The sequence below is a fragment of the Vibrio sp. 2033 genome, from assembly GCF_033339735.1.
Genome location: NZ_JAWOVC010000014.1, coordinates 57,672 through 114,515, shown reverse-complemented (window position 1 = coordinate 114,515; position 56,844 = coordinate 57,672). Strand labels below are relative to the sequence as shown.

Below are 56,844 nucleotides of genomic sequence, written 5' to 3'. Positions count from 1 at the left end.
TGTTGAAGCAGGGATATAAGCGGTATTTTGATATTGTTCGAAGCTGTTCATTTCACTGCTCAATGCGAGTAGCTTGGTTAAAGATATTAAATAGCGGAAACGCGCCGCTGAACGTTGTGTTTCTATACTCGCGACATAAAGTTGTGCATCCACAACATCCAGAGAAGACGACAGACCCTGAGTAAATGCTTTTTCACGCAAGCGCAGGTTTTCGTTAGCGAGTTCAATGCTAGATGCGAGCCCTTGTACTTCATCAATGGCTTGCTGAGCCTCCAAGTATGTCTTTTGGACTAACAGCGATAAGTCTTGTTTGGCTTGGGACTTTAATGAGTCGACCTGCGAGACGACGCTTTGAGCGGCTTTGACTTTTTCGCTTCGCCCTGATGATTCAATCAGTGGAATGCTGACACCAACACCAACTAACCAGTCAGGCTTCATTTGGCTTGCGAGAGAATCGTCTTCATACAAGCTGTAGTCGCCGTAAAGATAAACTTCAGGGTAGTATTTCCCTTTTTCTGCTTTGATTAAGCTAGAGGCTTGTTTGTGTTTAGCGCTCAGAAGTTCTAACCCCGGATAGGTAAGCAACGTTTGATCGACAAAAGCGCTAAGAGGGGGAAGACTGTCGTTGATAAACAAAGATTCAGCGGGCTCTACGGCGTCATCTTGTGCGAGTAATTTACCTAATGCAGCCTGAGCGATACTCAAATCGCTGGCAGCTTTACGTGTTTCTACGGATGCTTTATCTAAAGAAGCCTCGGCTTGCAGGCGCTCAACGTGCGCGATTTGTCCTTGCTCTTCAAGCTTAATGGCAAAATCTCGATGCTTTTTTAGCCCAGCTTCAACCGCTTGCCGCGTTGCGAGTACTTCCTTTGCCAGTACGACAGAAAAGTAGTACTTCGATAAATCTTCAAAACGCGCTTGTTGTTCCATTAAAAGCTGACTTTTCGCCTCATCCGTTTTGCCTTCTGCTGCTGATTGAGCCGCAGAAATTCTACCACCAGTAAAAATTGGCCAAATGGCACGAATAGACGAAGAGAAAATATCGCGCTCGGTTATGGTCGAAGTGGTATTAGCTAAGGCACCAAAAATAGGCTGAAAAGCAGGAGGTACGTTAATGTGTGCTCCTGTGCTGTCTAGAATCTGTTTTCCCGAAAGCGTGATATCGGTATCTAAACGCGTGTAATTCGCGCCAATGGTAACTTGAGGTAAGTTGAGATTGCTGGTGGCACTCTCTTGGTATTGGTAGTTCTCGACGTTTGAGCGTTGAGCTTTAAGAGAATAGTTGTTTTCTAGCAATAGCTGCCATGCGGTATCAAAAGTGATCGGTGCCGCATGACAGGCAAGGGAAATCGAGCTGCTAAGTAAGCCCAGTATCCAAAACTTTCCTGTTTTTTTCATAATGGCTGCTTTGTCGTAGAGTATTAGCTCTAATATAAAGGATTCGTAACTGCGTGTTAAGTAGGAGGGAAAATTGGGCAGTAGTATGCGCCCAGTCATATTTGTGCTGGGCGCGGGAGATGTTACAAATTTATTTCGTATATGGACAGTGAAACTCCGCTCTCCACTCGAGCTGACGAGAACCTCGCATCGTATTCAATAGATCTTTTCCACTCATTTGAGGGAACGATAACAGGACTTTGAGATCAGAAGTACCGCCTCCGTTTTTTTCATAAGCCCTGACGTGTGTAAATGTTGAATACATATTCTCTGACAGCATCGCCTTATTCAGGCATATTCCAAAGGTATCGCGTTCCATGTTTGGTGTTCCTTCTAACTATAAATGCACCTCTGTTTATAGTTTTCCAGTTTTCAGATGGTGTCTAAGTGTTTGTCATATAGTCAGTATTTGTGTTTTGTTTTATTTTTGTCCAAACCACTGACATCAATGTTGAGCTTTTAATAGACTTCCAGCTTCACTGCTTTCAAACCGAAACTCTCATTGGTTTCGTTGATTAAAAATTATACGTTGTAAAGTCTAAAAACGCCTCAAAAACCGCTAAAATCGATGTGATCGCGATCATGATTTTAAGGGCAATTTATGTATGGAATTGAGTATCAGAGAGGAATGCTAAATTTGGTGAATGGTTGTAATTTTATGTTTCAGCTCGTCGATTAATTAACCGTAAACTCTGCGGTTTGTTTGCCTTCCTCACAGATTTATCACCGCGACAACGTCATGCTGTTAACTGAGTGTTAACGTTACGCTCAAGAGTGAATCACAAGGATGTATCAATGAGTTGGAAAACCATCAGCTTTCGTAAGCGGATGCTCATTATCATGACGCTATCGGGGTTGATAGAGCTGTTATTGCTTGTCGCCGCGGGGTTCACTTATCTCAAAATCAATCAAGAGCAAGAAATGGGAGAAAAAGCACTGGGTGTTGCCCGTTTTTTAGCGAACTCAGCGGTTGTTCGTGAAATGATCGAAACCCAAAACCCCCAGCCATACCAACTTCGCTTTAGAGAATTAACCGAAGCCATAGGTGCTGCTTTCATCGTTATTGGCGACCATAAGGGAGTACGCTTAATCCACCCTGTTGATGAGCGGTTGGGCAAGCCAATGAGAGGTGGCGACAATCGTCGAGCGCTAGAACGGGGATTGTCTTATGTTTCGACGGCACAGGGCTCGTTAGGTTATTCAGTTCGTGGTAAAGCTGCGATTTTTGACGAGCAAGGGAACATCATTGGTGTGGTTTCGGTTGGCTATTTGCTCGACCGACTGCAAGACCGCATCGAACCATTTTTGGCCTTTTTGATTTTAATGGTCATCGTAGTTGTCGTCGCTAATGCCATTGTATCCAATTATGCGTCGAGAAAGTTTCAGCGCGCCATTTTAGGCTTTGAGCCTGAAGAGATAGGGCGGTTGTACGGCGAATTAGAAGTGACGATGAGCACCATCAAAGAGGGCGTGTTAAGCATTGATGCCCAAGGGATACTTCGCTCGATAAATCGTAGTGCCTGCCAGATTCTCGGTATTGATAGAGAATCAGCGCTCAATAAACCTTTGACTGACACGCTGCGTGATAGCGATCTATATACAGTGTTAGAAAGCGGGCAGGAAGATCATGATATTGAAATATTCCTTAATCATAAGCGCCTGATTGCAAATCGCTCTCCAATTTATGTTGATGGAAAAATCGTGGGGGCGGTATCGAGTTTCCGTTTAAGGGATGAAATCAATGATCTAACCGAGCAGCTATCACAAACCAAGGAGTATGCAGATTTGTTACGTTCGCAGACCCATGAGCATCGCAATAAGCTCAACACCATTAGTGGGCTCGTACAAATGGGTGAACTTGATGCGGTGCAAAAGTTAATTGGACAAGAAACCGCACACTATCAGGCAATGATTGAGTTTTTAAGAGATACCGTTAAAGACCCGCTAATTGCAGGTATGTTGCTTGGAAAAACTGAACGTGCTCGCGAGTTAGGCTTACAACTGGTGGTTGAGGAAGGCAGTCGTCTGGAGCCCCTGCCTGAGTGGCTAAATTCGGAAGACCTAGTCACAATTTTGGGTAATTTGATTGATAACGCTTTCGATGCCACGTTAACTTCAATTCGCGATGAATCAAATGTTGCGTCAGAACGCAGAAACATTGATGTGTCCGTTAGCGATTACGGAAATGAAGTGATACTTGAGGTGATAGATCATGGCTGTGGCCTCCCAAAAACAATGGATCCACAAACATTATTTACAAAAGGCGTTTCGACGAAATCTCGTCAAAATCGAGGTGTTGGGTTACACCTTGTCAATCAGCTTGCTACTCGATATCACGGCCATGTTGAGATGATACCCAATACAAATTATGGGACAAGAATAACGGTGTACTTACCCAAGGAAGAACAATTATGAGTATGGCGACTCGCGTAATGATCATTGAAGATGATCTGGCTATTGCTGAGCTGCACCACAAATACTTAAGCCAACTGACAGGTTTGGAAGTGGTTGGAATTGCGACCACGAGAATGGAAGCAGAAATGCAACTCGACATTCTTAAGCCAGATTTACTATTGATGGATGTCTATCTTCCCGATGGCACAGGGCTTGAGATACTAAATACACTGCGTGCAAGTAACCAAACGTGTGATGTCATTTTGATTACAGCCGCAAGGGATGTCGATACATTACAACAGGCGATGAGGGGTGGCGTTGTCGATTACCTGTTAAAACCAGTGATGTTTCCACGCTTAGATGCCGCACTGAAAAAGTATGTGTCCCAACGCCAACAACTAGACATCGTAGAGAGTTTGGATCAGAACCTCGTTGATAAAATGCTGCAGTCTCACGCCAATCAAGACAACTTGCCGAACCGATTACCAAAAGGGATTGATGGTGTAACCCTAGACAAGATCAGGGAGTTGTTCCCAAATGGCAGTGCGCTGACCGCTGATGAGGCAGGCGAAAAGATCGGCGCGAGCCGAACAACGGCGAGGCGCTATTTGGAGTATCTTATCAGCACTGGTGAACTAGAGGCTGATTTAAACTATGGCTCTGTTGGTAGGCCAGAAAGGTGCTATAAAAAAGTGACACGGTAGCGTTTATATTGATGCTCTATGCAAAATAAAAAGCGATGGCTTATTGTAGAAACCATCGCTTTACAAATTACTGCTGTTCCGCTCTAAGAGGTTAGAAGTTGTATTCTAACTTCGCTTCGATAGAGCGCTCAGCGCCAAACCAACAGTTATTTTTGTCGTAACAAGAATAGTATTCTTTATCGAATAGATTGCTTGCAGAAAGCGTGACGCTAGCCCCTTTCATTGATTCAGATACCGTTGAGAAATCGTAACTTGCTGCCAAATCAAACAAGGTGTAGTCCGGTACTTTTTGACTATTCTGTGCATCAATTTGTGCTTCTCCGACATAGCGAACGCCAGCACTGGTACGAAGGCCTGAAAGATTTCCTTCAAAGAAGTAATTTGCCCATAGAGAGGCCGTTTGCTCAGGTACCCAAACCGGCGTTTTACCTTCTTGGTTGTAATAACTGTCCTCGGTAATCTCCATATCGGTATATGTATAGCCTAGAGTGAAATCAGCTTGTGCTGTGGCTTGCCATTTCGCCTCAAGTTCAATACCTTGTGATACCACTTCGCCCGCTTGATAGTTCGGTGCATATGGATTATTCGGATCGGTCAAGATCGCGTTTTTCTTCGTAATATGGAAGAGTGCTAAGTTACCTGAGATATCACCAGATAATGGGGCGTATTTAAAGCCTAACTCCCATTGATGACCGGTTGATGGCTCAAATGCTTTACCAGAAGAGTCGGCACCCGCAATTGGCTCAAAACTTTCCGAGTAAGTAAGATATGGCGAGAGACCAAAGTCTAGCTCATACAAACCACCGACTCGGAAAGATACGTTGGTATCGTCTAACTCTTCCTTGCTGTTGGATACTGCTCCTAGATAATCGCTAACGGCGTCTGTATTTGAATCGTATTTATCCCAACGAAGACCTGCAATCATTACAAGTTGGTCGTAACGAACTTGATCTTGGAAATAAACGCCAATCTGCTTCGTTTTGATATCTAAGTTTTGTTTGTATTGGAAATTCAGTGCATTACGATCAATGCTGTTGTGGTCAGGATTAAAAATGTCCTGAGTTAGCGAATACCCAAGCGTGTCTTTGTATTTTACATCTGAATCTAGATACTGATAATCAAGCCCGAACAATAAGTTATGTTCAAAATTTCCTGTTTTAACGTAGCCCGATAGTTGGTTGTCAATCACAAAGGATTTGGACTTTTCATCGGTTAAATAGGCATTTCGACCAACGGTACGGTTATCCGCTTCAAGTGCACCGTTATATGTGTTTTCCTGATAGGCATCGGCGGTCATGTAGCGGGCATTCTGTAGAAATTGCCAATTGTTGTTAAAGTCGTGTTGGACTTTGTAACCCATCATCAGAACTTCGCGTTCGTAAGTGTTCCAGTCCTCATCCCCCAAATAAGTGCTTGGTGACATCGAGCCAAGTGGGTTTTTAATCACTGAGCCAGACGCAGGCACAGTCGTGTAGATACCTGCTGATGGATCATTTTGATAGTAAACATTCACGTTCACTAATGTGCTTTCTGTCGCTTGCCAATTGAAAGATGGGGCGAGTACATAACGTTCGTCTTCAGACGTATCGGCTTGACCATCTCGCTGTTTAGCTAGGCCTACAATACGGTAATCCACATTAGAATCACCAATTTGTCCTGTGGTGTCGAACGTCAGTTCTTTTAGGTTGTTAGTCCCAGTACTAATCGAGACAGAGTGTGAGGGTGTTGACTGAGGCGCCTTGGCGATAATGTTGACCATACCTCCTGGTGGAATATTGCCGTAAAGAACAGACGTTGGCCCTTTAAAAACCTCGATTTGCTCAAGAGCAACGGAATCGACCTGCGGTTGAAGGTTCCAACCGTTGTACAGCAAAGGAAGACCATCATAAAAGTTGGTGTAGTTAATAAAACCACGAATATTGAATAGGTCAAGTCGGGAAACGGCACCGCCACGCAATTCTGTATTTACGCCAGGCGCGTAACGCAATGCTTCGCTCACCGAGTTTACGCCGCGCAGGTCCATGTCATCTTTAGTGATTACCGTGATCGCTTGCGGTGTTTCCTCCGGTTCTAAAACGGTTTTAGTTGCGGTGTTTCGGTATGTTTCTCCTAGCACCGTAATCGTTTCGTGTTGGGATACGCTCTCAGTCGCATTGGCGTGGCCAGTGAGCAATGCGGATACGACGATAGCAACCGCTGAACGATGAAATCGAATCGGACTTTCCATATTTATAAATTCCACTACTTTTTCTATTTATTGATAATGATTGTTATTTGTATTCTATATTCGAAGAAATAGGAAAAGTTAACAATTTGGTGCAAAACACTAATCTTTGGAAATTATTTTTCTGTTCTTAGGTTTTAAAGATAGCGCGTCGCTTGGCTCGACAGGAATCCAATACTGCATTTGTGCTTGTTCGCTATCAACATCATAACCTTCTGGATAAAGCTCTAACTCATAACCATCGATAGCATGATAATTAGAGTAGGGTAGCCAATGTAAAATAAACCATTCCAGCGTTGAGGCGAGCTCTGATGCTTTGCCTATGTGTGTAATGACGGCGTAGGTTTGCTCAGGAACAGCCAAGAGGTCTAACCCCGAGTTGGAAGAGTTCGTTGATCTTGGTGCGTTTGCTGTTGGACCACACTCATAACCTGCCCAATACTCAAGTTGTTGGTTGTTTGAATACGCTTGCGTCACATCAATCACGCCAAAGTAAGTACTTTCCGAATTATTAAGGTTTTCAGATGAATAAAGACGTGACCAAAGTGACGGTACTTTGGATTGGAAATCGGGCGTAGCGGAAAACAATCCGTGAATAGGTTCATGATAACCAGCAAGTTCAAAAGCCGGTTTTGTTTCTATTCGAACTTCAATAAAGCGCTGATGTTTTTTCTCTTCCTCTGGTGTCTTACGCAGCGTTAAAGGTTGTCTCAACCCGGAGAGTTGTTGCGTTTTGCGATATTCGCGTGGGCTTTTTGAAAACATATTCCTGAACGCTCGGCTAAATGCGTGTTCAGATGTAAATCCCATTTCTATCGCTATATCTAACGAGCGGTCAGAAGTATGGACTAAGCGCTCAGCCGCAAGGCTAAGTTTAAGCTCTCTGATATAGTGAGCGACGGATACGCCAGTGTGTTGTTGAAATACGCGTTGCAGTTGCCAGCGAGACCAACAACTTGCTTTCGATATTTCATCTACGCTCAGAGTGCTGTCTAAGTTGGTGTGAATGTAGTCAAGCACCGATTGTATTCGGTTTATGGGATGTGGGTTAATGGCGCTTGATTTCATGGCGTTCTACTTTCACATTAATAGTGATTTCATTATCTTTAATTGAGTATCATTATCAATAGCATGATGAAATAAAAAGTAAGTAACACAGATCACGATAAAACTGTAATGGATTGCAAGGATGAGTAATTATTGCCCACATTAGAGTTTTTGCTTAAATTTTGGAGCGTTCAGATGAAACTTTTTTTATCAATAAAATACAATCGCTTATGACGTTTTGTGCAACTTATTTAAACGTTTGCACTGGCAAGTGTTGATGTAAATCAAATAGTCGTAGACAATATTGCCCCGTGTCGGACTCTCCTCCAGCGAGTACAGTGTGTACTTTTGAGACATAAGTGACTTAAATGACCTCAATACGTCGTGTTTCCAAGAATCGGAAATGCAACTTCTTGAGGTTCTTTGGGCCCATAGACTTTACCTATCAACGTAATAGGTAAGACCAATTTTCTATTTTGAGGTGCCATTGATAGGGTTGGCTCATTCTCTAGCCGTATCCGGGCACACAATAAGTACCTCGTTTTTAAGGGAAAGATGATGGTAATACCAGAAAACAGCAGCATCGTTATTTTTGGTGCTTCAGGTGACCTTACGTACCGTAAGCTCATTCCTGCTTTATACCACCTCTACGCGAACAAGCAGCTTCCAGAGAATTTTGCCATTCTGGGTGTAAGTCGCACTGAATACAGTGATGAGTCTTACCGCGCGAAGCTGAAAAAATCGCTTCAGGAAATGGAAAAGACTGAGCCAGAAACGCTTGATGCATTTATTAACCATCTGCACTACCAAGCAATTAATACTTCTGACACACAAGATTACGGTAAGCTATCTTCTCGCTTAGACCAACTTGCGGACGAATATCAATTCGAGCAACGCAATACGCTTTTTTACTTAGCAACCCCACCAAGTTTATACAGTGTGATCCCTGCAAGTCTTGCAGCACATGGTCTTAACAGTGAAGAGGATGGCTGGAAACGCCTGATCATTGAGAAACCATTCGGCTATGATCTTGAATCGGCGCGTATTCTGGACAAAGAAATTCACGAGCACTTCCAAGAGCATCAAATCTACCGAATTGACCATTACTTAGGTAAAGAAACGGTACAAAACCTACTTGTGCTTCGTTTCTCTAATGCGATGTTTGAGCCGCTTTGGAACCGTAACTTCATTGATTACGTTGAAATCACAGGCGCAGAATTCCTTGGCGTAGAGGAGCGTGGTGGTTACTACGACAACTCTGGCGCTGTGCGCGACATGTTCCAAAACCACTTGCTACAAGTATTAGCAATGGTAGGTATGGAACCACCAGCGCAAATCAATGCAGACTCGATGCGTGATGAAGTGGTAAAAGTGCTTCAATGCTTAAAGCCATTAGACGAAAACGCTCTGCGCAATGACCTAGTATTAGGTCAATACACGGCGTCTGAAGTTCGTGGGCAAAGCCTACGCGGCTACCGTGAAGAGCCGGGAGTTGCAGACGATTCTCGTACAGAGACTTACATCGGTTTGAAAGCGTACATCAACAACTGGCGTTGGAATGGCGTGCCATTTTACGTGCGTACTGGTAAGCGTCTTCCAACACGCGTTACTGAGGTGGTTATCCACTTTAAACAAACACCGCATCCTGTGTTTGGTCAAAACGCACCAGAAAACAAGCTGATCATTCGTATTCAACCAGACGAAGGCATTCAAATGAGCTTTGGCTTGAAAGAGCCAGGCGCAGGCTTTGAAGCGAAGGAAGTGAAAATGAACTTCCATTACGCTGACCTGCAAGAAACGCAAATGCTAACGGCATACGAGCGCCTTCTACTTGATGCTTTGAATGGTGATGCTACGCTATTTGCACGTAGTGATGCGGTGGAAGCGTGTTGGCAATACGTACAGCCAATCTTAGATTTTAAGCAAGATCCACAATCCCTCTTCGGGTACGCATGCGGCACTTGGGGACCTAAAGAGTCAGATGACTTGTTACAGCGTGATGGTCGCGCTTGGCGTTTCCCATGTAAAAACTTAACAGATACGGATTACTGTGAACTATGATCAACCATAAGATCTACCAAACAGCAGAACAGGTAGTTGAAAGCCTAGCTAACGATATGAAAGCGTTTAGCGAAATGGGCAGACCTGTTCACATCTCTCTTTCTGGCGGCAGCACTCCTAAAATGCTGTTTAAACTACTGGCTTCAGAGGCTTACGCAACCTCCATTCAATGGGAAAACCTCCACTTTTGGTGGGGTGACGAACGTTGTGTTGCCCCTGACGATGCAGAAAGCAACTACGGTGAAGCGAACACGTTGTTGTTTAGCCAAGTAAATATTCCTGCGGAAAACATTCACCGCATCCGTGGCGAAGATGAGCCTAAAGCAGAAGCAGAGCGCTTTGCAAAAGAGATGGCAAAGGTGATCCCGAGTGAAAACGGCACACCTGTGTTTGACTGGATCTTATTAGGCGTTGGTGCAGATGGTCATACAGCTTCTCTGTTCCCTGGCCAAACGAATTATGATGATGCGAACCTATCTCTTGTGGCGTCGCATCCTGAATCGGGCCAACTTCGTGTGTCGAAAACCGCACGCGTATTAGAAGCAGCGAAACGCATTAGTTACTTAGTGCTTGGTGCAGGAAAAGCGGACATTGTTGAAGAAATTAACAGTTCACCAGCACACGCACTGCCATACCCAGCGGCTAAGATTCAAGCGAAATCGGGCCTAACGGAATGGTATTTAGATTTAGACGCGGCAGCAAAAATTGCTTAAGACGCTGCTCGTCGATGAAATAAAATTGGAGAGAAACAATGAAAGGTGATATCGGTGTAATTGGCCTAGCAGTAATGGGTCAAAACCTTATCCTAAACATGAACGATCACGGCTTTAAAGTGGTTGCTCACAACCGTACTGCTGCTAAAGTAGACGAGTTCCTGGAAGGTCCAGCAAAAGGCACGAACATCATCGGTGCATACTCTCTAGAAGAACTAGTAGAGAAGCTAGAAACGCCGCGTAAAGTAATGTTGATGGTTCGCGCTGGTGACGTTGTAGACAAGTTCATCGAAGCGCTAGTACCTCTGCTAGACAAAGGCGACATCATTATTGACGGTGGTAACACTAACTACCCAGATACAAACCGTCGTGTTGCTGCACTACGTGAAAAAGGTATCCACTTCATCGGTACTGGTGTATCTGGTGGTGAAGAAGGTGCGCGCTTCGGTCCATCTATCATGCCTGGCGGTGCTGCTGAAGCATGGGAAGCGGTTAAGCCTATCTTCCAAGGTATCGCTGCGAAAACTGACGCTGGTGAGCCATGTTGTGACTGGGTTGGTAACGACGGTGCTGGTCACTTCGTTAAGATGGTACACAACGGTATCGAATACGGTGACATGCAGCTTATCACAGAAGCTTACCAGTTCATGAAAGACGGTCTTGGTATGTCTGCAGACGAGATGCAAGCAGTATTCGCTGATTGGAACAAGACTGAGCTAGACAGCTACCTTGTTGAAATCACGGCTGACATTCTTGGCTACAAAGATGAAGACGGTGAGCCTCTCGTTGAAAAGATCCTAGACACAGCAGGCCAAAAAGGTACTGGTAAATGGACTGGTATCAACGCACTAGACCTAGGTATTCCACTAACACTTATCTCTGAGTCTGTATTCTCTCGTTGTCTATCTGCACTGAAAGACCAACGTGTTGAAGCTGAATCTCTATTCGGTAAGACAATCACTCCTGTTGAAGGCGACAAGCAAGAGTGGGTTGATGCACTACGTCAAGCGCTACTAGCTTCTAAGATCATCTCTTACGCTCAAGGCTTCATGCTAATGCGCGAAGCATCGAACGAGAACGGTTGGGACCTAAACTACGGTAACGTAGCCCTAATGTGGCGTGGTGGTTGTATCATCCGCTCTGCGTTCCTAGGCAACATCCGTGATGCGTACGAAGCGAACCCAGACATCGCATTCCTAGGTTCTGATGAGTACTTCAAAAACATCCTACAAGGCAGCCTAGCAGCATGGCGTAAAGTAGCAGCGAAATCTCTAGAATCTGGTATCCCAATGCCATGTACGATTTCTGCGCTATCTTTCCTAGACGGTTACACAACAGCTCGTCTACCAGCGAACCTGCTTCAAGCTCAACGTGACTACTTCGGTGCTCACACTTATGAGCGTATTGACCGTCCACGTGGTGAATTCTTCCACACTAACTGGACTGGTACAGGCGGCGACACAGCGTCTACAACTTACGACGTTTAATCCGCGGTCAGTAAGCTGATCAAAGCAAAAGGGTGCCCAAGTGGCATCCTTTTTTGTGTCTGTAAGATATTGGTAGATTTAAAAGTTACATTAAACGTTGATTCGTCACGCACTTCTCAGAAATGGGAGAGCATGCATTTGCTAGCAGTTTAATATTTTTCTTCGAAGAGTGAAGCTAAGCCGCTCTCTGCCGTCTCCTCAACTATAAGGTAATAGAAATGACACAACAGAAGCATCCATTTCACACAGCTTTCGTGTTGCTTATGTTCATATTACTGATTACTTACTCTATCTATCGCCTTTATCATCATTTCGTTTTCGAATCTCTACCGCTTCAGCTCAGTAGTGGTTTTCAAGTGCTCTACATTGATGCGTCATATGTTTTAAGTATCGCAAGCTTACTCTTATGCCCTACATTATTGGTCTATATTTTATTTGATCGAATGACTCAGTTAGTCAAAGTGCCGATTAAAGTGATAACTATAACAATTGTCTTGTCCCTTATCGTTGCTATTCCAGGTCAAATTTTTGAATTTGGGCGATTGAAATATATTGCAGAAAGTAATGGTTACTCAGCGTGTCCACCTTTCACAATTGCATCAAGCGGAGTGTTTGTAGAAGCTATGGTAAAAGAAGAAAAATACTGTATAGAACCAGAAATTAATCGTATTGGTATGTATGGTTATTTTCACGAACTCGAACGGGTTGATAACTATATCAAGTCACACGGAAATGACATCCAATAGAAAAGAGCGCCTAGGCGCTCTTTTCAGTGGTCGTTTTCTTGTTTTGATAAAACCTGTCTTTTAGGTAGAGAATTGCACTGACCACAAGAGCCACTAAAGAAACAGTAAATAGGGCGTACATGCTGAGAATCCATGCGAATGTGGCCGTCAAGAATGCAATGAAGGAAAACATCCTGCTGAAAGACATCACATGGCCAAGTTTGTTACTTTTCATAAACGCCTCCCGAAGCTAAGTGGGAATAGACAATTGTGGTCATATGCCACACTTTTAATTGTCTGCTCTTTTGGGGCGTTTCACACAAAAAAGTGGCTAAAGATTTCTCAAAAAAGGTGAAATATTGAACTGGTAGACAAATCGTTAAACTGAGTTGCATAGATATGACTTCGGTTGTCTATCACTTCAAAGTTTTTAACTACGCAGATTAAGGGCATGTAGCGTTATTATTATCGTATTCGAACTCTACGATACACAATTGCAAGTGAACCTACACTCGTAAGCTCATCCCTGTCGTCAGTTACAGTAAAAGCTTTTTTCTCTTTTTAACAATACCTTAGTAATTACGGGCAACTAAATCCGTTTTTCGATCGAAACTCAGATTGCACAAAAGGTGAAAAAGAGTGCTAGGTAAGCCTTTAAACTACGCCTATAATTATCGCCCACATGGAGGATGTTTATTATATGAACATCCTTTATTTTTTGAAACTAGCAACAAGGATCCAGTAAAACATGTTTTTCTGGTTTTGTTTACGTCGACCAAGAAGGTAATTAACACAGCAAATTGAGGTTCTAAGATGACTCTTAACAAGTACTTTGTTTTCATTCCAGCAGAATTGGAACAGGAAATGCACAAGGACAATCAAGTGATCTCTGAGAAGGAAACTCAACGTCAGGCATTAGTAAAACAGGCGCAACAACAAGGCGGCCTGTAAGCTAGGTTTCAAAGAGAAAGAGCACCGCAACGGTGCTCTTTTTGTATCTGAGGTCGTAGAATTAACTTAATATGCCAAGGCTTTTCAACTTTCTGTAAATGGTATTTCGGCTCACACCAAGCATACGAGACGTTTTGCTAATGTTCCCCTGATTGGCTTGATATGTTTTGAGCAACTTATCTTCGACGGCTGCACGCAGTTCTGAAGTTGGTTCAGCGGATGCTGCCCCTTCTTGAGCTTGGCTGAGTTTCTTACTTAGGTGGGCTGGGACGTGTGTGAGTTCCAATATTTCTTCACCTTGCGCCATTAAGGCGGATACTTTGATTAAACTATCGAGTTCACGCAAATTTCCTGGCCATGAGTAAGACAGCATCAGAGAAAGTAGGTGAGGGCAAAGCTGTTGTTCAGATTCGGCGTGACGCCGATGAATGTTCTCAATCAGTTGTCGTTTATCTTCACGCTCCTCAAAGCGAGGTAGCTCAATGATCAAGCCATTAAGGCGATAATACAAATCTTGGCGGAACAATCCTTCGCTGACCAAATGTTCCAGATCTTTATGCGTGGCTGCAATGATTTGCGTATCGACTTGAATGCTTTGGTTGGAACCCACGGGAAGCACGGTTTTATCTTGCAATACATGGAGCAATCGGCTTTGAGCTTCCAAGGGTAAATCCGCGATTTCATCTAGAAACAAAATCCCTTTGTGTGCTTGGCGAATTTTTCCCTGATAGCCTTTGCTGTTTGCGCCAGTAAAGGCACCGGCTACGTAGCCAAATAATTCAGATTCAACCAGATCTTTTGGTAGCGCTCCGCAGTTGACGGAAACTAACGGTCCCGTTTTTCTCTGGCTGTTTTTATGGAGTGCTTTTACAAACTCGTTTTTGCCAACACCAGTCTCTCCGAGAATCAACAAACTGATGTCTTTATCGATGACGCGATTAGCTTGCTGCCAACAGTGCTCAACAGCGGAGTCGCCATAATGAAGATCATTGGACGCCGCTACAGCACGAGACTTGACCTTGCTATCTTTATCGGTAAGCGGTTTTGTTTTGAAAACGAAAGGGTGCTCATTTCCCCGAGTGGATAGAATGTCGTCTAAGGATTGCCCAATGATACTTTTTTGCGCAAAAAGTTGAGAGGCTACTTGATTGTGAGCCAAAACTTGTCCGTCTTCATTTGCAATGATAATTCCTTGCCAACCACTATTCAGTAAACCTTTTTCGCACGCTAAATCCACACGAATATGCCCTTGTGGAATCAAGTTAAGTAGTTGATTCTCCACTTGCTGGACCATGTTTTGTACTAGTACTTGCGTTGAGAAGTCATGTCTCTTTTGCTCGCTCGTAATATCTAATACGCCAATGAGGTTACCAAGATGATCGAAAATAGGATTAGCCGAACAGCTAATAAAACGATGGTGTTGGATAAAGTGCTGATCACCAATAACAGAAACGGGCTTTGCTTCAACCAAGGCTGTACCAATCGCGTTGGTGCCTTTGACCTTTTCTTGCCAGCATGCACCAGAGCTTAGCGAGATTTCCGTTAACTTTTCACGAAATCTAGGCTGTCCCCAACTGCCGATGATGACACCATCTGAATCCGTCAAAATTAAGCGACTGTCGCTATGAGCAAATAGCTGATTAAACAAAGGGAGCGCAAATTGAGTGACTGCCTCTAGCAAAAAATTGAGTTGGTGACGCCTATCTTGGAGCGTCGCTGGCGTTACTCGAATATCTTCAGGGCGTCGACGCTGTTTTAAACCCGCTTGTTCACTTCTGACCCATGAAGTTGAAAGCCAATTGTTATCGCTAATATGTTGAAGTTCCATGACTGTACCATTTTGTCACAGTGAGGGTGTGCCATTTTGGAACACTTGAACATTGGTGTTCACACCATACATCCGCTCAAACATCGCTCACTTGGTTTGTTATCGCTTGGTAATCATAGTTTTACATTTAATTAACAACAAGTATGGCGTAGTTGGCGTGTGACTTGCGTAATGCTCTTTGTGAACAGTGCGATACGACACTGCAATAACACATTGAACGAGAAACAAAAGGAAGAGTTATGATCTATGCACAGCCAGGTAGTGAAAATGCCATTGTTAACTTTAAATCGCATTACGATAACTTTATCGGTGGGGAATGGGTAAAACCAACGGGTGGTGAGTACTTTGACAATATCTCACCAATCAACGGACAAGCGTATTGTAAAGTTGCTCGCTCTGGCGAGGAAGATATTAATTTAGCACTGGATGCCGCGCACAACATCAGAGCAAAATGGGCCAAAACCAGCGTGACAGAACGTTCGAACATCTTGCTGAAAATTGCTGACCGTATTGAGCAGCATCTAGAAGAGCTTGCTGTTGCAGAAACTTGGGAAAACGGCAAACCAGTTCGCGAAACCTTGGCGGCAGATTTACCTTTAGTAGTGGATCACTTCCGTTACTTCGCTGGCTGTATTCGCGCACAAGAAGGCAGTGCGGCAGAACTGGATGAGCACACCGCAAGCTACCACTTCCCAGAACCGATTGGTGTGGTTGGTCAAATTATTCCGTGGAACTTCCCAATGTTGATGGCGGCTTGGAAACTAGCACCGGCACTAGCGGCGGGTTGCTGTGTGGTATTGAAGCCAGCAGAGCAAACCCCAACATCCATTCTGGTTCTGATGGAAAAAATCGGTGACCTTCTTCCTCCTGGTGTCATCAACGTTGTAAACGGATATGGTTCTGAAGCGGGTCAAGCATTAGCAACCAGCAACCGCATTGCGAAACTCGCGTTTACCGGGTCTACGCAAGTTGGCAACCACATTCTGAAATGTGCAGCAGACAACTTGATCCCATCGACAGTTGAGTTAGGTGGTAAATCTCCAAACATCTACTTCTCAGATATCTTCGATTACGAAGATGAGTATCTTGATAAGTGTATCGAAGGTACGTTACTTGGTTTCTTCAACCAAGGTGAAGTTTGTACTTGTCCATCTCGCGTACTGGTTCATGAAGCGATTTATGACAAGTTTGTAGAGAAACTGACGGAACGTGCACAGCTGATTAAACAAGGTAATCCGCTCGATACCGATACTCAAGTTGGTGCTCAGGCTTCTCAAGAACAGTTTGATAAGATTTTAAGTTACCTGGAAATCGGCCGTGAAGAAGGCGCAAAAGTGGTCTTTGGTGGTGGAGTGTCAGAACAGCCAGAGTCTATCAACCAGGGGTACTACATTCAGCCAACCATGTTGGAAGGCCACAACAAGATGCGAATCTTCCAAGAAGAAATCTTTGGCCCAGTGATCGCTATCACCAAATTCAAAGATGAGGCTGAAGCGTTGGAAATCGCAAACGACACTGAATATGGCTTAGGCGCAGGTGTTTGGACACGTGATGCGAACGTTGCATATCGTATGGGCCGTAATATTGAAGCTGGCCGGATCTGGATTAACTGTTACCACGCTTACCCTGCACACGCAGCGTTCGGTGGTTACAAAAAATCGGGTATCGGGCGCGAAACGCACAAGATGATGCTGGATCACTACCAGAACACGAAGAACTTGCTGATTAGCTACAGCATCGACCCGTTAGGCTTCTTCTAGTGAAACTAAGTAATTAATAAAGAAAAAGCAGTATGAATCAAAACCCCGAATCTTCGGGGTTTTTTATTAGCGTGAGCTTGTCGGCTGAAGGTTAACTTAGATGTTTAACCTGCTTATATTGTGATATCAGGAACGTTGAATTATCGCCACTTTTCGTTCCATAAGCTTTTCTACGGCGGCGTTTTGCTTGTCAATGTTGAGTTGCGGATCAAAGTCCAAAACGCGATTGCAAGATTCGAGACTGGCAAATTGATTTAAACATTCACCAAGCTCTCTTTTAGAGCTTGTTCGCATCAGACTGCTTTCTGATGAGGAGAGTAGGGTGACTTTACGGCCATGAAACGTTCCTTGCGGCACTGCATCACTTTGCTGCGCTTGTTGAACGTCATGAACCGATGAATTGGTGTATGTGGATTGGATGTCATTGGACATAAAGACACCTAAACTCTCAAGTCTAAAGTTTGTGGCATCGGTGGTGCCTCATCAATAGTTACATGAGAAGACAATAACGCTTCCCACGACTCGCTGTGCGTCAGCAATTCTGCTAAAGCTGTTTCAAAATATTCGTAATCCAGTCGCCTAATGTTAATGAGTCGGTTTAAACATAGGACGTGTCGGTGGTTATCTAAACTAAAAAATAACTGGTGCTCAGGCCAGTGATAATTAAAGGCCAAAAAAGAACGATAAAGATCGGAATTTACAATTTGAAGGCCAACAATCTCAGCTTCGAGCTGCAGAGTTGTCGATTCAGGATGAAAGATGATATGCACCCTTAGATTATCATCAAAGGCTAAGCTTACTTCATTTTCCGTTAGATGCAGTGCAGGCAAGCCTATTTGATGAGCAAACTTTAGCAAAATCTCATCGATAGTTTGGCGTGCTGACATAGGAATAGTCCCTTTTGAAATTTTATCAAGGAAAATATTAGATGTATCTCTTCATGTTTATCAATATTAGTCGGTTGTTATTATATTTTGGCTTTTAAATGTGTTGAGAGAAATAGAAAGGCAAAAGTAAATGTGTTCAGATGCATATCTCAATGGCAATGAGATATATGAATATCATTTTTCTCTAATAAACTTCAATTAAGGAAGGAATGAAAGTGAGCAGAAACTGCTTTTGAAATTACAGTCCATGTTAACTACGTGTTGTTGAAAAATGCGATTTATTGTCCGCTTGTAGTATAAATATAAGTTGATCTTTTATATTTTTACATAAAGAATTGTGTGAATTTCAAATGAGCTAGATTATATAAAATAAGTTTATGGGGTCATAATGAACAATTCTATATGGGCTGGTTTTATTGGGTTATTCATACTGAGTGGGTGCAGTCAGACTGTGTCCGTTAATGGGGTGGATGGCTTTGATACACAGAGTCAGGCATCAGTCTATGGTTGGGTTTCTGTCGACGGCTACTTTCCACCTTCGATTACTTCTCTTGAAGTGGAAATATGTAAAATTATTGATAATCAATGTTTTAAATCGGCATCTCAGAGCTACCAAGGCGTTCAGTTGCCTGTGCAGTATTCGTTTTTAATTGCACCAATTCAAGCTGGTGAAGGAAAAATGAAGATTATTGGAAAGCTTTATTCAAACGGTGAGCTCGTTGCGGAAAAAGAAAAGAACTATTTATTTTTAGAGGGAAATAAACAAGAAAACTTGATTCTTGTTCCAAAAATAAACAGATAAAATTTTAAGTACTACATTTTTATTAGAATTTTCTAATTTATAAAAATAAAGACTATATCTTTCCTTTTGTGAAAGATTTGTTGTCTTTTATAAACATTAATTACATGACTTTGAAGTCATCGGGTCAGTTGTTTTTTAGACTCATACTTGTTGCAAAAACAGTATTTTTTATGATTATATCTCGCTCCTTGAACACGTTGGCTTGGCGTTTTAGGCTATAAAACATACATTTTTATGATTTTGGAAATTTAATTTTGTTCTCGAAACGATGCCGAAATCTATTTAATTGTATTCTAATGTATAACAAAACAACCAAACTTAAATAACGAAATGATATTTAAGTTTTGGCTAATGATAAACGCTATCTGATAAAAATAATAAAGACGGACAGCAGAAATTTACTAAGTCAAACTTTTACCTTTAGGTAAAGGTAATGCTTGGGTTATTCGCTAATTATTCGGGGGGTATGGTAAGTGATAGAACTTCTATGCTCTTTTCTTTGCTTCTTTAATTCATACAGCAGTACTTAGAAATAACAACAATCAAAGTAGTGCTTTGAAAGTTTCTCAACATTTGCACTGAGAAACTCAAAATAATGAAGGGTAGAAAATGGATGTGTCAGGCCAACTAAACTCAGAAAGGGTCGACTCGAGTTCACGAAAAATTCGTAGTTTTTCCTGCTATGAAAAATCTGACGAAGTATTTCACTCAGACCAGTCTCACATTGTTGTCGTTCACAATGGTCAGCTTCGAGTTCAAACAGGTGATTGCACAATCGATGTTGCTGCAGAAAATGGGGTATTTCTATCCCAAGGAGATTACTTGTTAGAGTACTCTCCGCTAGATGGGGCATACAAAGCGTCGATTATTGCCTACGACAATGAACTCGTTAGTCAGTTGCTGCAAAAACACAGTGATCTCTTGATGATGCTGCCTAAGGTAGACAAAGTTTGTTCTGGTTTGTTTACTTTTGGTTTGAACATACTCGTTGAACAAGTGCTTTCCAGCATGCAGACGCTTGAGCAACAAGCGTACCCTGATGCCATTATGTGCCTAAAATACGAAGAACTACTCATTCTCTTGCTACACAGCAAAGGAGGAGAATCACTGTATGCGTTGCTGTCACAACAAACAAACCGTACGTCGGAACGGTTACGTCGATTTATGGAACAGCATTACTTAAAAGAATGGAAGTTGACAGACTACGCGCAGGAGTTTGGTGCCAGCTTAACCACTTTTAAAGAGCTTTTTAATGAGCACTATGGCATTTCTCCAAGAGCTTGGATCAGTGAGCGTCGACTACTGCATGCTCATAAACTGCTGTTGACGAGCAAGATGAGCATTGTAGATGTGGCGATGGAGGCAGGGTTTTCCAGCCAGTCTTACTTTACGCAGAGTTACCGTCGTCGTTTTGGAACGACCCCAAGCCGCGTACGTTCGGGAGACGATCAAGTGGCTATCGCGAAATGAAATGACTTGGGACTAAAATTTTCTGACTAATTTTGAAAGTCACTCACCAGTGTAAATTCTATTATGTATCGTGTAACAACGAACGATTAAAAATTATTACATCTCTTTCTTTCTGGATTGTTCGAAAGGGGTGCGGAGACGAACATAAATGAAAAAGCAGCATTGGCGACGCCGTTCGCTTTTTCCAGACAGCATAGTGACACAGCGGAAAGTGACTGTTTTACAAAGAGGAGCTCGTTATGAAAGCGCCTCGAAACCTACGCAGGATCTCAATGTTGTGCACGTCAATCACCGACAATTGTTGAGTGAAGGCGTCATAAATTATGAGCAGTTATCTTTACTTCAACGCTTGTTGGATAGAAATGTCGTCGATAGCCTGTGCGCTAGCCAGTTAGTAAAAACGTATCAAAAACTTGGTGCTTCGATAGACCGGTTTGCCATGCGTTTATTTTTGGAAATTGGATCGCAGCTCAGTGATAGCAGCACAATCACAACGTTCGAACAAAGGCTGGACTACATCAACTCTCGTCTGGGCTTTCGCTTTAATTTGGCTGTCCCAAAAACGTTGATGCTTTGTTTCCATTTATCACTCAACGAGTGGATTAACCGACAAGTCGATCAAAGTGCTCTTCATGCTTCGATTAAAGTTGAACAACTTATCAATCAACTCGATATTCAGAAGGAATATTGGTCGAAGCTATCAGGGGAAGACACCAGTGCCGTCTTTGTTCAACAGCAACTCGATCTCATTAAGAGCCAGCAGCATCAACTTAAAAAGCAACTTGGGACGTTAAGCGAACAACAGTTGCAAGTGATTGAATGTCATCGTTCGTTAATTGAGAAGTGGCAACCGTCTTTAGACGAGCTGAAAGGGTTCGCGGAGTACACCTCTACAACCGAACAATTTATTTCTGAGTGGAAAAATTGGTGTTCGGAAGTGCGACTTGAGGCCCCCGAGCTGAACGAAGTTTGGGATGCATGCGATGTGGTTTACAACGACCAAAATGCGGTTGCGAAAGTATGGCAATGGTTCAAGAACATGCAAACTGTTGGTGATATCGATCACTACTATTTTGATACTCAAAGTGGTCAGTGCGGCCAGGCTTGCAATCACCTCAGCCAGATCTAAATAGGGCGTTAAATGTTAGATAAGATGATGAAATCTTTAGCGGAAGCGCTAAAGGTAGGGGATTTTATTGCCTCAGAAAATGGTTCTTACAACATCGAGGTTGACCAGTTATCACTGACCATCAAGCAACATGCGTCATGGATTTTATGGGAAGCGACGTTACCCTTCCAGTTTAAAGAGCATCTAGATTATCAACAAGAACAAGCGTTACAACGTTGCATGCAGCTCTCATTAAAAACCATTCGTGAGGATGGCGGCGTACTGACAACCAATGATGATCAGCAATTGATTTTGCAAAGTAAAGTACGGGTTGAGGACTGTTCGGTGGAACGGTTCTCTGCTTTGCTTTCTAAGCACGTCAATCTCTGTGAGCGTTACATTGCATTATTGGAACAAGAACGTGTGAACCACACAATCAACCATACAGTGTGGTTACCATGATGCTAAAAATCTTTCCCAACATTAGACGTGCTGCAACAAAGGCATTGTTATGCGCAGTGAGTGTTGTTCCTTTGGGATATGCGCAAGCAACAGACTTACACTGGCCCGAACAACCGTTCCGCTACTATGCAGATAACGACTCATTAAAAGAGTTGTTGAATAACTTCGGTGCAAATTATCGTGTCTCGGTTTCTGTTAGTGACAAAGTCAACGATCGAGTGAATGGGCGTTTTACCCCTGAAGATCCGGCGGAATTCCTCGATTACTTATCGCAAGTGTACAACTTGATGTGGTATTTCGATGGTGCCGTCTTACATGTCTATAAGGCGACAGAAACTCGCTCACGTTTACTTCAATTGGAATTACTTACGGCTAGAGAGCTACGCAGTACGTTAATTTCCACCGGCGTTTGGGATTCTCGTTATGGTTGGAGAGCGGCTGAGAGCAAAGGGTTAGTCTATCTTGCGGGTCCTCCACGTTATGTCGACTTAGTGGTACAAACGGCGGAGGCATTGGAAACGCGCTTGCTGCAGAAATCGAATTCAACCGACGAATTATTCGTTGAGATAATTCCTTTGAAGTACGCTTCTGCAACGGATAGAGAAATTGCATATCGAGATCAGACAATTACGGTCCCTGGCATCGCATCGGTGTTAAAACGGGTCGTGTCTGGTGTTCAAACTCAAGTGACGAGTGCGTCTAGCAAAGAAGTTACCAGTTCAGATAAGCCTGTAAAAAGTAATAAAACCGCCTCAGTTCATGGTGGCGCAACAGTTGAAGCAGAGCCGGGCCTTAATGCGATTATCGTTCGTGATACTCAAGCACGATTACCGCTCTATCGTAAACTGGTCGCGCAATTAGACCAGCCGCAATCAAGAATTGAAGTCGCGCTATCGATTGTCGATATCAGTGCCAACGATTTAAGTCAGTTAGGCGTGGATTGGCGAGCGGGAGTGTCTGTCGGAAACAACCGCATTGTCGATATCAAAACAACAGGTGATGTGAATTCGGGGGATGTGACGCTCGGCAGTGGACAGAACTTTAAGTCCTTGCTTGATTCAACCAACCTAAATTACTTGCTGGCTCAAATTCGTTTATTGGAATCCAAAGGCAGTGCTCAAGTGGTTTCAAGACCAACATTGTTAACTCAGGAAAATGTCGAAGCGGTACTGAACAACAGCAGCACGTTTTACGTCAAGCTGGTTGGTAAAGAAACCGCAGCGCTGGAAGAGGTCACGTATGGCACGTTACTGAGAATTGTCCCACGTATCGTTGGTGATAGATTTGCTGCACGACCTGAAATTAACCTGAGCCTTCATCTCGAAGACGGTGCAAAGATCGCTGATGGTGGCGTCGATGATCTTCCTTCCGTTCGTAAAACTGAAATCAGCACCTTAGCGACGGTTAAACAAGGGCAAAGCTTACTTATCGGTGGTGTGTACCGAGATGAAGTGAGCCATCAGTTACGTAAAGTGCCATTGCTAGGAGACATCCCATATTTAGGCGCGCTGTTTAGAAGTAATACCAATACTAAGCGCCGCACAGTACGAATGTTTATTTTAGAACCTCGAATTGTTGTGGATGGTATTGGCGATAGTGTGTTGATTGGCAACGAATATGACTTGCGACCAAGTATCGGCAAGCTTAACAACATCTCCAACAATAGCGTTGAATTTAAATCGGTAGTGGAAGTATATAGCTGCACATCGAGGGTTCAAGCCGAGCGCTATCAACAAGACTTATTGTCACAGCAAAAGTCGTCTCAATTAACGCAGTGCCAATTACCAACAGGGCAAAAGGGTTGGCGGGTGAAAGTATTGGAATGTGATGACTCACAAAGTGAGTGTGTGCGCCCTTCAGAGGAGTCTTAACCGCGATGCAGCAATGGAAAATTCGTATTTTATCAGGCGTGCATACCGGAGTAGAAGTCACCTTACCTGAAGGTGCTCTCGTGCTTGGCAGTGACGACTTTATTGCTGATCTTGTACTGTCTGATGCTGGGGTCGAAGCGAACCATTTCACCCTCGTTTGCCAGCAAGACTCGGTCATTTTACGAGGCTGCGAAGAGGCAAATATTAACAGTGAAGACATCGCTGTTGCAGGTGATGGTATCGAGTTGTCACGCCATGCTGTTGTCTCGGTCGGCGTTGTGAAGTTCGCTCTGGGATACGCGGAAGATGCGTTAATTGTGAGTAACGTCAGCGACGAATCTAGCCAACAGAATACACCTGTGGTTGCTGTGCAACGCTCTAGCTGGAAAAAAACAACGCTCATCGCTTTGCTTTGTAGTTTTGTCCCGAGTGTCATTTTTGCCGGTATGTGGTACAGGCAAGCTAACGGAAACAACAATGAAATTGTTACAGAAGCAGAACCCATTGTTTTGGTACGTAACATCTTAGGCGAGCTCAAACTTAGCGACGTTCGCGTGGAATGGAATGCCGCCGCACGCCAAGCAGTCCTAGAGGGTTATGTTGAAGACCGAACACAGAAACTCGATCTGCTTGGTCGAATTGATGTCTTGGGCATCAATTACAAAAGTGACTTAAGAACGATGGAAGAAATCCGTCGCGGGGTTCGATTTATTTTGCGCAACCTCGGCTATCACCAAGTGAAAGTCGAAAATGGCGATGAGACCGGCACACTGCTGCTGACGGGCTATATCGATGATGCAAGCCGCTGGAACCAAGTTGAACAAATCTTGGAGCGAGACGTGCCTGGTCTTGTTGCGTGGAAGGTTGAACTGCAGCGAGCGGGTGCCTACATGGATACGCTAAAAGCGTTATTAACGGATGCGGAGCTACTGAAAAAAGTCCAGTTGGTCACCAGCGGTGATCGCATCGAAGTTCGTGGTGAGCTTGATGATATCGAAACGACTCGATTTTACGGTGTGACCCGAGACTTCCGGGAACAATATGGTGAGAAACCGTACTTAGTTTTGAAATCCATACCTAAGGTGAGTAAAGGCACCAACATCGATTTCCCGTTTCGTAGCGTTAACTTTGGCCAGGTTCCATATGTGATTCTGACCGATAATGTTCGCTATATGGTCGGTGCAAGAACGCCTCAGGGCTACCGAATATCCAGTGTTACACCTGCTGGTATTGAGTTGGTTAAAGGCGGGCGGGTGATAACAATAGAACTCGGATATGAAGGCGAGACGAACAATGACAAATCTTGAACAAATTTTAAATAACGACACAAACGGTGCGGAAGTGCACAAGATTAAGAGCAAGCTCTTAGAAGCACAAGCGGTGGTGAAACGTCAGTTGGATTTAGGGTGCTCACCACAGCAGTACCAATTGCTACTCAAACAGTATGAAGCTTACACAGCCGCCCATGCGGTCGTTGAATCATACGAAGCTAACTAAAAAATACGAGGAAGTCTTATGTCATTTTACGATGCTAGTAACAGTGTAAACCTTGATGATGTTAAAGCTAAGTTAGAACAACAAGCGAAAGATGCCAACACAGAAGTGACGGCAGCCATCAAGAACCTAGAAACCAATGCCGATGATCCATCAAAGCTTGCCGAGCTTCAGCACGCGATCAACAAATGGTCTGTTGTTTACAATATCAATGCGACCACGACTCGTGCGATTAAAGATGTGATGCAGTCGATTCTCCAGAAGGTGTAAAGCATGGAACGAGAAACGCGCCAACTGCTGGCTGAAATCGCGCTGATGGCAACAGGTATGCATCGTCATCAAGAAGCCAACACGATTGCAGATGGCCTTGAAGCAAGCTCAGGTTCTGAAGAGACCGTTGCGATGATTCGTGCAATGAGCCTCATGAATAAAGGCTTGTATGAAGAGGCTCATCAATTACTCGAACCACTTTGTAACGCCTATCCAGATCTGATCAGCTTAGCGGCTCTTGCTTCTGCCAAAGCCGGTTTACTGAGCAAAGCGGAAAACTGGGTAGAACTTGCGTCACAAGGAAGCGAAGAAAGCCAAGCATTTGCTGCGAGCTTTTCTCAGGAGATTAGGAATCTTGGATGATCATTGATTCGAGTAACCTAGGTCTTCAACACCGATCTTTGCGCCAGTCGGAGTCGCGCCATTATGAGCGGAGCGATGAAGACAAGATGAAAGCACTCATGGAGCGAAGTGACAAGCAAGAGCAAGTTTCACATGTTTCTCCAAAAGAGACGCTAGAGAAAACAGAAGCCAAACTGGCGGAGATTAAAGCGTGGTACGAATCATTAAAAGACGCAGAGGTTGTCAGTAAACAAAGTGTCTTATCATCGTTAAATGAAGCGTTCTCCGACCCTCAAGTTAAACGAGAGGCAATGTGGTACGCCTTTCATGAGGCGAAGAGTGCAAAAGGCAACGAGCAGCCACAATCTGATTTGTTAAAGGTGTTGAAGCAGGAATTACTAGGGAATTTTTCGGGACAGCTTATTGCCGAACCACCTGCTGATAAAACAGCACTAAAAGCAATGCTAGCGCAGCATTTTCCACTGGGTGCCCAGAAAGAACAAGCCTTATGGCATTGCTGGGCAGAGTTGAAGTCGTTACCTGATATGGCATCAACACTGGACATGGTTCGTGATGAACTTAGCTTCATGATCCAAAAAAATGCGATGGTGAAAAACATCATGACTCACAGTCACAAGTTAGATTTATCTTAGGAGTACATATGATAAACACGCAGTACACCGAGGTGATGCAAACCAACATTGATAAGTTACAGGATGCGCAAGTCGAAGACGGTTTAAGCGAACGTTTTGAGCAAGCCATGTCGGTTCCCGAGGCAAGTAATGGCCTGGAGGGAGGTTTGCTAGAAAACATCAGCGAGTTGAAAAACACTATCGATAACGCGAAAAGTAACCTGCAAGACAACATGAAGATGGTGGGTGATGATCCGGCGCAATTACTGCAAATGCAGTGGGCGCTGACACGCATTACTTTTCAAGAAGAGCTGATCGCGAAAACCGTGGGTAAAACCACACAAAACGTAGAAACCTTATTGAAGGCACAATAGTGATGATGAATAAAATGAGAGCAGTTTTCATCATGCTCACGTTGTTTCTGGTAGGTTGTCAGACCGAGTTATACACCAACGTTACTCAGAAAGAGGGTAATGAGATGTTGTCGATCTTACTATCCGAAGGTGTCGTTGCAACAAAAGAACCTGACAAAGACAACACCGTCAAGTTAATGGTAGACAGTTCTCAAATCGCCTTCGCGGTAGACGCGCTAAAGCGAAAAGGTTATCCAAGAGAGCAGTTTTCCACACTGAAAGAGGTGTTTCCCAAAGACGATTTGATCTCGTCACCATTAGCAGAGCGAGCACGTTTGGTGTACGCGAAATCTCAAGAGCTCTCCTCAACCTTATCTCAGATTGATGGTGTGCTGGTGGCACGTGTTCATGTTGTTTTGGAAGATCAAGATCTGCGTCCAGGAGAGCGTCCAACTCCAGCTTCTGCCTCCGTATTTATTAAACACGCAGCAGATATTGCGCTTGATTCATATGTTCCGCAGATCAAATTATTAGTGAACAATAGCATTGAGGGGCTGAACTACGATCGAATCAGCGTAGTGATGGTACCCTCATCAGAGGTTCGAGTTGCTACTCAAAACAATCAATTTAAAAGCATTTTGTCGGTTCAGGTCACCAAAGAGACGGCGAATAATCTTATCGCCATTTTGGTGTTCTTGGTAGCGGCACTCATCGGCTCGAATATCGCTACTTTTACATGGTGTCGTAGGAACACGAAGCGTGGTTAAACCAGAAACACCACTCGCGCAGGTACAACACCAGTTTAACTATGCGCCTTGCCAGTACATCCATAGAAGTTGGATAGAGCAAAAGCAGCCTTGGCTACTAAATATCGAAGGCTGGAGAGATAACCCCATGTTCAACCAATGGTGTATCAATGAGTGGACGTTATCTCCCGTTCCTGAGACGGCTTTTAACAGACCTTGTCATAGTTTGGCATTGCTCCCGACAGACGCGTTGAACCAACTCGTATTGATGGTGGGCGGAGCTTTACATTGTGTGGCAATGCGAGGCGTTGTTTTAAAACGCCCGAAACAGGTTCTGAACAACGTTTTTGGTTTGGAAGGCGCTCGGTTCTTAATTCAAAACGGGCCGATGCTGTTATCCAGCTGGCCGCAAGGCTGGCAGCGTTCGTTACCAGAACTATTGGATGAAAGGTCTGTTGAAGCAAGCATGAGGGCGCTAGGATATTTTTGGATGAGGTTTATTTTGATTAACTCACCGGAAGATGTTGTTCTTCGTTGGCAATTCAAATTAGAAAAGCAACTTAGCGAAAACGCGGAAACAGCTAACTGGTTGGAAGCGGATCAACGAGATCTGGCGTATCGACTCACAAAAAAAATCGCAAAACAGGTTATTCCTCAATGGTTTCATTTGTTGAAATAAAAACAGACAATTTGCAGCTGGCACCTGGCTTAAAGGTGCTGAAAGCGAAAGATTATGCCAGTTATCTGGATTCGCAACACTTAGTTGAAGCCGCGAACTCCAAAGCTGAAAGCATCATTGCTAATGCCCAGCAAGCCTACGAAACCGAAAAACAACGTGGTTATCAAGATGGCCTTGCACAAGCCAAGATTGAAAATGCGCAAACGATGGTTGAAACCTTAGCACGTTGTAATGACTACTATCAGCAAGTCGAAGAAAAAATGACAGGTGTGGTGTTAGAAGCAGTACGCAAGATCATCGATACCTTCGATGATGTCGATACCACGGTGAGTGTAGTTCGAGAAGCGTTGCAACTGGTGAGTAACCAAAAGCAGGTCATTTTACATGTCCACCCAGAACAGGTTGTTGAGGTGAGGGAAAAGGTGGTTGGTGTATTAAGTGATTTCCCTGAAGTCGGTTACGTTGACGTGGTAGCAGATGCGCGCTTGAAAAATGGAGGCTGCATTTTGGAAACAGAAGTTGGGATCATCGACGCCAGTATTGATGGACAGCTGCATGCATTAAAGCAAGCCATGGTGAAGCAGCTCAGCGAGCGTAAAATTACGATTCATGAATAAACCTCAAAAACTCAGCACTTGCTGAGTTTTTTCATTTTAATGCCTTTAAACAAAAAAAATCCGACCATTTCTAAAATATTCACTGCCATAAATCCTTAAGAATACACCTAAGAAAGCTGCTTAGTTGATAAGTGTTGCAACCAAGCAGCGCCTCTAAAACAACAAAAATAGGATTATTTAGTCGAATGGCTAATGGATTTATAACTTCTTTACTGACAGATTTTGCCAGCCGCTGCCAATTGGAGCCGCTGGTTTTTGATGAGGATGATTGTTGCCATCTACTCGTTGAGCAAAACACAGCAATCACAATTCGTGCACAAGAAGATCGTGTGACGCTTATCGGGCTGATTTCAGGTAATAAACCGAGTGCTGATATTTTGCATCAACATATGAAAGATGCCTTAACGCAAGGCTCTCCAGCGGTATGCTGGGAGGAAGAGACCGGATATATCGGTTTCATACACCTGCCTCAGCAACTGCTAACTGCATCTTTTTTCGATGAGTCATTTGCGAATTTCATCGAGTGGTTAAAAAGTGCGAATACACAAGAAGTAACCAATAAAACAACCGAAGTACCGGAAACGAATACCACTCATTTTTCCACATTAAGGGTTTGAAACATGATCAGTTTTGGAAGTGTTAGCGCGTTGCAGGCTGCCATGCCGCAAGCTCGTAACGAGATACTTAACGAAGGTAAGCTGAGTATTGGTGGCAAAGAATACCAAATCAACGCAGCGACCCAAGAATTTACTCGCGCCAATCCTACGAATGGTGCAGTAGCGCGATTTTTTGAAGCGACAGGAAAACTGTTTCGCGAAGGTAGCCCACAATCGGTAGCGAAAGCCCTTACAAAAGCCGTATTTGATAATGAGCAAGGACAAGCTCAGCGTTTACAAGCTGCTTCTTCTGTTGAGCATGGACAAATGTTCTTCAAAGATGGAAGCATAAAAACCGCATCAGATGTCTTAAATGCCTTTGCGAAGTTAGACAGTAAATCAGTTCAGTCGAACTCTGCTGAGCTAAACCAGTTAGCAGAGCGAGCGATGACAGAGGCAATGTTAGAAACCGATTCTGGTAAAAACCTCACATCACTGATTGGCGAAAGTGCAGCGAAGTCGCTTGCTGGACGTGTAGTAAAAGACTACGGCGGTGGTGTATCTGCAGCGCAGAAAAACCCGGCAGGTAGCATTAATCAAATGCAAGCGGTGTTTGATATGGAGGTGATGCATCTTAAATCGGCGCAACGTCATATCGAAGGTCTAGCAAGCACCGATCTAAGCCAAGGTGTATACGCTGAAGGACTGGCAGAGGACGCGTTTAACAAAAGTGGCGTAACCAATAATGTTGAAAGAGCTGCGGCGTGGATCATTAATGCTTCTAACTCTAAAGGAAACGATGCCGAAAATATTACGTCTTTACTGAAAGAATACGCGTCTAATGGTAAAGACTTATTGAATATGGAAAACCTAAAAGAGCTACACGCTCGATTGGTGCCTAATGTTGAGCGTGATTACCGAGGGCCAAATATTTCGGGTGGCACTTTGCCTTCAAGTATTGGCGGTGAGGGCATGTTAAAGCAGCACATTGAAGGCTTTTTGAAAGAGAACCCTGTAGAAGATAAAGACTTAGGTAAACATTTGTTCGCCGGAGTTATCGGGTACCATGGCTTTACCGATGGAAATGGTCGCATGGGGCGTATGCTATACGCGATAGCAGAACTTCGTAACGACTCGTTCAATCCTTTAGCTATGGATGCAGAAAATAGCCTTCACGGTATTAAGTGATTTTTTACTTCTATTTAATTTTTGGAGCGGCGATTGCCGCTCTTTTATTTTCCAGCTTAACCTTAATTTTTCTTCTCAATAAAACGGCTAATAGCAATAAAAATGAGACGTTGAAATAAAGTGTCGGTTTCTATCTCGCCATAAAATCTCTTTTATCCTTATTCGCTTATTTAAATGAGCCGTTATACCCAAGTGGCTTCGCTGAAACAAATATATCGATGTCACTTAGTTATAATAAATTAGACAGGACACAACATGGATACAGGAAAGATTAATATGCTTCTCTCTGAGCTAGGAGAAGTGCTGAACCTTGAGCGCGTGACAGCGTATGACGATCAAATGTGGTCACTGCATTTTGCTGAAAACAACAGTGTCGATGTTCTGCTCGTAGAGGAAAAAGGCGAGTTATTGATTTCCAAAAACCTGCTTATAGAACAAGATGATATTACGCTAGATAAACTTCAAGTTTTACTTGAATACAACTTTTTGTATCGAGAAACAGGTGGTGTGCAGTTTTGTGTGAATCCAACACGCAAAGACGTTGTTCTTCAAGTTGCTATCGCGGCTGGAAGTGAACTCACCAACATTGCTAACTTAATCATTCAGTTGAGTGAATTAGTTGATACTTGGGTACAGTTATTTCAAAACAACACGGTTGTAGATTTTAGCCAAACAGACGTACACGCATTTATTCAAGTTTAAGGCATCACACATGGTCAATATTAATACATCGCACATGCACTCGTTGAGTCAGTTAACGTCACATTTGGCGACACAAAATCAAGCTGACGACAAAGAGGTTCGAGCACACAACGGCAAAGATATTTTTGTTAAAGAGGGCGCACCAAAAAATAAAAGTATCAGCGCGCGTATTAGCCACCAGAATAAAGCGAAAGATATTGTAGTGAACCTGCTTACTAAGCAGGGTATTCCTAAAGATGTTGCGAAGCTCATGCTGAAAAATGTGTTGAATGGTGAAAACAAGTTAACGCTTGGGAGCCTGAAAAATCTTGAGAGATTGTCGTCTGGCCCTAGCTCAAATTGGCCCACTGCACAAACGGCAGCCTCTTCTTCCAAAACCAATAAAGCCTCATCGAGTGTCGCGCTTATCAACGGACATAGAGCCAACCTTCAAAAGCTTGGTGATTTTGCCTGTACGGACTTAAATACGTTCGGTGTTAAGGGGTCACAGTTTTATGAAACAAAAGGAAAGCCACGACTAAAAGAGCTTCACGCGGATCAAGCGCGAATCATGCAAGATCACAGAGCGACGATGTCCGCAAACGGAGTTCAAGCTGCAGCACAAAGAGGAACCGCACCGCAATTAAGCACTCTACAGAACATTGCTAAGGCAGTACAAACCGCGAAAGCCGGCTGCTGTACTACATTTGCCTTTGCTGCCGCCGCTGAGATGATTCAAGGCATGTCAGGAACACCTGAAAGTGAACCCAAAGTAGAAGTGGTTGCGTTTAAAAAGGGTCATTCAGGTACACACCTTTATGTACTGGTTGGTCGACAAGAGGGGAGCGACATAAAAGATCCATCAACGTGGAGTAAGGATGTGAAAATTGTTGACCCGTGGGCGACATCTGCATTCGGTGCACCAATGTTTGGAGATGCACAACGACCACCTGTTTCGAATATGTTCCCGCCAACAGAAGTCATTTTTGATAGCCATAAACTGGGTTAGTCACTCTGTAAAAGAAGTGAGCAAATACATCATGCTAAGCATCTAACCTTTATTGAAAGAGCAGCTCTGAGCTGCTCTTTTTTATTACTCTGGCAACTCGATTTTAGAGCGAGATTTCTGCGGAAAACCTCACAATGAAGGCGAAAAAGTGACAAAAATAAAGCCATTACCGACATCGTTCAATCTGCAATCGTTGTTCAATAGAGTTATTGAAACAAAAGGAAAAAGTTATGAACACGATTCAACAACTGCTCTTGGAGTTTTGCCAACTCAATGAGTTGCCCGAACTGAATTTTGAAGAAAATGAACGTTGTCAGCTACTGGTCGATGATCGCTACATGTTGTATTTCATCGCGACAGATACGGATGATTTGATGTTGTCTGTAACGTTCGGAGGGTTAGAAAAATCCGGTGAACAACGACTAAAAGGTTTAGAGCTTCTTGCTCATGCTAACTATCAAGGAATTGGTAGTGGCAGCCTCGCACTTGCTTTAGCTCCAAATGGTCGACAGCTTGTCTTAGCAGGACGTAAACCCGTTGAGCATCTAAATACGACGAACCTTACCGCTTGGTTTCACGAAGTTATTGAACAGGCCGAGCTGTGGCAAGCGCGTTTCGCAATGTTGGATCAAGCGATTCCAACCACCTCTAATCATGAACAAGCTCATGTTCAATCACTTCGTGTGTAGGAGAGAAAAATGGTTAATACAACACAAAAAATCAGCCAAAGCCCAGTACCTGATCTAGAACAGTTTCGTGCAGTTGCTGCGCAAAAAGATGACCGAGTGATCAGTAAAAGAGGTGAAGTAAAAGAACCTTCCACATTCCACAAAGGTCATAAGTTTGCTTCTATTCACGAAGGCGTATTGAGAAGCAAATACACTAAGTTTTTCCAAGAAAACATCAAAACTCACCTTGATTTAAAGCAGGCGCTACTTAAGCAAGAAAAACCTGAGGTTGCGCTGTTGGCTTACTCCCTAGTGAGTCCTTCAGGCTATCGCGGTGAGCCACTTACTGAGCGTAAAATCTTAGAAGTTGTCAGCCTATTGGATGAAATAAAAGTGAGCAGCGATACGTACCAGCAGCTTAAAAATACGTTTGATGCGATCAGCAAAGATCCGCGTATGCAGGTGAGTTTAGAAGCCCAGTATCCAGGAAAAATGGATGGCTTCGCTGCTGAACTGCTACAGATGGGCAAAGAAAAGCTAAAAGGTTCTGGTGTTAACGCCGTTATTAACTTGGCATTACCTGGCGTTGGCTTATTGATTTCTACAGGTCGAGAGTTGCACAAAGCGGCCGTAAATGGTGATGCTGAGGCTTACCATCATCAGTTAGAACAAATTTCACAGCTGCCAGGGCGAGATCAACGTCTTTCTATGCCGATGCAGCAAACCTTGGCTCAAGGTCATGCGATACTGTCGGCTGAAGGTGGCATTGGAGCTACGTTAGGTATGGCGACGGGGAGCCTGGGCACGTTCGGTGTTAGCTCTGTAGCAACGGTGGGCGTCACACCGATAGCAAAAGAGGCAATCGGTTCTGCGGCAACGACTGCTATCATGAGCGGCGGTGGTTTTGTGGCGAACCAAGCTGGGGCATACGGGTTAAATACGGAAGTAAAAGAGCAACTTATGCAAGGTGAAATGTCTGGTGTTTTACCTAGACTTGAAGTTTCCAATGCAAAAGGAGACTTTACCTTCAGTATGCAAGATCCGGCTTCTGTCCGCGCATTAATGGCGTACCTTGGTCCTAAGGAAAATACTGCAATGACTTCTCCTCAAGCGCCTAAAGAGGCACAAGAGATGGAAGCCGCGCGATTAACACTGAAAAAGATGTTGGGTTCAGAGCCAAGTGAGCACTTGGTTCCTGACGTAGACTCTATCTTGAAGCTAAGCCCAGAGGATGCACCAAGTAAAACCGAGTCTATTGCTAACGGGGCGTTTAAAAAACTGTTAGGAGAAGATTGGGATTGGCTCATGCCAGCTGTTCGAGCGATTGACAAAGGGGAAGCAAGTAAAATAAACGAAAAGCTCACCTACAAGCTCCCCCTAGATGCAGCAAACGGACGAGTTTATCTTGATAAATGCCCAAACCTGAGTGACGTCCAGTTAGATGCGCTAGAAAAATTAGGCTCACCAAGTCAATTGCGATTGATGTACTTGGCAGAAGGCTGGGTGTAATTTCAAATGGTAAAGTAGGGAGTAGGTGCTGCTCCTTACTTTATCTACCGTCAGCGTTCCTTTTTGGGGCTGGCTCATGTCCATTGAATTTAACTTTTCGACTGAAGAAACAAACACACAAGTGTCAACGCTATACCAACCCAACCAATGAAAGAAATTTCTTCCCCAACAATCGCAACTGCTAGTGCTGCTGCGATAACAGGTTCAAATAGCGTGAGTATGCTAGCTCCACTGGCTGTAACAAACCGTAGCCCAAACCCAAAAGCGACGTAACCTAACCCCATTGGAATCAAGGCCATGTAGAGCATGACCGTCGTATTAGTTGACGATGCAAATAGATTATCGCCCGTGATGAAAAGTGTTGGTAGAAGCAAAACTCCACCAATACCAAAAACACTTCCCATGGCCGTTTGCGATTCAATGCCGTGGTCAATCATAGCCTTTACTCCCCATGAGTAAATGGCGTACGTCAGACCTGCCAATAGGCCAAGTAATACACCCCAATGCTTCATATCCTGATCAAATAAGCTATTTGCGGATGACTCAGAAGCCAGCAACAAGGTAATGCCAATGACCCCGATTGCGAAACTCATCATCCAGCGCTTGGTTATGGTCTGATTTCGGCTAAAGAGACACTCTAACAAAGCAGAAAAGAAAGGTGCAGTGGAGATAGAAACAACCGTACCAATAGCCACACCGGCGAATCGCATTGATGAATAAAAAGCCAGTGGGTAGGTGGCTAAGGCGATAATACTAACCAGTAACGTTTTCTTCTTATGTACGACTTTTCGAAAATCTCTCTTCAGTGACTTCGCAGATAGACATGCTTGCATAAAACCACCAATACCCATAGAAAATGCGCCAATGGCGAGAGCACTGACATCCGGTGCCAAGCTGGCAGCGGTGCCCGTCGTTCCCCACAGGGTTGAAGCAAAAAGTATGGATAAAGTTCCTAATTGATAGTCGGTGAAATGTTTTTTTAACACTGTAGTTTCTACCTAGTGAATGGCTGTTTTAGGGTAGAAAGAATAAAAGAAAGCGATAGAGAGTTTTGTGCTGAAAAGACGGAATACTTGTTCCAGAGGACTATTTTAGTGACTACCGGGAAAACTCTCTAGGAGACATGCCAAAATGCATTGAAAACCGTCGACTAAACGCGGAAAGGTCACTATAACCAACTCGTTCAGCTATCAACTGAACTGGAAGGTCTGTATGAGTCAGTAGTGCTTTGGCTTTTTCCATACGTTGTAGTGTAATGTACTTATGGACGCTCACTTTTAGCTGCTCTTTAAAAAGCTTTTTAAACTGCGTCGGACTCAAGCAAGCGGTATTCGCTAATGAGGCAATGGTGAGTGGCTGATCAAGCTGCTCGGCGATCACAACCTGTACATCTCGAATACGCGAATCTACGGAGCGAGACCGCTTTTGCTGCTCTAGCAACAGATAGAAGGTTGCAACCATTGAGTTTTCAATTTCATCATTAACCTGATACTCAAGTTGCTTTTCGACAAACTGGATAAAGCTCAGTAGAGGCGGGCTAATCGAAAACACAGCCACACTATTATCCATCAAATGAGTGGGCAAAGTGGTCATATCCGCAACAATAAAGCGTGATGACTCTTCGGCATTAAAACCGTGGGCACAACTTTTGGGGATGACTATGCAGTCGCCAACCGCCACCTTTCCGACATAACTATCCATATCAATCTGTATGTTGCCCTGGAGAGGAAGCACGAGTTGATGATAATCACTATGAGTATGTCGGCTCATACGTTTCGTGTAGGAGCGAATGCTTAAGCTAGATTTCATAAAAACAACATACAGTTAAAGGATACCGCATTATAGCGTTGAAAGTATCGAGGTTGAAAGCTGGGCAGTTGTAAGCCCAGATCTTGAATAGGATGTGGTTTGTTAGTCCGCCTCGGACTCTAACGAAGCCAACCAACGAAGCACTTCCGCAGTTGCCTCAATAAGATCGCTTGGGATGTACTGGTCGACGTTACCGTCGGCGTATAGTGCACGAGCAAGAGGGACTTTTTGCATCACAGGCACGCCTTCCTCTTTAGCGATTGCGACCATACGTTTGGCTACCGCATCGGTTTCCATCAAAGTGATGACGGGCAGGGGCGTTTCGCCTTTCTTGTAATAAAGGCCAACCGCGATATGTGTTGGGTTTGTAACTAATACATTAGAACGTTTAACGTTTTCACGTTGATTAGAGGCTTGTAGCTCTTGGTGTAACTGACGACGTTTGCTTTTTATTTCTGGACTGCCTTCCATCTCTTTGTATTCGCGCTTCACTTCGTCCTTGCTCATTTTGAGCTTTTTCGTGTGATCAAACTTCTGGTACGCAAAATCTGCGGCAGCGATGACGATGAAGCCTACCGAAGAGATAATCATTAATTGTTTAATCATGACGCCAGTAATGGTCGGGACACATTCTAGCCCACAAGTTGGAATTTGCATTAAAGCGTTGATGTTACCGCGTAATGTCACCCAGATAATGCAGGAAAGAAGAGAGACTTTAAGGATCGACTTGATAAACTCAATCACACTCTTAAGGGAAAAAATGCGTTTGGCACCTTCGACGGGATTGATCTTTTTGATGTCGGGTTTAACGGATTCACCACTAAATAGGAACCCGAACTGCCCCATATTGGAAAAGATGGCGACGAGTGCAGCAACCAGAATAATCGGAGCGAGTAGATAGGCAATTTCTTTTGCGATGGCGATAGCGACATCGACTAGCGCATCTTGGAAACCCTGATAAGCAAGCTTACTTGGTAGGAGAATAAGCGCTGAGATGTGCGACATGTAATAATCGGCGAACGCAAACAGTACAATTATGAGCGCCAAAATTAATGCAGACGATACGATTTCTTGGCTTTTGGCAACCTGACCTTTCTGTCGAGCATCGCGTAACTTTTTTGCGGTGGGTTGCTCAGTTTTTTCTGCACTCATAAAGAATCCTAAGCGTTATTGCCAAATGGTATTGAGTTGTTCTGCGAATCGGGTAATGCCGTAAAACTGTACTTCAAAGTGATCCATCATTATTCCGAGATACACGATCAGTAAAACACTCGCGATGGCACTTTTTATTGGCATGGCAAGGAAAAAAACATTCAATTGCGGTGCAAAACGACTGATAAGCGCCAGACCAAACTCAGCAAGAAACATTGCCAACACTAGTGGAGCGGACATCAACACACCAAGCCACATAAGCTGTTCAAATTGCGCGTAGAAGAAGCTAACCCATGCGTCGCTAACGGTTGGGAAAAAGTCCACGATCGGCCAAGATGTATAGCTTTTGAATAACGCATAGATAAAAGTGACAAAGCCCCCGCCAGAGAAGAACAGGGTAATCAACGTTTGGGTCAGCAACACGGCTGTTGGTGTGGATTGTGAGCCTAGCGTTGGGTTAAACATACTTGCCATGGCAGCACCACGTTGGTTGTCGACCAGAAAACCGGCCGCTTCTATCGCCCAAAAGGGGATAGCAGCAACAAACCCTATCAATAGCCCAATTAATACCTCCTTACCCAAAATCACTATCAGCCAAATGCCGTCGGTTTCTGCGGGCAAGCTTTGCTGATTAATCATCGGAAATATAAACAGCGCGAGTGAGCAAAGCACACCATTTCTCACCATGGTGCCGCCTAGCATTTGCTTGCTCAAAATAGGCAAAAAGATGAAGCATGCCATTAACCGAGGTAACGTCAGACTGTACAAAAATAAAACCTGGTGTAAGTCGTGATAACTCATCGTATTTGAGGAATTTTATCCATAGCAAGCGAGGCGAAGGCGTGGAGCTCTGCCCCTAGCCATTGCGTTGTGACGAACAGTGTAATAATGACCGCGATAAGCTTGACCACAAAGCCTAACGTTTGTTCTTGGACCTGAGTTAACGCCTGAATAAGCGACACCAATGTACCAACCAATGCTGCGACTAAAATCGGCGGTAATGACAAGTACAACACTAGGGTTAATGCTTGAGTCGTGAAATGAATGATTTCAGCAGAATGCATACTTTCTCCGTGATTAACCGTAACTCAACACTAAGCCGTGGGTGAGCTTTGTCCAGCCGTCAAGCAAGACAAAAAGCAACAATTTGAAGGGGAGGGAAATCGTCATTGGCGATACCATCATCATCCCCATTGCGAGTAGGATATTCGACACAATTAGGTCAATAGCGATGAACGGTAAGTACAACAGAAAGCCAATTTCAAAAGCGCGAGTAAGCTCGCTGACGGTAAATGCGGGCAGTAAGAGCAATAAACTGTCCGACTCTAAACGGTCTACGTACTTCTGTGGCCACAATGTGCGTGCAGCATCAGTGAAGAATATGGCTTCGGTTTCCCGAATATGCTTTTTCAAAAATTCTCGATAAGGCTGTAAACCGCTTTCAATGAGGCCTTCTACACTTGCAGAATCTTCAAGGGAGATATCATGCTGCTTTACGTAGTCGTAGGTTTCAAACCCGACGGGAGCCATGATGAAAATTGACAGAATGATGGCCAATCCGTAAAGCGCCATATTCGGCGGAATTTGCTGTACACCGAGAGCGTTACGCAGCAGTGAGAATACAACGGCGAGTTTCACAAATGACGTCGCCATCATGGCGATAAATGGGATCAGTGCCAGCAGTGCTAAGCTGACAATGAGATTGAGCTCGTCGGGTAACTGGATCATGCTGGCTCCTGCGTGCCACCGAACAGCTCCACTACGCGCACACCTAAATGTTCGTTAACATTAACCAGTTCACACTCACCAATGATTTTGCCGTTGGCACGCAATGTTACCGGCTTAGATACAGGCTGGTTTAGCTCGAATACGTACCCTGGCTGAAGCTGGTTAAGCTGCTCTAGCGTGATGGTTTGATGGCCGATATCAAACGTGAGTTCCACAGGCAGTTGCTGGTGGTCGGTTAACATTTCTGAAGTGTTTACGTCATTCATATTGGTTTCTTTTTCAATAATGTGAAGAGTTTGGTCATCTAGCTGGCAGCGCCAGAGATTCTGGTTAGATACTTGAAAAATGGCTTGTTGCTTGGCGATGTAACCATCGTCAAAAAAGATGACATCTCCCAGCTCGAGCGAATTAAATTCGCTTAACGTTAAATGGGTCCTTCCAAGACTTAACCACACAGGTAAAGCGAGGTGTCGAGCTTGTAGAGCAGCGCTGTTTGGTAGCGCATCCAACAACACGTCTGATCCTTCGCTAACCCACAAACAAAGAGAGCCGTTAGGCTTATTGAGGGTTAACATTAAAGTATGCTCTTGGGCCTGGCTCGCCTCTAACGGCTGTAGTTGACTAAGAATGGGTAACTGACCAAATAGCGCTTTGATTGCCTCACTATGCGGTTCTATCTGTGAGCTCAAAAGTGCTAACTGGAGGGAGTTAGGCAGGGACTCAAACGCAGTAGCATTTAAGGTCGATTTCAGCCAATGTTGGAGCTGCGCACGAGAAAAGTCTACTTGTAGGGTTTGCCCTCCAATCAACGTGGTTAAACGGAACCCTTCAAATGAAGGGATTTGAGCAACAGTAATCGATACGCTCTGACCATCAGTCCCTTGGAAGTGGCACTGTTTTGCACAAAGTTGATTGCTGAGCGCGATACTTTCTGCATCCACTTTGGGGATTATTAACGGCGTCATAGGTCATTCTCCGCTTGCCATTCTTCATACACGCTGCGTTGTTGGCGTGAGTGTTGTTGTTCATGTTGTTGTTGATCGAGCTGTTGAGTTTGTTCGCTGATCGCTAAGCGAAGTGGCTGCTCACCGCCGAATCGGTTTAGCCGTTCAGCAAGATCTTGTCTAGCTTGCTGGCTAATAATGGAAAGGGCATGCTCTTGTCGAATCGTCACGCTATACCCTTGAGCGTCCAACTTTATGTGGATTTCACCACCTTTTAATTGCCCTTCACTTAGAAACAGCCGAACCTCTTTGTTGTCCGATGCGGTTGGCAGAGCAACATAGATTTTGTCCACCAATTGCTGGAGTAATTGGTTTACGTCTCGCGTTGGGCTTGGTTGAGCCTGCGAAGCAACACTTTTTAGGATGACATCGCCTTGTGTTACCGCACTTGCAAAGGGTTGAGAAGGCACTTTTTCTTCATCCGTTTTAACGGCGACTAGTGCGCTTTTCGTCACGATTTTTTCAAGAGGCTTGGTTTCAGGCAGGCCACCAGTTTGGTCTGGTCGTTTGCCTGTATTCTGTAGCGGCGGAGTTGCACGCTTATTGTGCGTTTTTTCAGTTTGCTTTTTCGTTAAGCCAACAATGTTAATCCCATATTGAGCGAGCTCTGTCTCTGTCGCACTTTGGGGAAGCAAGCCAGATTCAAGCGTAGAGAGACAATCCGGCGAGGTATGTTTATCCATCGGCGTCGGTTTATCATCTTTCAAATGAGCTTGAGCTTGAAAGTGAGGATCAACACGCTCGGTAGAAGGGGAGCTTAGAACTGTGTCGCCATCGCTTTTTTCATCATTTTTAAGCAATTTATTGTTTTCGCTAATTATTTCTTCGCTATTTGCTGTGTCGTCTTGCGGTTTCTCTATATCTCTCTTAGTGACGACGTCACTTTTACCTTTTAAAGTGGAGGTGTTTTTGTCAGCGTTGGCTTCTTGGTTCGATGAGTTAGGTTTCTTATCTAGACCTTGAGATGTCTTATGCCTTAGCGGTATGTCTTCTTCGCCAGTATGATTTTTTTGGGGATTCGCAACGATAGACTCCTTTCCCTTGCTAGGCTTCTTCGTCATTGCATGCTCGAATTGTGATTGAAGCTCGGCCTCCTTCTCGAGAGGCACTTGTTCCGGTGTTGATTTGTGCAGCGTATTCGATGTTTCAGTTGTTGGGGTAATGCGCATAGTGAACCTTTAGATAATGTCGACAGTGCGAAACTCTTCCTGTTCGAGTTCTTCTTGGTATTGCCTTTCTCGCGATTTTTCCGCGACTTCTTGTTGCTGCAACTGAACGAATTTTTCTTTGGTTTTATGGGCTTGTCGCGCCTCTTTTTGCTTTTCTTTAAGTGCCGAGCGTTCGATTTCAAGCGCTTTTTTTGACTCGGCCACACGTTGTTTAAGTTCGGCTTCTCTCTCTCTTAACAACGCGATTTCTTGTCTTAATGTTTCCAGCTCTTTAAGAACGAGCGTTTGTTGTTTTGCTTTAGCAAAACGTCGCTCTTCTTCTTCCTGGCGCCAAACGTGATAGTCCGCGACAGAACGTTCGGCCTTTTGAACCTGTGCTGCGGCGTTTGACACTCGGTATTCTTGACGCTTGACGGCTTTATCCGCACGGTCAGCGCGAATTTTTTTGATTTCTAATAAGCGTTCTATCATTGTTTCGCCATCCCTTTAAGTTGAGCGATAGCGCCATCAAGATCGCTTGGTTCATGCGTGCCTTGGCGTAAAAAGACGTTTATATCATCACTTTGTGCAATGGCCATATCCGCTCGGCTATCTGCGCCATGTTGGTATTCGCCAATTTTGATTAGCAGTTCAACTTCTTCATACTTAGCTAACATTTCGCGAATATGAGCAGCAGACGCCTGATGATCGGATTCAACGATTTGATTCATCACTCGGCTTGCTGACCGAAGTACATCAATCGCAGGGTAATGGTTCATTGCCGCAAGTTTACGCGAGAGAATGATGTGCCCGTCTAGAATTGAGCGAGTTTCATCCGCGACAGGCTCTGTCATGTCGTCACCTTCCACCAACACGGTGTACAGTGCTGTAATTGATCCTTTGTCTGATTGTCCAGCTCGTTCCATCAGCTTTGGCAAAGCGGCAAAAACGGAAGGCGGATAGCCACGTCGTGTTGGTGGCTCGCCTGCGGCTAGTCCAATCTCCCTCTGTGCGCGGGCGAAACGCGTTACAGAATCCATCAGCAGTAGCACGCGTTTACCTTGGTCACGAAAATATTCTGCGATAGAAGTGGCAACAAAAGCGGCTTTGGCGCGCTCCATTGCTGGACGATCAGAGGTAGCGACCACTAAAACCGATTTGGCCATTCCTTCTTCGCCTAGGTCATGCTCAATAAACTCGCGCACTTCGCGTCCGCGTTCACCAATTAAGGCGAGAACGGTCACGTCAACTTCTGCGGAGCGAATCAGTTTTGCCAGTAGGGTACTTTTACCCCCGCCGGCCGCTGCAAAAATACCCATGCGCTGACCTTCACCACAGGTCAGTAGCCCATCAATGGATCGAACGCCAAGAGAGATTGGCTTTTCAATTAGTTTACGTTGCATTGGTGGTGGCGCATCGCGATAAACAGGATACCAAGCACTTGGTTCCTGACTCTGCGTACCGTCGAAAGGACGTCCAAGCCCGTCAAGCGTTGTACCTAACAGGTGGTCGCCAACACCCACTTCGTGCATTTTGCCCATTGGGCTTACTTCTGTATTTGAGGAAATCCCAAACATATTTCCTAACGGGGTGAGCAGAGCGTGATGCTGCTGGAAGCCAACCACTTCCGCTAACAAAGACAGAGTTTGATCGGGATTACGTAACTCACACAGTTCACCTACACGAACGCCAGGGACGACAGCTTTGATAATGGTGCCGGTGACTTGTGTAACGCGCCCGCGAATTTGGATCAAACGCGTGTGTTTAATCGCAGATTGTTGGATATCAGTGATGTATGAGAAATCGTTCAAGGTAAAAATATGCGCAATGATTGATGCTGAGAGGATAGAAAGTATAAGAATCAATTTATAGTGAATATCAGTCGGGAGTTTTTAGAAAACTGAAAGCGCACTAAAAAAACACGTCTGATTTTGACAGCTTCAACAAAGCGCACTTCCTATAATTCGCCTGTATTGTGCGGAAGGAGTGCAAGTGAATGAGTATTATCAACAATCATATCGCAACAAATCCAAAGTTTGATGCGTCTATCCAAAACGGGTTGGAATCGTCTCGCCCCGACGTTTCACAAAAAGGCAATTATCGCGGTGAAACCGTCCGTGTTCACAATGCCACACAATCACTTTTTGATGCGATGGAAGAACTCACTTCACTCGGTTCCGAAAAAGCAGAGAAAGATCTGACTAAGCGCAAAGTGAAAGACAGTGGTGTTCGAGTTAATGAAGCACATGAACTCGTTTCGGACTACTTAAGAAAAGTCCCTGATCTTGAAAAGAATCAAAAGATCAAAGATTTGGCTACAAAAATGGCGGGAGGGAATATCTCGACCATCGCGCAATTGCAAGCCTATTTGAATGGGTTTTCCGAGGAGAAAAGCCATCAATACCTCGCGCTAAAAGCCGTGAAAAAGTTTTTGAGTGCGAGTCCAGAAAGTAAACACCTACTAGCGCTGATTGACCAAGCACTTCTAAGAATCGAGCAAAACCCTGATACATGGTCTCAAATTGATACGGAAATTCGCGTCTCAAATTTTGCTGATGAATACAGCCAAGAGCAAGAGTTTAGCTCTTTGCATCAGCTGCGCGGCTTCTACCGCGATACCGTTCATAGTTATCAAGGGCTCGGCGCTGCTTATCAAGATGTGGTGGCGCGCTTTGGTGAGCAGGAGGTATCGACCGCTGTTGACTTTATGCTGCAAGGCATGAGTGCAGATCTTAGTGTTCAAGGTAGCAGTATCGATTCGGTTAAGTTGCAGTGGTTGATGTCCGATATGCAAAAACTCAAAACTCTAAATACGTTGCAAGATCGTGTGAGTCAGCTGTTCCAAATGTTTAAACCGGAAAGGACGAATTATGGCTTATCAAGTTTCTAATTTGATGGCTGATGTGATTGCGTTGGTAGAGCAGCGATGGGTAAGCAGTGATGAGATATGGAAAGTCGCCAACGCAATGGAATTGACGGCGGTAGAACAAAAAATCGATTTTTTTCGAGAGTTCCATAAGTTAGTTCGCGCAATCCCAATTGACGTATTCGCCGATGAAGAACAACGACAGAATTTAATCCAAGCGGTACAAAAGGCGCTAGACGAAGCCATTGATATAGAAGAAGAGGAAGCGTGGGAAGATGAGTTGGATTGATGCATCCGTCGATGAATTTTGCCGAGGAATGGGGCTCGATGCCGTCGATTTCTCATCAGCTGGACGGGTGCAGCTGGATTTTGAGCAAAGTGGTACGCTGCATATTGAGCGACAGGGTGAGCAGTTATTCTTGATGTTGTCTCGAGCGTTATCTTGGCATCAAACCAGTGACATTATTCAAAGTGCACTGTGTTTGTGTCATGCCGATCAAGGCTGGCCTTTCGAAATTAAAACCGGCTTGTTAGATGAACAAACTCTGGTTTTTTCAGCAAGGCTAAAAGGAGAAGAAGTAACACTTCCGACCTTAGAGCAAGCGTTTACGCTTTTGGCTCGTCTACATAACGATGTGGCAGGCTCATGACTCGAGTCAGCACTTTAAACGTAGGCATCGAAGCCTTTACGCATGTTACTCATAGTGAAGTTAAGGCCGATTTCCCAGAGCGATTTCAATTGCTTCCTGATGGTCAGGCGGTCGCTACTCATTTAGAGAAGCTCTATGACCTCCGGCCTTCAGACCAATATCTCATCGCGTTAACTAAGCCCAAGCTGCTGCACTCAGAGTTGTTGCGTCCAGAAAAATACCGTCAACAATTTGATGAAACGTTAGCTCAGCTGCAAGTTCTTGCACAGGATTCAGGCTCCGCTTCTTTTATCAAAGCATCTGAAACGCTACAAAGTACACAACTTGATCAGCGTTACCTCACTATGGCGCTCAATCTTCTTATTCAGGTCTAACCAACATGTTGAGATCCAAAGACATTGAACTCTTACTTGTTCACGCTGCGCTACAAGTTCAATACCAAAAGCCAGAGCATGCCATTTCTATTCTCGATGCGGTTCTAGAAATAGAACCGCAGCACAAAGAGGCGATGCAAACACTTGCTGTGGCATGTTTACAAAGTGGTCGATATACCCGGGCGATTGAGGTGTGCGAGCACTTATTAAAATCCGACCTTCATCCTGACTCGGCAGGACTCTGGTTTTGTTTAAGCCAAGCGCGTTGGAAACAAAATGACGTCGATGGGGCACGCCAAGCGCACCGACGCTATCTGCAATCTTTAAATAGTGAATCACATGAATAAGTTGGTCGATATTCTAAACAAAGTAGGGCAACGCAAAGACATCATGCTTGCGGTGATGTTACTCGCGATCGTCTTTATGATGATATTGCCACTTCCTACCGCACTGGTGGATGTGCTGATTGGCACCAACATGAGCATTGCGGTGGTGCTGCTTATGTTAGCGATTTACATCACCACGCCACTTGAGTTCTCTGCATTTCCTGCGGTGCTATTGATCACGACATTGTTTCGTCTGTCTTTATCTATCACGACAACCCGCTTGATCTTGCTACAAGGCGATGCTGGTCAAATCGTTTATACATTCGGTAACTTCGTTGTGGGCGGTAACTTAGTGGTCGGTATTGTTGTGTTCCTGATCATTACCATTGTTCAGTTTATGGTGATCACCAAAGGCTCAGAAAGGGTAGCAGAAGTTAGTGCGCGCTTCTCACTCGATGCGATGCCTGGTAAGCAGATGAGTATTGACGGTGACATGCGTGCCGGAGTAATTGACGTACACGAAGCTAGGCACCGACGATCACTGATTGAAAAAGAAAGCCAAATGTATGGCTCGATGGATGGCGCGATGAAGTTCGTTAAAGGCGACTCCATTGCGGGTCTGGTCATCATTGTGGTCAACATCTTAGGTGGCGTCACGATCGGGGTAACGCAAAAAGGCATGAGTGCTTCTGAAGCACTTGAATTGTTTGCGATTTTGACCGTTGGCGATGGTTTGGTATCGCAGATCCCGGCACTCTTTATCGCGATTACCGCCGGTATTATCGTGACGCGTGTTTCCCATGAAGACTCTTCTGATCTTGGATCGGATATTGGTGGGCAGGTGATTGCTCAGCCACGAGCACTTCTTATTGGTGGTGTGCTTTTGGTGCTGTTCGCACTCATCCCTGGGTTTCCAAAAATCACTTTTCTTGTCTTGGCCGCCGTGGTTGGTGGTGGTGGTTTCTTCCTTTTCTATCAACAGAAAAAACAAGCTGAATCAGATAGCACCGACTTATCAAGCTTTGTTTCGCAAGGGGCCGGATCGCCAGCAGCGAAGCCAAGCAAACCCACGCCTTCTAGAAACAGCAAAGGTAAGTTAGGTGAGCAAGAAGAGTTCGCCATGACGGTCCCGCTGTTGATTGATCTTGACGCGAGCCTTCAGGAAAGCTTGGAAGCGGTCGCATTAAATGAAGAGCTAGCAAGGGTTAGACGCGCACTATATCTCGACCTAGGCGTGCCTTTCCCAGGCATCCACCTGCGCTTTAACGAGGGGATGCAAAATGGCGAGTACTTAATTCAGTTACAAGAAGTCCCGGTTGCACGAGGACGAATTGTTAAAGATCAACTCTTGGTGACAGAAGGGAATGAACAGATCGATTTATTAGGCGTGCCTTATGAGCAAGATGAAGATTTTCTACCTGGTATTTCTAGCACTTGGGTGGCACAGAGTTATGAGCAAAAACTCGTAGCCAGTCATGTCGGTTTTCTCACACCCGACAGGATTTTAACGTACCACTTGTCTCATGTTCTCAAGGAGTACGCACAAGACTTTATTGGTATTCAGGAGACGCGTTATCTGTTGGAGCAGATGGAAGGCAGTTATTCGGAGCTAGTCAAAGAGGCCCAGCGTATTGTTCCGTTGCAAAAAATGACGGAAATCTTGCAACGCTTGGTTTCTGAAGACATTTCTATCCGAAACCTTCGCGTGATCTTGGAAGCGATGGTTGAGTGGGGCCAAAAAGAGAAAGATGTTGTACAGCTGACGGAGTACATTCGTTCCAGCTTAAAACGTTACATTTGCTACAAATACGCAAGCGGACAAAACATGTTGCCCGCTTACTTATTGGATCAAAATCTCGAAGACACAATACGCAGCGGTATTCGTCAAACCTCAGCAGGGAGTTACTTGGCGTTAGATCCGTCAGTAACGCAACAATTTGTCAGTGATGTGAAACAGACCATTGGTGACTTAAGCCGCATGCCGAATAAACCTGTGCTAGTTGTGTCTATGGATGTACGCCGATATGTGCGAAAGCTTATTGAATCGGAATACTATGATCTGCCCGTTTTGTCATTTCAAGAACTAACCCAGCAAATCAATATTCAGCCACTTGGAAGGGTGGGGATGTAATGAAAACAAAACTAATACTCTCGCTGGCGCAAGCGGGGATCGAAGTGACGCCATACTTTTGGCAACAAAGTGAAATTCAACTTGGTTATCGAATTGAAGTTGAAGGCTTAGAGCTCGTTTTTCGGGTGGAGGACGGTGAAATCATCATCGTTCTTCTGAAACGCGTTCGTCCAAAATTGGGGTTGAGTAACCCCTTTGCCGGCTTATTTCTCTTGGCTGAACATGCCATTCAACTTTATCCCTCCGATTGGGTCATTCGCGGCAACGTCGATGTGTTACGTGGTAGCAACATGAGCAGCCAGCGATTGGCACAGTTCTATCTAAAAGCATGCGGTGCAAGCCATGATGAGCTAGAAGACTGGTACTGTTTACGCCTAGCAGATTATAGACCTTTGAAAAAGTAGAAAAAGTAAAAACTCTCGACTGTTACTGACAGCGCCGATGAGATGACCCGCTTTAAGATAGGAATCAAGATGAAGCAACCGTTTACCGATGCGATTGAGAACGCTGAGCTTGCCATTAGAAAAGCTGAAGACAGAACCGATATTTTTAACGAGCTATTGGAAGGCTTAGGTGTTGGTCCTGTTGCGGGAGATGTTTTACTTGGCGGCATAAAAGCGCCAGTAAATACCATGAAACGTGCAGAGCAAGAGCTAATAGACGAAGTCCAGCGCCGCCGGCAACAACAAAATCAGCTACAAGGTACGTCAGGTAAACGCAGAAAGCGTCCCACAGTGATGCGCGGCATGATGATTTAGAGGTTTGGAAATGACGAATATGAAAACGACTGGCTCTACGACAGGAGCAACAGACACAGCTGCGAGTAGTGCACCATTACCCACTTTCCAACAAAACTTGATAGAGGCATTTACCCCTGTACTGGGTGAAGCAGAGACTCAGCAACTTGCCTCCCTAATCTCTTCATTGCCAACTATCTCGGGACAAACGGAATCACAAAGTATCGCGCTTTATGTTGATACGCTTGAAAACCTAAAAGCGAAAAATAACGCGTTTGCTGGCATATCGTTGAACGACACCGCATCTGTCTGGATAAAGTCGCTACAAAGTGCTAACTCAGATGGCGAATTAACCACAGCTGAGTTTAATGCTCAAACAAACCAAACGCTATCAAATCAGTTTCAGGCTTGGTTTAGTAAGTTACTGACGGACAACGTAGATAGCTCGTTATCTACTGAGTTTGTTAGTCAATTTAATCTGGGCACTCAGAGTAACCAAGCGGAGCAGATCGCCAACCTCTCCGAGACAGGTCTGGCTAATGCCACCAAAGAAATTTCTCTTTTTGTTGCAGAGCTTGCTAATCAAATGAGCTCCCGTGAAGTGAGAGATGCTTCTATTTCTTTTCTTCGCAATGCCTTTAGTAGCTTAGGTTCCGTTAATCTCGCGCAACTGAAGAGCTCGGATTTCCTGTTGACTAAAGAGAGTTTCGCTCTTCAAGTCTCAGCTCAATTAAAAAGTAGTTTTCAAGGCATCGGTATTACTTTAAGCACCGATGACGCAAGTGCGTTAGCTAATCGAATCACTTGGACTCCCGGTATTTCTAAACAGCAGCTTAAAGAGGCGCTAAATGAAATGGCCGCTCAAGTGAAAGGCCAATATCGCGCAGCTTATGGGGAGGCGGCTGGAACAAACAACCTTAAAGCAGCACTTAACACTGTCATTGGCGGAACCGAGCCTTTGACCCTTTCTAGTCTGTTCGCCAACTTCGCGGTGAGTTTAACAAATATAGAAATCGACGACTTTTACCAGGACAGCGCGATAGCCGATGTCCAAAAGACACAAATAACGTCAGCTCAAGTTACTTTGATCAAAGAAAACACCGAACGAGACATCCGATTACAGTTTGAAAAAATAGTAAAAGGTGAATCTACCGGGGCTTCATTTACTGAGCGATACGAGGCATTGCGCAAAAACTTAGGGGCATTGAAAGAGCGTCTACTCAATATCACCGATAAAGAGAAAGCGGATCGCGAGGTGAGAGCAGAGCACTCTCTAACGGCTCGTGATTTGTTGGCTGTTGTTGAGTCCAGCATTGGAGACCGTTTTGATGAGCAAGTGCTGCTTGCACTAAATGAGCGTCGTGTTAACCGTTTAGAGAAACGTAATGACCAGAAAGAGGCATTAGAGGATCTCACAATACAGCTTAAAGTTTTTGGTGTTGTGCAATCAAAAATTCACTCTACGCAAAGTGTTGATGGGGTTTATAAACCGGGATATCCAGAAAGTAACTTCAAAGCGAGTGACTTTAACTACAGCAATCAAACGGATTTTGAAGCTTCACCTGAGTACAAGTATTTGACGGATAATAAGATAACAAACCATCGAGACTTCCTTCAAACACAAGGTATTACTATCGGTGATGGTGCTTCGTACCAAGACGAAGAGAAGTCGAAAAAGCTGTCTAATTTTTCTAGTTCTGTCAGTGCTAAATCCAAGTTGCTTAACGATGAAGTGCAAATCAAAACCACTGAGCTGAACGACACCAGTTCTCAATACAACTCGACCGTTGAAGCGATGAACAAGTTTGTTCAGAAGTACCACAGTATTTTACAAGAAATCCTACGAGCCATTTAAGGATAACCAACCATGACTAAAACAAACGCGACCGATCCATCTCAAATGCAAGCAGAAGAACTGCTGTCTTTTTTGGAAGAGGGAGGCACGCTAAAAATGTTGCACGATGTGTCTCAGGACACCATCGAACACATTTATGCCGTAGGTTACAACTTTTTCCAATCGGGAAAGATTGAGCAAGCAGCGAAAGTATTTCAATTACTCAGCATGCTTGATCATTATCAGGCGCGATTTTTCATTGGCCTTGGCGCGGCTCGTCAGGAGTTGGGTGAGTATCTGCAGGCAATAGACGCCTACAGCTACGCAGCGCTAGTGGACGTAAATGATCCACGCCCACCTTTTCACTCTGCTGAATGTCACCTTAAACTGGAACAACTGACAGAAGCAGAGAGTGGGTTTTACAGCGCGAAGGAGATGTCTGCCGGAAAATCACAATATGCAGATTTGCATGAGCGTGCAGGCATCATGTTAGAAGCGGTGAGAAATAAAAAGGAGTAATTAGACTATGAGTTCTATTGCACTTGACCGCATCCAGACACAGGTTTATAGCCCTGAATCTGGCCAAGCCACGTTAGATAACGTGCAGAAAACGGCGTCTACAGCGACGCCTTCTGTGACGGTAGAAAACGTGAAGAGTAAAGATGCAGATGTACTGAACACCGGAAAAGTAAAAGTTCAGTTAGATGCACCTAACGCAGCTGTTAGTGACAAAGTGAATGATTTGACGCTAAAAGCCATGGCACAGCTGCAAAAGATCGTCGATACCATTGCAAAATCTCTCCATGCAGTTGCAGACCAAACAGGTTCGATTGCCGTCAAAATCATCGCAGGATCTGCTGATGATTTTGAAGTAGAGCTTGCTGCTATCACGGATAAACTGAAAAGTGCTCAAAACGAGCTGAAAATTCAGGAAGTGAAGGTCGCAAAAGCTAAGCACGAAAAAGAGATGGTGGAAAACCAAGACAAAATCAAAGAATCGGAAGCCGCTGCAAAAGAAGCCCAAAAATCAGGCTTAGCAGCGAAGATCTTTGGTTGGATCAGTGCGGTGGTTTCTATTGTTGTTGGTGCCGTAATGGTGGCAACGGGTGTTGGTGCAGCAGCCGGTGCACTTATGATCGCTGGTGGCGTCATGGGAGCAGTGAGCATGGCGTTGCAAGAGCCAGCCGTTCAAGATGCGCTAAAAGAAGCGGGCGTAAATGTCGATGTGTTAAACAAAGTCGTAATGGCATTAGAAATCGCCGTCGCGGTTATCGGAGCTGTTGTGACGTTTGGTGGTGCAGCAGCTGGCGGTATCGCGAAACTTGCAGCGAAAGGTGCTGGTAAGGTAGCTCAAAAGGTCACGGAAATCGCTACGAAAGCCGCTGCAAACATGGCGAAAGTGGCGGATATGGGCACAAAAGCTGCGACAACAACAGCGAAAGCGATTCGTTATGGCGCAGAAACCGTTGATCTCGCCGTCAACGTGGGTAAAGGCGCAACGGACAGTGTCCACGCTGCTAACAATGCTCACGTGACAGAGATTCAGGCTGATATCACAGACCTTCGAGCCAAAATGACGTTAAGCCAGGCTGTCATTGATAAGCTCAAAGAAGAGATTGGTAAGTTGATGGAAGACTTCCAAGAGTTGATGAGCCTCATCATGCAAATGATTCAAGCGAAAAGTGAAACTATGCAAACGGTGTTAAGCCGTCCTGCAACGGTATAAGAAGTTTATTATGCTAGATAAAGTAGGCGGAATGGGTCGTGGTGAACTATACGGTTTAGGCGATACCATTAAAACCAACAAAGCAGAAAAAGTGCCGGAAACAAAGCTTGAAGCGGGCGCCGTTAAAAGCCAAAGTGAGTCAGGTGTTTCTGGTGCAGCACGCTACCAGTTAGAGACACCTAAAGCTCCTACAGTGAGTAACCAAGCTCAAGTTGTTGCAAACTTAATGAGTGCTCTTGCGCCGACGGTGAGCTCATTAATGAGCACAACGATGAAAGCACTTAACGGTGAGGAGGTGATCAAGTCACCATCAGATGCGGTATCACAATCGTTGACGCTATTAACATTGTTGTATCAAGTATCAAAGCTGAGCCGTGAGCAGCAAGTGCTACAACGTGAAATTGCTGTTGAAGCAAACGTCGCGAGTTTAGAAAGCCAAGCGGCAGAACTCAACAACTCGGCAAGCGCAATGATCGCGATGGCAGTCGTTTCGGGTGTATTAGCGGGTGCTACCGCAATTATTGGTGCCCTTGGTTCTTTCAAAGCAGGGAAAGAAATCAAGAATGAAATGGCGAGCAATAATGTACTGAAAACGCAAAAAGCTGGCTTCGATCAAGCAGAAGAGTTATTAAATAACAATAGCTTGTCTAAAACTCAGCAAGATCAGGTTAAGCGTGCGCACTCACTAGCGAAAGACAATATCGCAGACACGACAGCGCAGCTGACAAGTGGTGGCCGTAAGTTCGATAAGTTGATGAGCTCAAACCAAGCGAAGAACGCTATTCTTCAAGCTTTGGGCCAGATGGCAAACTCAGCATCGAATGTAGAGCAAACCAAAGCGCAAGCGCGCAGCAAAGATGATGAAGTACAAGCGACTCGCGCACAAGCAGCCAAACAGAAAGCCGATGAAAACATTGGTTTCCAAGAAGGCTTATTGAAAGAGCTACGTGACTTGTTCCGATCTATCTCAGATAGCCAGAACCAAGCGTGGCGAGCATCAGTCCCAACGGTGTAACCATCCGTTTCACTAACTACAAAGCGTTGTTTATACAACGCTTTTTTTATGGGATTCAAGTCTAAATGCTATTTATCAGTAGGTTAAGTTGATAAAAAAGTATATATCTATAAATCAACCGCCAAGGATGAGAACTCAAACGTTATCAAATTGTTAACGGTTGCTATACTTAAACGGTCATCAACACAAGTAAAAGGGATGTTCAATGTTTAAGTTTAAGCAAATCGCACTTGCGGCTTCTTTGGCGGCACTCACAACAGGCTTTTCTGCGTCTGCGGAGGAAACGTTTGTCACGATTGGTACCGGTGGCGTAACAGGGGTTTATTATCCGACTGGTGGCGCTATTTGTCGCTTGGTTAACAAATCGCGAGAAGATCACGGTATCCGTTGTTCGGTAGAAAGTACTGGGGGGTCGATTTATAACATCAACACTATTCGTGCTGGTGAATTGGACCTTGGTATCGCGCAATCAGACTGGCAGTATCATGCTTACAAAGGAACCAGTAAGTTTGAAGAAAGCGGGCCTTTTAAAGAGCTGCGCGCCGTATTCTCCGTTCATCCAGAACCGTTTACTGTCGTTGCACGTAAAGACGCGAACATCAAAACTTTTGATGACTTGAAAGGTAAGCGCGTCAACATTGGTAATCCTGGTTCTGGTCAGCGAGGTACTATGGAAGTGCTAATGAACCAGTATGGTTGGAGTAACGACGACTTTAAGCTTGTCTCTGAGTTAAAAGCAGCAGAGCAATCAAAAGCACTTTGTGATAACAAAATTGATGCGATGATTTATACCGTTGGTCACCCAAGTGGAGCGATTAAAGAAGCCACTACGTCGTGTGATAGTAATATCGTAACGGTAGCTGGACCTAATGTAGAAAAACTGGTTGCAGACAACAGCTTCTATCGTGTCGCAAATGTCCCAGGTGGTATGTATCGTGGCACAGATAGTGATGTTCAAACCTTTGGTGTGGGCGCGACGTTTGTTTCTTCTACTGCGGTACCAGAAGATGTGGTTTATAACGTGGTTAAAGCGGTATTTGAAAACTTCGATGATTTCCGCCGTCTCCACCCAGCGTTTGCAAACTTGAAGAAAGAGGAAATGGTAAAAGACGGTTTATCTGCGCCTCTTCACCCAGGTGCGCTCAAATACTACAAAGAAGTAGGGCTGATTAAGTAAGCGTTACTTTCTCTTATTATTGATGTAAAACGCCATCTTTCTCGATCAATGCCACTCGTTTAACCGCGAGTGGCATATTTCTATTTCTCGTCATCCTGTACAGCGACGAAGGAGCGTGATACAGGATCTTCTATCCGAGCACTTTGTGATCAAAATGGTTTCATTAGCCGCTCAGTGTAGTGATATTAGATTCCTAACCTCGCTGGAGTGACACAAAAATCGTTAAGCTATCTGCATTAATCTTTCGCGCTGGTGTTTTTGTAGGATTGTTATCCACTTGTACAAGTTTTGCTTAAACATAAACATCAATGAAAAAGTAGATAGTGATGAGAATAGAAGAAAGAGCAACAAACCCTTTAACATGATTGGGATTCAGTTGACGAGATACACGAGCTGCAAGATACCCACCTACCAACGTACCGACCAAAACAACACTACCTGTGTGCCAGTCAATGGAGCCATTGGCAACAAAAATCACGATAGCAATGAGTGAAACACACGTAGATACGAGCAATTTCAAACCGTTCATTAAATTAATGTCTTGGTGGCCAGCTACTACCAGATAGCTCAGAACAATAACCCCTAAACCTGCGTTGAAAAAACCACCGTAAGCAGAGACACCAACAAGTAGTAAACCCAACGCGATTGCTCCGAGTATGCCAGCATGTTTGTGCTCTTTCGCGACAGTTTTGATTAGCATTGTTAAACGAGAACCGATGAGAAAAAGCACGGTGGCAAATAAGAGTAACCAAGGGATAGCTTCCATAAATAGCGATTCTGGCGTGTTGAGCAACAGATATGCTCCGACAGCGCCGCCGACTAAACTGAATGAGACTGTGAACAGCAGTTCATGCTTGTTCTTCATGATCTCTTCTCTGAACCCGACGGCTCCGCTAATGTAACCCGCACATGAAGCATACGTGTTTGTTGCGTTAGCCATAATAGGAGGAACACCAACTGCCAATAGAGCCGGAAAAGTAATAAAGCTTCCGCCTCCCGCTATGGAGTTAATGATCCCACCAATTACGCCAGCAACGAATAAAAGTGCTAGTTCTAAAAGCATAAACAATCCTTGTTATGTTCTTTTTCATTGTTAGAGCTTCAGATGCTCTAACCCACATGCTCTAATGTTCTGATATGAGGTTTACTTTACCCGCTCTAAAACAAAATTGTTCAGTTCTGTAACGTTTTTGATGACATGAACGGTTTTACTTTGAGAGTACCCTTCGAGGCGAGACATAAAGTCATCATTCCAGAATGCAGGGCATTGCTGAAGAACTTTGTAGCTTTGTAACGTTCCTTTCAGTACCGAACTACCATCAGGCCAACCTTCAGGTTTTATGAATAGTCCTTTAAGGAGACGTTTCGTCACAAACCAATAGCTTACGGAGTATGGTAGATCAATATAAATGAGAGTATCGGCTGCATCTAAACGAGCGTTGAAAGAGCTGAGCGGTCCAAGGCCATCTATAATCCAACGATCTGAGCTTAGTATATTGCTATGGGCTTCATCAAAAACGTTACGCTCAACGGGATCACCGTTTGGTTTATAGACTATTGAATCTAATTGATGAAGAGGAAGACCGGTAGCAGACGCGATTGCTTTACTTACCGTCGATTTTCCACTGCCGGGTTTACCAAAAACTGCTATTTTTTGCATTGTGACCGCCTCCAAGAGAGCTTTTCCCATACGGTAGAGACAGAAAACCCACCGCTATGGGTGGGTTCGATAAATACTGAGCGCATCAAAAAATCCCACCATTCCTATGGAATAATGATAATTCGTTGGTTAAGTTGCGCTAAGTGTGTGTTCATACAATCACCTTCATATAACGACAGTGATTTGTCAATACCATCTGCACAATAAGCGAACGATTTGGAGGGCGGAAGATAAAGCCATCACGATGGATGGCTTTATCTAGGTTGAAAGAGACAGCGATTACTGCTCAACGCTGACTGGCTGTGCTTTAAACTTTTGAATCAGCTTTACGATTAGTGGACTTGCCAATACCAATACAGCTAAAACAGTAAAGGTAAGGGTAATAGGACGTTCCCATAGGAAACTCAGTTCTCCATCTGAAATCATTAATGCGCGGCGTAAGTTCTCTTCCATTAATCCTCCAAGGATGAAGCCCAGCAATAAAGGTGCGAGCGGGAAGTTAGCGAGCCGAAGTGCAATGGCAGCCATAGCCACAATCAGCATCACGAACACATCCATAGTGTTAAAAGAGACCAAATAAACCCCGGTGATTGAGAAGAATAAAATCATCGGTAGAAGCACCGTTCTTGGAACCGCCAAAAGCTTTGAAATGTACGGAATCAACGGTAAGTTCAGGATCACAAGTACGATGTTGCCGAAGTACATGGAAATGATCACTGACCAGAACACATCTGGGTGTTCAACAAATAGGCGAGGGCCAGGCTGGATACCATAAGCGATCAGCGCACCGAG

The 56,844-nt window shown here is 44.4% G+C and carries 62 protein-coding genes (2 of these 62 running past the window's edge); 41 read left to right on the top strand and 21 right to left on the bottom strand.

Going from position 1 to position 56,844, the window contains the following annotated elements:
* Positions 1-1,398, bottom strand: partial view of a TolC family protein gene (locus tag R7P74_RS17430; RefSeq protein WP_053306992.1) — the 5' portion only. The gene continues 18 nt to the left of window position 1, outside the view; the window shows 1,398 of its 1,416 coding nt (coding positions 1-1,398); it begins with the start codon at positions 1,396-1,398; its stop codon lies beyond the left edge, outside the window.
* A 130-nt stretch (positions 1,399-1,528) separates the two neighbouring features.
* Positions 1,529-1,756, bottom strand: a complete 228-nt coding sequence (locus R7P74_RS17425; RefSeq protein WP_005377125.1) for a hypothetical protein — start codon at positions 1,754-1,756, stop codon at positions 1,529-1,531.
* 476 nt (positions 1,757-2,232) lie between these two features.
* Between R7P74_RS17425 and R7P74_RS17420 the strand changes: the two genes are divergently transcribed.
* Both R7P74_RS17420 and R7P74_RS17415 read left to right on the top strand, forming a co-directional pair.
* Positions 2,233-3,852 carry an ATP-binding protein gene (locus R7P74_RS17420; protein ID WP_225474001.1) on the top strand — a complete coding sequence of 540 codons (1,620 nt, stop codon included), beginning with the start codon at positions 2,233-2,235 and terminating at the stop codon, positions 3,850-3,852.
* Positions 3,849-4,535 carry a response regulator gene (locus tag R7P74_RS17415; RefSeq protein ID WP_005377133.1) on the top strand — a complete coding sequence of 229 codons (687 nt, stop codon included), beginning with the start codon at positions 3,849-3,851 and terminating at the stop codon, positions 4,533-4,535. Before R7P74_RS17420 ends, R7P74_RS17415 begins: the two co-directional genes overlap by 4 nt.
* A gap of 91 nt (positions 4,536-4,626) precedes the next feature.
* Here the strand turns inward: R7P74_RS17415 and R7P74_RS17410 are convergent, their stop codons facing one another.
* Positions 4,627-6,762: a TonB-dependent siderophore receptor gene (locus tag R7P74_RS17410; RefSeq protein WP_262634449.1), complete on the bottom strand. Its 2,136-nt coding sequence runs from the start codon at positions 6,760-6,762 to the stop codon at positions 4,627-4,629.
* A gap of 99 nt (positions 6,763-6,861) precedes the next feature.
* Positions 6,862-7,827 carry a helix-turn-helix domain-containing protein gene (locus R7P74_RS17405; RefSeq protein ID WP_262634448.1) on the bottom strand — a complete coding sequence of 322 codons (966 nt, stop codon included), beginning with the start codon at positions 7,825-7,827 and terminating at the stop codon, positions 6,862-6,864.
* Positions 7,828-8,364: 537 nt separating this feature from the next.
* Between R7P74_RS17405 and zwf the strand changes: the two genes are divergently transcribed.
* From zwf to R7P74_RS17385, 4 genes are all read left to right on the top strand, one after another.
* Positions 8,365-9,867 (top strand): glucose-6-phosphate dehydrogenase, encoded by a 1,503-nt coding sequence (gene zwf, locus R7P74_RS17400; RefSeq protein ID WP_017634563.1) that lies wholly within the window; start codon positions 8,365-8,367, stop codon positions 9,865-9,867.
* Complete coding sequence (pgl, locus tag R7P74_RS17395; protein WP_137282066.1) at positions 9,864-10,580, top strand: 6-phosphogluconolactonase; 717 nt, start codon at positions 9,864-9,866, stop codon at positions 10,578-10,580. Before zwf ends, pgl begins: the two co-directional genes overlap by 4 nt.
* Positions 10,581-10,618: 38 nt before the next feature.
* Positions 10,619-12,067 carry a decarboxylating NADP(+)-dependent phosphogluconate dehydrogenase gene (gnd, locus tag R7P74_RS17390; protein ID WP_005377160.1) on the top strand — a complete coding sequence of 483 codons (1,449 nt, stop codon included), beginning with the start codon at positions 10,619-10,621 and terminating at the stop codon, positions 12,065-12,067.
* A 218-nt stretch (positions 12,068-12,285) separates the two neighbouring features.
* On the top strand, positions 12,286-12,813 hold the full coding sequence (locus R7P74_RS17385) for a hypothetical protein (protein WP_225474005.1): 528 nt from the start codon (positions 12,286-12,288) through the stop codon (positions 12,811-12,813).
* Between the two features lie 10 nt (positions 12,814-12,823).
* Here the strand turns inward: R7P74_RS17385 and R7P74_RS17380 are convergent, their stop codons facing one another.
* Positions 12,824-13,027, bottom strand: a complete 204-nt coding sequence (locus R7P74_RS17380) for a hypothetical protein (protein WP_005377162.1) — start codon at positions 13,025-13,027, stop codon at positions 12,824-12,826.
* A gap of 578 nt (positions 13,028-13,605) precedes the next feature.
* Between R7P74_RS17380 and R7P74_RS17375 the strand changes: the two genes are divergently transcribed.
* Positions 13,606-13,743 carry a hypothetical protein gene (locus tag R7P74_RS17375; protein WP_005377165.1) on the top strand — a complete coding sequence of 46 codons (138 nt, stop codon included), beginning with the start codon at positions 13,606-13,608 and terminating at the stop codon, positions 13,741-13,743.
* A 61-nt stretch (positions 13,744-13,804) separates the two neighbouring features.
* On the opposite strand, the gene R7P74_RS17370 is transcribed toward R7P74_RS17375, so the two are convergent.
* Positions 13,805-15,571, bottom strand: coding sequence for a sigma-54-dependent Fis family transcriptional regulator (locus tag R7P74_RS17370; protein ID WP_213895609.1), 1,767 nt, complete (start codon positions 15,569-15,571; stop codon positions 13,805-13,807).
* 239 nt (positions 15,572-15,810) lie between these two features.
* Here R7P74_RS17370 and exaC point away from each other — a divergent pair, with 239 nt between their 5' ends.
* Positions 15,811-17,331 (top strand): acetaldehyde dehydrogenase ExaC, encoded by a 1,521-nt coding sequence (gene exaC, locus R7P74_RS17365; RefSeq protein ID WP_005377169.1) that lies wholly within the window; start codon positions 15,811-15,813, stop codon positions 17,329-17,331.
* A gap of 126 nt (positions 17,332-17,457) precedes the next feature.
* Here exaC and exsE2 read toward each other — a convergent pair whose 3' ends face one another.
* Both exsE2 and exsC read right to left on the bottom strand, forming a co-directional pair.
* On the bottom strand, positions 17,458-17,763 hold the full coding sequence (gene exsE2, locus R7P74_RS17360; RefSeq protein ID WP_017821350.1) for a T3SS regulon translocated regulator ExsE2: 306 nt from the start codon (positions 17,761-17,763) through the stop codon (positions 17,458-17,460).
* 8 nt (positions 17,764-17,771) lie between these two features.
* Positions 17,772-18,218: a type III secretion system regulatory chaperone ExsC gene (exsC, locus tag R7P74_RS17355; RefSeq protein WP_005377174.1), complete on the bottom strand. Its 447-nt coding sequence runs from the start codon at positions 18,216-18,218 to the stop codon at positions 17,772-17,774.
* A 388-nt stretch (positions 18,219-18,606) separates the two neighbouring features.
* Between exsC and R7P74_RS17350 the strand changes: the two genes are divergently transcribed.
* The 20 genes from R7P74_RS17350 to R7P74_RS17255 all read left to right on the top strand — a co-directional run bounded on the left by R7P74_RS17350 (position 18,607) and on the right by R7P74_RS17255 (position 34,715).
* Entirely contained in the window at positions 18,607-19,020 is a 414-nt protein-coding gene (locus tag R7P74_RS17350; RefSeq protein WP_017821348.1) for a YscW family type III secretion system pilotin, read from the top strand.
* Positions 19,021-19,629: 609 nt separating this feature from the next.
* The gene (locus R7P74_RS17345; RefSeq protein ID WP_005377191.1) at positions 19,630-20,490 is read left to right on the top strand and encodes an AraC family transcriptional regulator; all 861 of its coding nucleotides are present in this window, start codon (positions 19,630-19,632) and stop codon (positions 20,488-20,490) included.
* 148 nt (positions 20,491-20,638) lie between these two features.
* A complete protein-coding gene (locus R7P74_RS17340; protein WP_025768113.1) occupies positions 20,639-21,619 on the top strand; it encodes a T3SS regulon anti-activator ExsD domain-containing protein in 981 nt (326 codons plus the stop codon).
* Between the two features lie 12 nt (positions 21,620-21,631).
* On the top strand, positions 21,632-22,060 hold the full coding sequence (locus R7P74_RS17335; protein WP_005377195.1) for a YscB family type III secretion system chaperone: 429 nt from the start codon (positions 21,632-21,634) through the stop codon (positions 22,058-22,060).
* Positions 22,057-23,931 (top strand): type III secretion system outer membrane ring subunit SctC, encoded by a 1,875-nt coding sequence (sctC, locus tag R7P74_RS17330; RefSeq protein ID WP_374041268.1) that lies wholly within the window; start codon positions 22,057-22,059, stop codon positions 23,929-23,931. The genes R7P74_RS17335 and sctC overlap by 4 nt, the downstream gene beginning before the upstream one ends.
* A 5-nt stretch (positions 23,932-23,936) precedes the next feature.
* Complete coding sequence (sctD, locus tag R7P74_RS17325) at positions 23,937-25,238, top strand: type III secretion system inner membrane ring subunit SctD (RefSeq protein WP_318123006.1); 1,302 nt, start codon at positions 23,937-23,939, stop codon at positions 25,236-25,238.
* Positions 25,225-25,428, top strand: coding sequence for an EscE/YscE/SsaE family type III secretion system needle protein co-chaperone (locus tag R7P74_RS17320; protein WP_005377198.1), 204 nt, complete (start codon positions 25,225-25,227; stop codon positions 25,426-25,428). The genes sctD and R7P74_RS17320 overlap by 14 nt, the downstream gene beginning before the upstream one ends.
* Before the next feature lie 18 nt (positions 25,429-25,446).
* Entirely contained in the window at positions 25,447-25,695 is a 249-nt protein-coding gene (sctF, locus tag R7P74_RS17315) for a type III secretion system needle filament subunit SctF (RefSeq protein ID WP_005377199.1), read from the top strand.
* Between the two features lie 3 nt (positions 25,696-25,698).
* Positions 25,699-26,058: a YscG family type III secretion system chaperone gene (locus tag R7P74_RS17310; protein ID WP_318123005.1), complete on the top strand. Its 360-nt coding sequence runs from the start codon at positions 25,699-25,701 to the stop codon at positions 26,056-26,058.
* A complete protein-coding gene (locus R7P74_RS17305) occupies positions 26,055-26,690 on the top strand; it encodes a YopR family T3SS polymerization control protein (protein WP_318123003.1) in 636 nt (211 codons plus the stop codon). Before R7P74_RS17310 ends, R7P74_RS17305 begins: the two co-directional genes overlap by 4 nt.
* Before the next feature lie 8 nt (positions 26,691-26,698).
* Positions 26,699-27,043, top strand: coding sequence for a type III secretion system inner rod subunit SctI (sctI, locus tag R7P74_RS17300; protein WP_005387149.1), 345 nt, complete (start codon positions 26,699-26,701; stop codon positions 27,041-27,043).
* Positions 27,043-27,789, top strand: a complete 747-nt coding sequence (gene sctJ / locus R7P74_RS17295; protein ID WP_086012989.1) for a type III secretion system inner membrane ring lipoprotein SctJ — start codon at positions 27,043-27,045, stop codon at positions 27,787-27,789. The genes sctI and sctJ overlap by 1 nt, the downstream gene beginning before the upstream one ends.
* A complete protein-coding gene (vscK, locus tag R7P74_RS17290) occupies positions 27,782-28,447 on the top strand; it encodes a Yop proteins translocation protein K (RefSeq protein WP_213885706.1) in 666 nt (221 codons plus the stop codon). Before sctJ ends, vscK begins: the two co-directional genes overlap by 8 nt.
* On the top strand, positions 28,426-29,064 hold the full coding sequence (locus R7P74_RS17285) for an HrpE/YscL family type III secretion apparatus protein (RefSeq protein WP_258515383.1): 639 nt from the start codon (positions 28,426-28,428) through the stop codon (positions 29,062-29,064). Before vscK ends, R7P74_RS17285 begins: the two co-directional genes overlap by 22 nt.
* Positions 29,065-29,195: 131 nt before the next feature.
* Entirely contained in the window at positions 29,196-29,681 is a 486-nt protein-coding gene (locus tag R7P74_RS17280) for a type III secretion system chaperone (protein WP_237288962.1), read from the top strand.
* A 3-nt stretch (positions 29,682-29,684) separates the two neighbouring features.
* Complete coding sequence (locus tag R7P74_RS17275; RefSeq protein WP_025768118.1) at positions 29,685-30,848, top strand: VopS family T3SS effector adenosine monophosphate-protein transferase; 1,164 nt, start codon at positions 29,685-29,687, stop codon at positions 30,846-30,848.
* A gap of 255 nt (positions 30,849-31,103) precedes the next feature.
* Positions 31,104-31,550: a type III secretion system chaperone gene (locus R7P74_RS17270; protein ID WP_065274577.1), complete on the top strand. Its 447-nt coding sequence runs from the start codon at positions 31,104-31,106 to the stop codon at positions 31,548-31,550.
* 10 nt (positions 31,551-31,560) lie between these two features.
* The gene (gene vopR / locus R7P74_RS17265; protein ID WP_213874508.1) at positions 31,561-32,538 is read left to right on the top strand and encodes a type III secretion system effector VopR; all 978 of its coding nucleotides are present in this window, start codon (positions 31,561-31,563) and stop codon (positions 32,536-32,538) included.
* 230 nt (positions 32,539-32,768) lie between these two features.
* The gene (locus R7P74_RS17260; RefSeq protein WP_005387141.1) at positions 32,769-33,227 is read left to right on the top strand and encodes a CesT family type III secretion system chaperone; all 459 of its coding nucleotides are present in this window, start codon (positions 32,769-32,771) and stop codon (positions 33,225-33,227) included.
* 9 nt (positions 33,228-33,236) lie between these two features.
* Positions 33,237-34,715: a hypothetical protein gene (locus tag R7P74_RS17255; RefSeq protein WP_005387135.1), complete on the top strand. Its 1,479-nt coding sequence runs from the start codon at positions 33,237-33,239 to the stop codon at positions 34,713-34,715.
* Positions 34,716-34,804: 89 nt separating this feature from the next.
* On the opposite strand, the gene R7P74_RS17250 is transcribed toward R7P74_RS17255, so the two are convergent.
* The 10 genes from R7P74_RS17250 to vscN all read right to left on the bottom strand — a co-directional run bounded on the left by R7P74_RS17250 (position 34,805) and on the right by vscN (position 43,367).
* Complete coding sequence (locus tag R7P74_RS17250) at positions 34,805-35,701, bottom strand: DMT family transporter (RefSeq protein WP_104979255.1); 897 nt, start codon at positions 35,699-35,701, stop codon at positions 34,805-34,807.
* A 112-nt stretch (positions 35,702-35,813) separates the two neighbouring features.
* Entirely contained in the window at positions 35,814-36,524 is a 711-nt protein-coding gene (locus R7P74_RS17245) for an AraC family transcriptional regulator (RefSeq protein WP_318123002.1), read from the bottom strand.
* A 102-nt stretch (positions 36,525-36,626) separates the two neighbouring features.
* Positions 36,627-37,676 (bottom strand): SctU family type III secretion system export apparatus subunit VscU, encoded by a 1,050-nt coding sequence (gene vscU, locus R7P74_RS17240; RefSeq protein ID WP_005387129.1) that lies wholly within the window; start codon positions 37,674-37,676, stop codon positions 36,627-36,629.
* A gap of 15 nt (positions 37,677-37,691) precedes the next feature.
* Positions 37,692-38,477, bottom strand: a complete 786-nt coding sequence (gene sctT / locus R7P74_RS17235) for a type III secretion system export apparatus subunit SctT (RefSeq protein WP_017634548.1) — start codon at positions 38,475-38,477, stop codon at positions 37,692-37,694.
* Positions 38,474-38,740, bottom strand: coding sequence for a SctS family type III secretion system export apparatus subunit VscS (gene vscS / locus R7P74_RS17230; protein WP_005377227.1), 267 nt, complete (start codon positions 38,738-38,740; stop codon positions 38,474-38,476). Before vscS ends, sctT begins: the two co-directional genes overlap by 4 nt.
* 13 nt (positions 38,741-38,753) lie before the next feature.
* Positions 38,754-39,404 (bottom strand): SctR family type III secretion system export apparatus subunit VscR, encoded by a 651-nt coding sequence (gene vscR / locus R7P74_RS17225; RefSeq protein ID WP_005377232.1) that lies wholly within the window; start codon positions 39,402-39,404, stop codon positions 38,754-38,756.
* A complete protein-coding gene (vscQ, locus tag R7P74_RS17220) occupies positions 39,401-40,369 on the bottom strand; it encodes a SctQ family type III secretion system cytoplasmic ring protein VscQ (protein WP_193579112.1) in 969 nt (322 codons plus the stop codon). Before vscQ ends, vscR begins: the two co-directional genes overlap by 4 nt.
* A complete protein-coding gene (locus R7P74_RS17215) occupies positions 40,366-41,577 on the bottom strand; it encodes a type III secretion system needle length determinant (protein ID WP_318123001.1) in 1,212 nt (403 codons plus the stop codon). The genes vscQ and R7P74_RS17215 overlap by 4 nt, the downstream gene beginning before the upstream one ends.
* Positions 41,578-41,586: 9 nt before the next feature.
* Positions 41,587-42,048 carry a type III secretion protein gene (locus R7P74_RS17210; RefSeq protein ID WP_005377236.1) on the bottom strand — a complete coding sequence of 154 codons (462 nt, stop codon included), beginning with the start codon at positions 42,046-42,048 and terminating at the stop codon, positions 41,587-41,589.
* A complete protein-coding gene (vscN, locus tag R7P74_RS17205; RefSeq protein WP_318123000.1) occupies positions 42,045-43,367 on the bottom strand; it encodes a SctN family type III secretion system ATPase VscN in 1,323 nt (440 codons plus the stop codon). The genes R7P74_RS17210 and vscN overlap by 4 nt, the downstream gene beginning before the upstream one ends.
* Positions 43,368-43,552: 185 nt before the next feature.
* Between vscN and sctW the strand changes: the two genes are divergently transcribed.
* The 13 genes from sctW to R7P74_RS17140 all read left to right on the top strand — a co-directional run bounded on the left by sctW (position 43,553) and on the right by R7P74_RS17140 (position 54,392).
* Positions 43,553-44,446, top strand: a complete 894-nt coding sequence (gene sctW, locus R7P74_RS17200; protein WP_017821331.1) for a type III secretion system gatekeeper subunit SctW — start codon at positions 43,553-43,555, stop codon at positions 44,444-44,446.
* Positions 44,427-44,711: a TyeA family type III secretion system gatekeeper subunit gene (locus R7P74_RS17195; RefSeq protein ID WP_005377239.1), complete on the top strand. Its 285-nt coding sequence runs from the start codon at positions 44,427-44,429 to the stop codon at positions 44,709-44,711. Before sctW ends, R7P74_RS17195 begins: the two co-directional genes overlap by 20 nt.
* On the top strand, positions 44,698-45,072 hold the full coding sequence (gene sycN, locus R7P74_RS17190) for a type III secretion chaperone SycN (RefSeq protein ID WP_005377240.1): 375 nt from the start codon (positions 44,698-44,700) through the stop codon (positions 45,070-45,072). Before R7P74_RS17195 ends, sycN begins: the two co-directional genes overlap by 14 nt.
* Complete coding sequence (vscX, locus tag R7P74_RS17185; RefSeq protein WP_005377246.1) at positions 45,069-45,446, top strand: type III secretion system protein VscX; 378 nt, start codon at positions 45,069-45,071, stop codon at positions 45,444-45,446. Before sycN ends, vscX begins: the two co-directional genes overlap by 4 nt.
* 5 nt (positions 45,447-45,451) lie before the next feature.
* Positions 45,452-45,793 (top strand): type III secretion system chaperone VscY, encoded by a 342-nt coding sequence (vscY, locus tag R7P74_RS17180; RefSeq protein WP_005377248.1) that lies wholly within the window; start codon positions 45,452-45,454, stop codon positions 45,791-45,793.
* Positions 45,777-47,903 carry a SctV family type III secretion system export apparatus subunit VcrD gene (gene vcrD, locus R7P74_RS17175; RefSeq protein ID WP_318122999.1) on the top strand — a complete coding sequence of 709 codons (2,127 nt, stop codon included), beginning with the start codon at positions 45,777-45,779 and terminating at the stop codon, positions 47,901-47,903. The genes vscY and vcrD overlap by 17 nt, the downstream gene beginning before the upstream one ends.
* The gene (locus tag R7P74_RS17170; protein ID WP_318122998.1) at positions 47,903-48,307 is read left to right on the top strand and encodes an LcrR family type III secretion system chaperone; all 405 of its coding nucleotides are present in this window, start codon (positions 47,903-47,905) and stop codon (positions 48,305-48,307) included. Before vcrD ends, R7P74_RS17170 begins: the two co-directional genes overlap by 1 nt.
* A gap of 69 nt (positions 48,308-48,376) precedes the next feature.
* Positions 48,377-48,661, top strand: coding sequence for an LcrG family type III secretion system chaperone (locus tag R7P74_RS17165; protein ID WP_054867031.1), 285 nt, complete (start codon positions 48,377-48,379; stop codon positions 48,659-48,661).
* Between the two features lie 10 nt (positions 48,662-48,671).
* Positions 48,672-50,495, top strand: coding sequence for a virulence-associated V antigen (locus tag R7P74_RS17160; protein WP_318122997.1), 1,824 nt, complete (start codon positions 48,672-48,674; stop codon positions 50,493-50,495).
* Positions 50,496-50,507: 12 nt separating this feature from the next.
* On the top strand, positions 50,508-50,993 hold the full coding sequence (gene vcrH, locus R7P74_RS17155; protein WP_005377258.1) for a SycD/LcrH family type III secretion system chaperone VcrH: 486 nt from the start codon (positions 50,508-50,510) through the stop codon (positions 50,991-50,993).
* A 7-nt stretch (positions 50,994-51,000) separates the two neighbouring features.
* Positions 51,001-52,200 carry a type III secretion system translocon subunit VopB gene (gene vopB, locus R7P74_RS17150; protein WP_005377260.1) on the top strand — a complete coding sequence of 400 codons (1,200 nt, stop codon included), beginning with the start codon at positions 51,001-51,003 and terminating at the stop codon, positions 52,198-52,200.
* Positions 52,201-52,210: 10 nt separating this feature from the next.
* Positions 52,211-53,215, top strand: a complete 1,005-nt coding sequence (gene vopD / locus R7P74_RS17145; RefSeq protein WP_318122996.1) for a type III secretion system translocon subunit VopD — start codon at positions 52,211-52,213, stop codon at positions 53,213-53,215.
* Between the two features lie 205 nt (positions 53,216-53,420).
* On the top strand, positions 53,421-54,392 hold the full coding sequence (locus tag R7P74_RS17140) for a TAXI family TRAP transporter solute-binding subunit (RefSeq protein ID WP_005388171.1): 972 nt from the start codon (positions 53,421-53,423) through the stop codon (positions 54,390-54,392).
* 292 nt (positions 54,393-54,684) lie between these two features.
* Here R7P74_RS17140 and R7P74_RS17135 read toward each other — a convergent pair whose 3' ends face one another.
* The 3 genes from R7P74_RS17135 to R7P74_RS17125 all read right to left on the bottom strand — a co-directional run.
* Positions 54,685-55,455, bottom strand: a complete 771-nt coding sequence (locus R7P74_RS17135; protein ID WP_017633772.1) for a sulfite exporter TauE/SafE family protein — start codon at positions 55,453-55,455, stop codon at positions 54,685-54,687.
* 81 nt (positions 55,456-55,536) lie between these two features.
* Entirely contained in the window at positions 55,537-56,052 is a 516-nt protein-coding gene (locus R7P74_RS17130; protein ID WP_318122995.1) for an adenylate kinase, read from the bottom strand.
* 279 nt (positions 56,053-56,331) lie between these two features.
* Positions 56,332-56,844 carry the end of a tripartite tricarboxylate transporter permease gene (locus tag R7P74_RS17125; protein WP_005388177.1) on the bottom strand. The gene runs 1,014 nt beyond the window's last position, so only the last 513 of its 1,527 coding nucleotides appear in the window; its start codon lies off the right edge, out of view; the stop codon is at positions 56,332-56,334.

Bases quoted from the DNA above. Each gene is read 5' to 3' on its own strand.
- R7P74_RS17425 (WP_005377125.1), bottom strand. From the start codon at position 1,756: ATGGAACGCGATACCTTTGGAATATGCCTGAATAAGGCGATGCTGTCA.
- R7P74_RS17420 (WP_225474001.1), top strand. From the start codon at position 2,233: ATGAGTTGGAAAACCATCAGCTTTCGTAAGCGGATGCTCATTATCATG.
- R7P74_RS17415 (WP_005377133.1), top strand. From the start codon at position 3,849: ATGAGTATGGCGACTCGCGTAATGATCATTGAAGATGATCTGGCTATT.
- R7P74_RS17410 (WP_262634449.1), bottom strand. From the start codon at position 6,762: ATGGAAAGTCCGATTCGATTTCATCGTTCAGCGGTTGCTATCGTCGTA.
- R7P74_RS17405 (WP_262634448.1), bottom strand. From the start codon at position 7,827: ATGAAATCAAGCGCCATTAACCCACATCCCATAAACCGAATACAATCG.
- zwf (WP_017634563.1), top strand. From the start codon at position 8,365: ATGGTAATACCAGAAAACAGCAGCATCGTTATTTTTGGTGCTTCAGGT.
- pgl (WP_137282066.1), top strand. From the start codon at position 9,864: ATGATCAACCATAAGATCTACCAAACAGCAGAACAGGTAGTTGAAAGC.
- gnd (WP_005377160.1), top strand. From the start codon at position 10,619: ATGAAAGGTGATATCGGTGTAATTGGCCTAGCAGTAATGGGTCAAAAC.
- R7P74_RS17385 (WP_225474005.1), top strand. From the start codon at position 12,286: ATGACACAACAGAAGCATCCATTTCACACAGCTTTCGTGTTGCTTATG.
- R7P74_RS17380 (WP_005377162.1), bottom strand. From the start codon at position 13,027: ATGAAAAGTAACAAACTTGGCCATGTGATGTCTTTCAGCAGGATGTTT.
- R7P74_RS17375 (WP_005377165.1), top strand. From the start codon at position 13,606: ATGACTCTTAACAAGTACTTTGTTTTCATTCCAGCAGAATTGGAACAG.
- R7P74_RS17370 (WP_213895609.1), bottom strand. From the start codon at position 15,571: ATGGAACTTCAACATATTAGCGATAACAATTGGCTTTCAACTTCATGG.
- exaC (WP_005377169.1), top strand. From the start codon at position 15,811: ATGATCTATGCACAGCCAGGTAGTGAAAATGCCATTGTTAACTTTAAA.
- exsE2 (WP_017821350.1), bottom strand. From the start codon at position 17,763: ATGTCCAATGACATCCAATCCACATACACCAATTCATCGGTTCATGAC.
- exsC (WP_005377174.1), bottom strand. From the start codon at position 18,218: ATGTCAGCACGCCAAACTATCGATGAGATTTTGCTAAAGTTTGCTCAT.
- R7P74_RS17350 (WP_017821348.1), top strand. From the start codon at position 18,607: ATGAACAATTCTATATGGGCTGGTTTTATTGGGTTATTCATACTGAGT.
- R7P74_RS17345 (WP_005377191.1), top strand. From the start codon at position 19,630: ATGGATGTGTCAGGCCAACTAAACTCAGAAAGGGTCGACTCGAGTTCA.
- R7P74_RS17340 (WP_025768113.1), top strand. From the start codon at position 20,639: ATGAAAAAGCAGCATTGGCGACGCCGTTCGCTTTTTCCAGACAGCATA.
- R7P74_RS17335 (WP_005377195.1), top strand. From the start codon at position 21,632: ATGTTAGATAAGATGATGAAATCTTTAGCGGAAGCGCTAAAGGTAGGG.
- sctC (WP_374041268.1), top strand. From the start codon at position 22,057: ATGATGCTAAAAATCTTTCCCAACATTAGACGTGCTGCAACAAAGGCA.
- sctD (WP_318123006.1), top strand. From the start codon at position 23,937: ATGCAGCAATGGAAAATTCGTATTTTATCAGGCGTGCATACCGGAGTA.
- R7P74_RS17320 (WP_005377198.1), top strand. From the start codon at position 25,225: ATGACAAATCTTGAACAAATTTTAAATAACGACACAAACGGTGCGGAA.
- sctF (WP_005377199.1), top strand. From the start codon at position 25,447: ATGTCATTTTACGATGCTAGTAACAGTGTAAACCTTGATGATGTTAAA.
- R7P74_RS17310 (WP_318123005.1), top strand. From the start codon at position 25,699: ATGGAACGAGAAACGCGCCAACTGCTGGCTGAAATCGCGCTGATGGCA.
- R7P74_RS17305 (WP_318123003.1), top strand. From the start codon at position 26,055: ATGATCATTGATTCGAGTAACCTAGGTCTTCAACACCGATCTTTGCGC.
- sctI (WP_005387149.1), top strand. From the start codon at position 26,699: ATGATAAACACGCAGTACACCGAGGTGATGCAAACCAACATTGATAAG.
- R7P74_RS17285 (WP_258515383.1), top strand. From the start codon at position 28,426: ATGGTTTCATTTGTTGAAATAAAAACAGACAATTTGCAGCTGGCACCT.
- R7P74_RS17275 (WP_025768118.1), top strand. From the start codon at position 29,685: ATGATCAGTTTTGGAAGTGTTAGCGCGTTGCAGGCTGCCATGCCGCAA.
- R7P74_RS17270 (WP_065274577.1), top strand. From the start codon at position 31,104: ATGGATACAGGAAAGATTAATATGCTTCTCTCTGAGCTAGGAGAAGTG.
- vopR (WP_213874508.1), top strand. From the start codon at position 31,561: ATGGTCAATATTAATACATCGCACATGCACTCGTTGAGTCAGTTAACG.
- R7P74_RS17260 (WP_005387141.1), top strand. From the start codon at position 32,769: ATGAACACGATTCAACAACTGCTCTTGGAGTTTTGCCAACTCAATGAG.
- R7P74_RS17255 (WP_005387135.1), top strand. From the start codon at position 33,237: ATGGTTAATACAACACAAAAAATCAGCCAAAGCCCAGTACCTGATCTA.
- R7P74_RS17245 (WP_318123002.1), bottom strand. From the start codon at position 36,524: ATGAAATCTAGCTTAAGCATTCGCTCCTACACGAAACGTATGAGCCGA.
- vscU (WP_005387129.1), bottom strand. From the start codon at position 37,676: ATGAGTGCAGAAAAAACTGAGCAACCCACCGCAAAAAAGTTACGCGAT.
- sctT (WP_017634548.1), bottom strand. From the start codon at position 38,477: ATGAGTTATCACGACTTACACCAGGTTTTATTTTTGTACAGTCTGACG.
- vscS (WP_005377227.1), bottom strand. From the start codon at position 38,740: ATGCATTCTGCTGAAATCATTCATTTCACGACTCAAGCATTAACCCTA.
- vscR (WP_005377232.1), bottom strand. From the start codon at position 39,404: ATGATCCAGTTACCCGACGAGCTCAATCTCATTGTCAGCTTAGCACTG.
- vscQ (WP_193579112.1), bottom strand. From the start codon at position 40,369: ATGACGCCGTTAATAATCCCCAAAGTGGATGCAGAAAGTATCGCGCTC.
- R7P74_RS17215 (WP_318123001.1), bottom strand. From the start codon at position 41,577: ATGCGCATTACCCCAACAACTGAAACATCGAATACGCTGCACAAATCA.
- R7P74_RS17210 (WP_005377236.1), bottom strand. From the start codon at position 42,048: ATGATAGAACGCTTATTAGAAATCAAAAAAATTCGCGCTGACCGTGCG.
- sctW (WP_017821331.1), top strand. From the start codon at position 43,553: ATGAGTATTATCAACAATCATATCGCAACAAATCCAAAGTTTGATGCG.
- R7P74_RS17195 (WP_005377239.1), top strand. From the start codon at position 44,427: ATGGCTTATCAAGTTTCTAATTTGATGGCTGATGTGATTGCGTTGGTA.
- sycN (WP_005377240.1), top strand. From the start codon at position 44,698: ATGAGTTGGATTGATGCATCCGTCGATGAATTTTGCCGAGGAATGGGG.
- vscX (WP_005377246.1), top strand. From the start codon at position 45,069: ATGACTCGAGTCAGCACTTTAAACGTAGGCATCGAAGCCTTTACGCAT.
- vscY (WP_005377248.1), top strand. From the start codon at position 45,452: ATGTTGAGATCCAAAGACATTGAACTCTTACTTGTTCACGCTGCGCTA.
- R7P74_RS17170 (WP_318122998.1), top strand. From the start codon at position 47,903: ATGAAAACAAAACTAATACTCTCGCTGGCGCAAGCGGGGATCGAAGTG.
- R7P74_RS17165 (WP_054867031.1), top strand. From the start codon at position 48,377: ATGAAGCAACCGTTTACCGATGCGATTGAGAACGCTGAGCTTGCCATT.
- R7P74_RS17160 (WP_318122997.1), top strand. From the start codon at position 48,672: ATGACGAATATGAAAACGACTGGCTCTACGACAGGAGCAACAGACACA.
- vcrH (WP_005377258.1), top strand. From the start codon at position 50,508: ATGACTAAAACAAACGCGACCGATCCATCTCAAATGCAAGCAGAAGAA.
- vopB (WP_005377260.1), top strand. From the start codon at position 51,001: ATGAGTTCTATTGCACTTGACCGCATCCAGACACAGGTTTATAGCCCT.
- vopD (WP_318122996.1), top strand. From the start codon at position 52,211: ATGCTAGATAAAGTAGGCGGAATGGGTCGTGGTGAACTATACGGTTTA.
- R7P74_RS17140 (WP_005388171.1), top strand. From the start codon at position 53,421: ATGTTTAAGTTTAAGCAAATCGCACTTGCGGCTTCTTTGGCGGCACTC.
- R7P74_RS17135 (WP_017633772.1), bottom strand. From the start codon at position 55,455: ATGCTTTTAGAACTAGCACTTTTATTCGTTGCTGGCGTAATTGGTGGG.
- R7P74_RS17130 (WP_318122995.1), bottom strand. From the start codon at position 56,052: ATGCAAAAAATAGCAGTTTTTGGTAAACCCGGCAGTGGAAAATCGACG.